This is a genomic window from Flavobacterium sp. (assembly GCF_027533505.1).
Taxonomy (GTDB): Bacteria; Bacteroidota; Bacteroidia; order Flavobacteriales; family Flavobacteriaceae; genus Flavobacterium.
On record NZ_JAPZUB010000028.1, the window covers coordinates 1 to 52,201 of the forward strand.

The 52,201-nt window shown below is 42.0% G+C and carries 54 protein-coding genes and 1 pseudogene; 22 read left to right on the forward strand and 33 right to left on the reverse strand.

The window, feature by feature from the left end; genetic code table 11:
• Positions 1-159 precede the first annotated feature (159 nt).
• The 7 genes from scpA to O9316_RS05905 form a co-directional block, all read right to left on the reverse strand.
• Positions 160-2,283 carry a methylmalonyl-CoA mutase gene (gene scpA / locus O9316_RS05875; protein ID WP_298203346.1) on the reverse strand — a complete coding sequence of 708 codons (2,124 nt, stop codon included), beginning with the start codon at positions 2,281-2,283 and terminating at the stop codon, positions 160-162.
• A 2-nt stretch (positions 2,284-2,285) separates the two neighbouring features.
• Positions 2,286-3,650 (reverse strand): methylmalonyl-CoA mutase subunit beta, encoded by a 1,365-nt coding sequence (locus O9316_RS05880; protein ID WP_298203347.1) that lies wholly within the window; start codon positions 3,648-3,650, stop codon positions 2,286-2,288.
• Positions 3,651-3,770: 120 nt separating this feature from the next.
• The gene (locus tag O9316_RS05885) at positions 3,771-4,124 is read right to left on the reverse strand and encodes a septum formation initiator family protein (RefSeq protein WP_073363574.1); all 354 of its coding nucleotides are present in this window, start codon (positions 4,122-4,124) and stop codon (positions 3,771-3,773) included.
• Between the two features lie 6 nt (positions 4,125-4,130).
• Positions 4,131-4,739 (reverse strand): uridine kinase, encoded by a 609-nt coding sequence (gene udk, locus O9316_RS05890; RefSeq protein WP_298203348.1) that lies wholly within the window; start codon positions 4,737-4,739, stop codon positions 4,131-4,133.
• A gap of 107 nt (positions 4,740-4,846) precedes the next feature.
• A complete protein-coding gene (locus O9316_RS05895; protein ID WP_298203349.1) occupies positions 4,847-5,611 on the reverse strand; it encodes a TIGR02757 family protein in 765 nt (254 codons plus the stop codon).
• Entirely contained in the window at positions 5,589-7,298 is a 1,710-nt protein-coding gene (locus O9316_RS05900) for a hypothetical protein (RefSeq protein WP_298203350.1), read from the reverse strand. Before O9316_RS05900 ends, O9316_RS05895 begins: the two co-directional genes overlap by 23 nt.
• Before the next feature lie 3 nt (positions 7,299-7,301).
• On the reverse strand, positions 7,302-7,958 hold the full coding sequence (locus tag O9316_RS05905; RefSeq protein ID WP_298203396.1) for an ABC transporter ATP-binding protein: 657 nt from the start codon (positions 7,956-7,958) through the stop codon (positions 7,302-7,304).
• A 150-nt stretch (positions 7,959-8,108) separates the two neighbouring features.
• On the opposite strand from O9316_RS05905, the gene folE reads away from it, so the two are divergent.
• Positions 8,109-8,783, forward strand: coding sequence for a GTP cyclohydrolase I FolE (gene folE, locus O9316_RS05910; protein WP_298203351.1), 675 nt, complete (start codon positions 8,109-8,111; stop codon positions 8,781-8,783).
• A 22-nt stretch (positions 8,784-8,805) separates the two neighbouring features.
• Here folE and O9316_RS05915 read toward each other — a convergent pair whose 3' ends face one another.
• The 6 genes from O9316_RS05915 to O9316_RS05940 all read right to left on the reverse strand — a co-directional run bounded on the left by O9316_RS05915 (position 8,806) and on the right by O9316_RS05940 (position 14,447).
• Positions 8,806-9,123 (reverse strand): DUF6787 family protein, encoded by a 318-nt coding sequence (locus tag O9316_RS05915; RefSeq protein WP_298203352.1) that lies wholly within the window; start codon positions 9,121-9,123, stop codon positions 8,806-8,808.
• Between the two features lie 20 nt (positions 9,124-9,143).
• A complete protein-coding gene (locus O9316_RS05920; RefSeq protein WP_298203353.1) occupies positions 9,144-9,578 on the reverse strand; it encodes a DUF6146 family protein in 435 nt (144 codons plus the stop codon).
• An 86-nt stretch (positions 9,579-9,664) separates the two neighbouring features.
• On the reverse strand, positions 9,665-10,621 hold the full coding sequence (locus O9316_RS05925) for a D-2-hydroxyacid dehydrogenase (RefSeq protein WP_298203354.1): 957 nt from the start codon (positions 10,619-10,621) through the stop codon (positions 9,665-9,667).
• 133 nt (positions 10,622-10,754) lie between these two features.
• Positions 10,755-11,825 (reverse strand): 3-phosphoserine/phosphohydroxythreonine transaminase, encoded by a 1,071-nt coding sequence (gene serC, locus O9316_RS05930; protein ID WP_298347066.1) that lies wholly within the window; start codon positions 11,823-11,825, stop codon positions 10,755-10,757.
• 134 nt (positions 11,826-11,959) lie between these two features.
• The gene (locus O9316_RS05935; protein ID WP_298203356.1) at positions 11,960-13,357 is read right to left on the reverse strand and encodes a T9SS type A sorting domain-containing protein; all 1,398 of its coding nucleotides are present in this window, start codon (positions 13,355-13,357) and stop codon (positions 11,960-11,962) included.
• Between the two features lie 31 nt (positions 13,358-13,388).
• Positions 13,389-14,447 (reverse strand): acyl-CoA reductase, encoded by a 1,059-nt coding sequence (locus O9316_RS05940; RefSeq protein WP_298203357.1) that lies wholly within the window; start codon positions 14,445-14,447, stop codon positions 13,389-13,391.
• 60 nt (positions 14,448-14,507) lie between these two features.
• On the opposite strand from O9316_RS05940, the gene O9316_RS05945 reads away from it, so the two are divergent.
• From O9316_RS05945 to O9316_RS05985, 9 genes are all read left to right on the forward strand, one after another.
• Positions 14,508-14,858, forward strand: a complete 351-nt coding sequence (locus O9316_RS05945) for a 4Fe-4S dicluster domain-containing protein (protein WP_298203358.1) — start codon at positions 14,508-14,510, stop codon at positions 14,856-14,858.
• 126 nt (positions 14,859-14,984) lie between these two features.
• The gene (locus O9316_RS05950) at positions 14,985-16,154 is read left to right on the forward strand and encodes a hypothetical protein (RefSeq protein ID WP_298203359.1); all 1,170 of its coding nucleotides are present in this window, start codon (positions 14,985-14,987) and stop codon (positions 16,152-16,154) included.
• Between the two features lie 61 nt (positions 16,155-16,215).
• A complete protein-coding gene (gene ychF, locus O9316_RS05955; protein ID WP_073363555.1) occupies positions 16,216-17,310 on the forward strand; it encodes a redox-regulated ATPase YchF in 1,095 nt (364 codons plus the stop codon).
• Between the two features lie 109 nt (positions 17,311-17,419).
• Positions 17,420-18,559 (forward strand): FIST N-terminal domain-containing protein, encoded by a 1,140-nt coding sequence (locus tag O9316_RS05960; RefSeq protein WP_298203360.1) that lies wholly within the window; start codon positions 17,420-17,422, stop codon positions 18,557-18,559.
• A 5-nt stretch (positions 18,560-18,564) separates the two neighbouring features.
• Positions 18,565-20,082, forward strand: a complete 1,518-nt coding sequence (locus tag O9316_RS05965; RefSeq protein WP_298203361.1) for a response regulator — start codon at positions 18,565-18,567, stop codon at positions 20,080-20,082.
• 126 nt (positions 20,083-20,208) lie between these two features.
• Positions 20,209-22,062 (forward strand): DNA topoisomerase IV subunit B, encoded by a 1,854-nt coding sequence (locus tag O9316_RS05970; protein ID WP_298203362.1) that lies wholly within the window; start codon positions 20,209-20,211, stop codon positions 22,060-22,062.
• Between the two features lie 151 nt (positions 22,063-22,213).
• Positions 22,214-24,934: a DNA gyrase/topoisomerase IV subunit A gene (locus tag O9316_RS05975; protein ID WP_298203363.1), complete on the forward strand. Its 2,721-nt coding sequence runs from the start codon at positions 22,214-22,216 to the stop codon at positions 24,932-24,934.
• Between the two features lie 119 nt (positions 24,935-25,053).
• Positions 25,054-25,296, forward strand: coding sequence for a type II toxin-antitoxin system ParD family antitoxin (locus O9316_RS05980; RefSeq protein WP_298203364.1), 243 nt, complete (start codon positions 25,054-25,056; stop codon positions 25,294-25,296).
• On the forward strand, positions 25,293-25,589 hold the full coding sequence (locus O9316_RS05985) for a type II toxin-antitoxin system RelE/ParE family toxin (protein WP_298203365.1): 297 nt from the start codon (positions 25,293-25,295) through the stop codon (positions 25,587-25,589). The genes O9316_RS05980 and O9316_RS05985 overlap by 4 nt, the downstream gene beginning before the upstream one ends.
• 130 nt (positions 25,590-25,719) lie before the next feature.
• On the opposite strand, the gene O9316_RS05990 is transcribed toward O9316_RS05985, so the two are convergent.
• The 7 genes from O9316_RS05990 to O9316_RS06020 form a co-directional block, all read right to left on the reverse strand.
• Positions 25,720-26,574: a TerC family protein gene (locus O9316_RS05990; protein WP_298203366.1), complete on the reverse strand. Its 855-nt coding sequence runs from the start codon at positions 26,572-26,574 to the stop codon at positions 25,720-25,722.
• Positions 26,575-26,613: 39 nt separating this feature from the next.
• Positions 26,614-26,991 carry a DNA topoisomerase IV gene (locus tag O9316_RS05995; protein WP_298203367.1) on the reverse strand — a complete coding sequence of 126 codons (378 nt, stop codon included), beginning with the start codon at positions 26,989-26,991 and terminating at the stop codon, positions 26,614-26,616.
• Between the two features lie 159 nt (positions 26,992-27,150).
• Positions 27,151-27,381: a DUF6095 family protein gene (locus O9316_RS06000; RefSeq protein WP_298203368.1), complete on the reverse strand. Its 231-nt coding sequence runs from the start codon at positions 27,379-27,381 to the stop codon at positions 27,151-27,153.
• A gap of 53 nt (positions 27,382-27,434) precedes the next feature.
• Positions 27,435-28,247 (reverse strand): N-acetylmuramic acid 6-phosphate etherase, encoded by an 813-nt coding sequence (gene murQ / locus O9316_RS06005; RefSeq protein WP_298203369.1) that lies wholly within the window; start codon positions 28,245-28,247, stop codon positions 27,435-27,437.
• A 2-nt stretch (positions 28,248-28,249) separates the two neighbouring features.
• The gene (locus O9316_RS06010; protein WP_297514263.1) at positions 28,250-28,630 is read right to left on the reverse strand and encodes a PH domain-containing protein; all 381 of its coding nucleotides are present in this window, start codon (positions 28,628-28,630) and stop codon (positions 28,250-28,252) included.
• 83 nt (positions 28,631-28,713) lie between these two features.
• The gene (locus O9316_RS06015; RefSeq protein WP_298203370.1) at positions 28,714-29,385 is read right to left on the reverse strand and encodes a ZIP family metal transporter; all 672 of its coding nucleotides are present in this window, start codon (positions 29,383-29,385) and stop codon (positions 28,714-28,716) included.
• Between the two features lie 146 nt (positions 29,386-29,531).
• Positions 29,532-30,287: a class I SAM-dependent methyltransferase gene (locus tag O9316_RS06020; protein ID WP_298203371.1), complete on the reverse strand. Its 756-nt coding sequence runs from the start codon at positions 30,285-30,287 to the stop codon at positions 29,532-29,534.
• Between the two features lie 137 nt (positions 30,288-30,424).
• Here O9316_RS06020 and O9316_RS06025 point away from each other — a divergent pair, with 137 nt between their 5' ends.
• Both O9316_RS06025 and O9316_RS06030 read left to right on the forward strand, forming a co-directional pair.
• A complete protein-coding gene (locus O9316_RS06025) occupies positions 30,425-31,582 on the forward strand; it encodes a THUMP domain-containing protein (protein WP_298203372.1) in 1,158 nt (385 codons plus the stop codon).
• Complete coding sequence (locus O9316_RS06030; RefSeq protein ID WP_298203373.1) at positions 31,583-31,819, forward strand: hypothetical protein; 237 nt, start codon at positions 31,583-31,585, stop codon at positions 31,817-31,819.
• Between the two features lies 1 nt (position 31,820).
• Here O9316_RS06030 and O9316_RS06035 read toward each other — a convergent pair whose 3' ends face one another.
• From O9316_RS06035 to rlmD, 3 genes are read right to left on the reverse strand one after another with little or no spacing between them, the layout of a single operon-like run.
• Positions 31,821-32,645, reverse strand: a complete 825-nt coding sequence (locus O9316_RS06035) for a DUF6048 family protein (RefSeq protein ID WP_298203374.1) — start codon at positions 32,643-32,645, stop codon at positions 31,821-31,823.
• Positions 32,626-33,135, reverse strand: coding sequence for a DUF6452 family protein (locus O9316_RS06040; protein WP_298203375.1), 510 nt, complete (start codon positions 33,133-33,135; stop codon positions 32,626-32,628). Before O9316_RS06040 ends, O9316_RS06035 begins: the two co-directional genes overlap by 20 nt.
• 5 nt (positions 33,136-33,140) lie before the next feature.
• On the reverse strand, positions 33,141-34,553 hold the full coding sequence (rlmD, locus tag O9316_RS06045; RefSeq protein ID WP_298203376.1) for a 23S rRNA (uracil(1939)-C(5))-methyltransferase RlmD: 1,413 nt from the start codon (positions 34,551-34,553) through the stop codon (positions 33,141-33,143).
• Between the two features lie 211 nt (positions 34,554-34,764).
• Between rlmD and O9316_RS06050 the strand changes: the two are divergent.
• The 3 genes and pseudogenes from O9316_RS06050 to O9316_RS06060 all read left to right on the forward strand — a co-directional run.
• A pseudogene (locus O9316_RS06050) lies at positions 34,765-35,184 on the forward strand (DUF1003 domain-containing protein); the annotation flags it as partial.
• A 227-nt stretch (positions 35,185-35,411) separates the two neighbouring features.
• The gene (gene rocD / locus O9316_RS06055; RefSeq protein ID WP_298203377.1) at positions 35,412-36,698 is read left to right on the forward strand and encodes an ornithine--oxo-acid transaminase; all 1,287 of its coding nucleotides are present in this window, start codon (positions 35,412-35,414) and stop codon (positions 36,696-36,698) included.
• Positions 36,699-36,701: 3 nt separating this feature from the next.
• The gene (locus tag O9316_RS06060; protein WP_298203378.1) at positions 36,702-37,139 is read left to right on the forward strand and encodes a DUF5362 family protein; all 438 of its coding nucleotides are present in this window, start codon (positions 36,702-36,704) and stop codon (positions 37,137-37,139) included.
• A gap of 60 nt (positions 37,140-37,199) precedes the next feature.
• Here O9316_RS06060 and O9316_RS06065 read toward each other — a convergent pair whose 3' ends face one another.
• Both O9316_RS06065 and O9316_RS06070 read right to left on the reverse strand, forming a co-directional pair.
• Complete coding sequence (locus O9316_RS06065) at positions 37,200-37,535, reverse strand: CCC motif membrane protein (protein WP_298203379.1); 336 nt, start codon at positions 37,533-37,535, stop codon at positions 37,200-37,202.
• Between the two features lie 17 nt (positions 37,536-37,552).
• Positions 37,553-37,837 carry a DUF2752 domain-containing protein gene (locus O9316_RS06070; protein ID WP_298203380.1) on the reverse strand — a complete coding sequence of 95 codons (285 nt, stop codon included), beginning with the start codon at positions 37,835-37,837 and terminating at the stop codon, positions 37,553-37,555.
• Between the two features lie 95 nt (positions 37,838-37,932).
• On the opposite strand from O9316_RS06070, the gene O9316_RS06075 reads away from it, so the two are divergent.
• Genes O9316_RS06075 through O9316_RS06085 form a run of 3 tightly spaced genes read left to right on the forward strand, consistent with a single transcriptional unit; the run spans position 37,933 to position 39,808 of the window.
• Entirely contained in the window at positions 37,933-38,109 is a 177-nt protein-coding gene (locus O9316_RS06075; RefSeq protein WP_297514328.1) for a hypothetical protein, read from the forward strand.
• Positions 38,096-38,659: a Smr/MutS family protein gene (locus tag O9316_RS06080; protein ID WP_298203381.1), complete on the forward strand. Its 564-nt coding sequence runs from the start codon at positions 38,096-38,098 to the stop codon at positions 38,657-38,659. The genes O9316_RS06075 and O9316_RS06080 overlap by 14 nt, the downstream gene beginning before the upstream one ends.
• 27 nt (positions 38,660-38,686) lie before the next feature.
• The gene (locus O9316_RS06085; RefSeq protein ID WP_298203382.1) at positions 38,687-39,808 is read left to right on the forward strand and encodes a cysteine desulfurase family protein; all 1,122 of its coding nucleotides are present in this window, start codon (positions 38,687-38,689) and stop codon (positions 39,806-39,808) included.
• Positions 39,809-39,814: 6 nt separating this feature from the next.
• Here the strand turns inward: O9316_RS06085 and O9316_RS06090 are convergent, their stop codons facing one another.
• Positions 39,815-40,342 carry a hypothetical protein gene (locus tag O9316_RS06090; RefSeq protein WP_298203383.1) on the reverse strand — a complete coding sequence of 176 codons (528 nt, stop codon included), beginning with the start codon at positions 40,340-40,342 and terminating at the stop codon, positions 39,815-39,817.
• Between the two features lie 226 nt (positions 40,343-40,568).
• A complete protein-coding gene (gene lpdA / locus O9316_RS06095; protein WP_298203384.1) occupies positions 40,569-41,957 on the reverse strand; it encodes a dihydrolipoyl dehydrogenase in 1,389 nt (462 codons plus the stop codon).
• A 228-nt stretch (positions 41,958-42,185) separates the two neighbouring features.
• Between lpdA and O9316_RS06100 the strand changes: the two genes are divergently transcribed.
• Both O9316_RS06100 and O9316_RS06105 read left to right on the forward strand, forming a co-directional pair.
• Entirely contained in the window at positions 42,186-42,797 is a 612-nt protein-coding gene (locus O9316_RS06100; protein WP_298203385.1) for a hypothetical protein, read from the forward strand.
• A 10-nt stretch (positions 42,798-42,807) separates the two neighbouring features.
• Entirely contained in the window at positions 42,808-43,560 is a 753-nt protein-coding gene (locus tag O9316_RS06105; RefSeq protein ID WP_298203386.1) for a peptide deformylase, read from the forward strand.
• 17 nt (positions 43,561-43,577) lie between these two features.
• Here O9316_RS06105 and O9316_RS06110 read toward each other — a convergent pair whose 3' ends face one another.
• Together O9316_RS06110 and truA are read right to left on the reverse strand one after the other, a co-directional pair.
• Positions 43,578-45,335, reverse strand: a complete 1,758-nt coding sequence (locus tag O9316_RS06110) for an ABC transporter ATP-binding protein (RefSeq protein ID WP_298203387.1) — start codon at positions 45,333-45,335, stop codon at positions 43,578-43,580.
• Between the two features lie 3 nt (positions 45,336-45,338).
• Entirely contained in the window at positions 45,339-46,088 is a 750-nt protein-coding gene (truA, locus tag O9316_RS06115; protein WP_298203388.1) for a tRNA pseudouridine(38-40) synthase TruA, read from the reverse strand.
• 109 nt (positions 46,089-46,197) lie between these two features.
• Here truA and O9316_RS06120 point away from each other — a divergent pair, with 109 nt between their 5' ends.
• On the forward strand, positions 46,198-46,710 hold the full coding sequence (locus O9316_RS06120; RefSeq protein ID WP_298203389.1) for a metallophosphoesterase family protein: 513 nt from the start codon (positions 46,198-46,200) through the stop codon (positions 46,708-46,710).
• On the opposite strand, the gene O9316_RS06125 is transcribed toward O9316_RS06120, so the two are convergent.
• From O9316_RS06125 to O9316_RS06135, 3 genes are all read right to left on the reverse strand, one after another.
• On the reverse strand, positions 46,707-47,261 hold the full coding sequence (locus O9316_RS06125) for a porin family protein (protein WP_298203390.1): 555 nt from the start codon (positions 47,259-47,261) through the stop codon (positions 46,707-46,709). The genes O9316_RS06120 and O9316_RS06125 overlap by 4 nt on opposite strands.
• A 67-nt stretch (positions 47,262-47,328) precedes the next feature.
• Positions 47,329-47,847 carry an STM3941 family protein gene (locus O9316_RS06130; RefSeq protein WP_298203391.1) on the reverse strand — a complete coding sequence of 173 codons (519 nt, stop codon included), beginning with the start codon at positions 47,845-47,847 and terminating at the stop codon, positions 47,329-47,331.
• 85 nt (positions 47,848-47,932) lie between these two features.
• Entirely contained in the window at positions 47,933-48,346 is a 414-nt protein-coding gene (locus tag O9316_RS06135; protein ID WP_298203392.1) for a DUF4293 family protein, read from the reverse strand.
• Positions 48,347-48,536: 190 nt separating this feature from the next.
• Here O9316_RS06135 and rho point away from each other — a divergent pair, with 190 nt between their 5' ends.
• Positions 48,537-50,453: a transcription termination factor Rho gene (gene rho, locus O9316_RS06140; protein WP_298203393.1), complete on the forward strand. Its 1,917-nt coding sequence runs from the start codon at positions 48,537-48,539 to the stop codon at positions 50,451-50,453.
• Positions 50,454-50,739: 286 nt separating this feature from the next.
• Here the strand turns inward: rho and trxB are convergent, their stop codons facing one another.
• Positions 50,740-51,687 carry a thioredoxin-disulfide reductase gene (trxB, locus tag O9316_RS06145; protein WP_298203394.1) on the reverse strand — a complete coding sequence of 316 codons (948 nt, stop codon included), beginning with the start codon at positions 51,685-51,687 and terminating at the stop codon, positions 50,740-50,742.
• Positions 51,688-52,201 lie beyond the last annotated feature (514 nt).

The window sequence follows — 52,201 nt, forward strand, 5'->3', positions numbered from 1 at the left end:
ACTTCTAAAACTCTAAAATAATTTTTAACTATATTTGTCATAAATGTTGGTTGTTTTGCGACTTCAAGATACTGATTTTCAGTATCTTGACCAACATTTATTCAATTTTTTTTAATTCAAATAATTACACCCAACGGGTTATATTTAGTTTAAATTTATTTACGTTTCCAAAAGCACTTCCAAAATTTGAATCGCAGCTTCACTAATTTTTGTGCCCGGGCCGAAAACGGCAACGGCGCCTGCATCAAACAAGAATTGGTAATCTTGTGCCGGAATGACACCGCCTACAATCACCATGATATCTTCACGGCCGTATTTTTTCAATTCTTCAATCACTTGAGGAACTAGTGTCTTATGTCCCGCCGCCAACGAGGAAACACCCAAAATGTGCACATCATTCTCCACGGCTTGTTTGGCCGCCTCTGCTGGCGTTTGAAACAACGGACCAATGTCTACATCAAAGCCCACATCGGCATAACCCGTTGCGACCACTTTAGCGCCACGATCATGTCCGTCTTGTCCCATTTTGGCAATCATTATACGCGGACGACGACCCTCTTTTTGCGCAAAAGCATTGGCTAACTCTTGGGCCTTGTTAAAACTTTCATCGTTTTTGATTTCTTTACTATACACGCCGCTAAAACTTCTAATTTGTGCTTTATACCGACCAAAAACCGTTTCTAAAGCATCACTAATTTCACCCAAGGTCGCACGTAATCGCGCGGCTTCTACGGCTAAAGATAGTAAATTTTCCCCACCGTTTTTCGCAGATTCAGTTAAGCGCGCCAAAGCTGCTTGAACCGCTTGCGTGTCACGACTCGCTTTTATTTGCTCCAAACGTTCGATTTGCTGACGACGCACGGTTTGGTTATCCACCTCCAAAATATGTAAGGGGTCTTCTTTCGCTAAACGGAATTTATTCACTCCTACAATCACATCTTGTCCACTGTCAATACGTGCTTGTTTTCGGGCTGCTGCCTCTTCAATGCGTAATTTCGGAATACCCGCCTCAATGGCTTTGGTCATTCCACCCAAAGATTCCACTTCTTCAATCAACGCCCACGCTTTTTCAGCAATTTCAGCGGTTAATTTTTCGACATAATAACTGCCCGCCCATGGATCAACGGTTTTGCAAATCTTGGTTTCTTCTTGTAAATAAATTTGTGTATTTCGGGCAATACGTGCTGAGAAATCCGTAGGTAAGGCAATGGCTTCATCCAAGGCATTGGTATGCAAGGATTGGGTTCCTCCAAAAGCGGCGGCGGCGGCTTCTATGGTTGTTCGTGCTACATTGTTAAACGGATCTTGCTCGGTTAAACTCCAACCCGAGGTTTGGCAATGCGTACGTAACGCTAAGGATTTATCGTCTTTCGGTTGGAACTGCTTTAGCAATTTGGCCCAAAGCATACGACCCGCTCGCATTTTAGCAATTTCCATAAAATGGTTCATTCCAATGGCCCAAAAGAACGATAGACGCGGTGCAAATGAATCGATGTCCATGCCCGCTGCCATTCCCGTGCGAATGTATTCCAATCCGTCGGCTAGGGTGAAGGCCAACTCAATATCGGCGGTTGCACCAGCCTCTTGCATATGGTATCCCGATATGGATATCGAGTTGAATTTCGGCATATTTTTGCTGGTATATTCAAAAATATCCGCAATGATTTTCATTGATGGAGTGGGTGGGTAGATATAGGTGTTTCGCACCATGAACTCCTTTAAAATATCGTTTTGGATGGTTCCCGATAACAAATGTGGGGCTACGCCTTGTTCTTCGGCCGCAACGATATAAAAGGCCATGATGGGTAAAACAGCTCCGTTCATCGTCATAGAAACCGACATTTCATCCAAGGGGATTTGGTCGAATAAGATTTTCATATCCTCCACCGAATCGATAGCGACGCCCGCTTTTCCTACATCGCCTACTACGCGCTCGTGATCGGAGTCATAACCGCGGTGGGTCGCCAAGTCGAAAGCTACTGAAAGTCCTTTTTGTCCGGCGGCTAAATTTCGGCGGTAAAAGGCATTACTTTCTTCGGCTGTTGAAAATCCTGCATACTGCCGAATCGTCCAAGGGCGTCGCACATACATGGTGGCATAGGGACCGCGTAGATTGGGTGCAAAACCCGCTCCGAAGTCTAAATGATCTAGCCCTTCTATATCCGTTTCAGTATAACTTGATTTGACTGTAATTCCCTCCGCTGTTGTGAAATGATTCGTTGCGTCAACGGGTGTTTCTGCGGTTTTTGAAGGGAGCGACAGGTGTTGTATATTTTTTCGCATGGTTATTCTTCTGAAGCTAAACGTTCTTGTTCCATTTTTTCGGCCCATCGTTTTTCGATAATGGGACTGATAAGGGTTTTCCGTGGATTTTGTTTTACAAACGGATACAATTCCAAATCGCCTTTCATACGATCGTTCTTGTTGGGGTATTTGTTGGTGCCCAGCAATACTTCTTTCCCAGCATCAAAGGCCTCCTGCTCTTTTTGGGCGCTCTCACTGATTTTACGCTGAATAGTGCCTTCCATCAATTGGGTGATAAAGCCGCCATTGGCTTCGATATCTTTAAACAATGCTAAGGCTTTTTCGGCCAATTGTTGTGTAACTGTTTCAATATAGTAGGCCCTATCGGCGGGATTTTGAACCTTATCAAAATAGCTTTCGTGTTTTAAAATCAATAGTTGGTTTCGCCCAATCCGGTCGCCAAATTCATTGTCTTTATGGTACAAGGCATCATAAGGCAAATGGGCTACAAAATCGGCTCCCCCCAACACGGCACTCATGCATTCGGTAGTAGTACGCAACATATTCACATTGTAATCGTACAAGGTTTTATTACGGCGACTTGGTGTAGCAAGAATTCGCACCTCTTGCTCATGGCTGTATTCTTTGGCCAAAGTGGTAAACAACAACCGTAAGGCACGCAATTTGGCGATTTCAAAAAAGTAATGGGAGCCTACAGCTACATGTACTGTAAAAGGGTGTTGGAGTTGGGGAATACGGTTGAAATATTCGTTGGCATGGGCCAAGGTATACGCCAGTTGTTGCACTATATTGGCCCCTGCATTTTGATACAAACTGCTGTCAATCGAAAGAAAGGGGAGTGCGCTGTATTGAGCGATATGATTTAGTTTTTCAAAATCCTTGTCAAGGTTTTCAAACCAGTTCCCGTCTCGTCCGAGTTGCCCGATGGGGTCTATCTGAAGTATAAAATGAGCTTGATTTTGGGTTGCAAAATGGTGCAACTGATTCACGAAATCGATTTCAAGAAACGGCAAATAAAAAAAATAAGGGGTAGCGCCTAAGGGCAAACCTTGCATTAATTCGCCAATAGCGATTGCCTTATTTTCGAGGGTAAAGCGAATGCATTCGGCGCCGCGCTGCAATGTATCGAGGGCACGTGCATTTGACTTGGCCACATCATGGACAAAGATATTTTGCGTGATTTTAAATGCGTTTTTGGGTCCCCCCGTGGGCCACGAAGATTCAAATTCGTCGCGGTGGTAAAAGGGTTTCACTTTAATCCCTTCGGGGCTTTCCCAAACCAAGGTTTCGTTGTAATCGGCACCTTTGAGTTCGTACTGGATTTGCTGTTTCCATTGTTTGGAGGAAACGGCATCAAATTCTTGAAAGAGGTTGTTCTGACTCACGAATGCTGTTTTAGTATTTTGTTTTCTAGAATGGCGTCGGCGGTATAGCCCCGATGGGAGCAAACTACCCTGCCGACAGGCATGTAGTGCGGACAGCGGGAATGACGTTTCATGGATGTACTAAAGTTTTGCTCCTTCAATACTATCTTTGCGGCGTTGTTCCTCGATATCAATGATGTAGATATCTTCGCTATCGCGTTTCATGTAATATTTCTCACGAGCATAGCGTTCGATATGCCCTGGGTAATTCATTTCTTTAATGCTTTTTTCGTCTTTGGTAATTTCCTCTTGATAATAGGCTTTGTTCTCTTCGAGTTCCTTAATTTCTTTATCCAAAATGCGGTGGTCGAAGTAAGCGTAATTGTCCAAAAATAACATCCAAACCACAAAGAATATCAAAACCAGCGTGTATCGGCTTCCCAAAAAGCGAAGGAAGGGATAATTGGCAATAAGATTTTGATACCACTGTTTCATCGTTGGTTAGGCAATTCGTTGGTTGATTACCGCGCGAACCACATCAATGGCCACGGTATTGTATTTGTCGTTTGGGATAATAATGTCTGCGAAGGCTTTGGTGGGTTCGATAAACTGTTGGTGCATCGGTTTTAAGGTCGTTTGGTAACGATTGAGCACTTCCTCCATGTCGCGACCGCGTTCGGCGATATCCCGTTTTAAGCGGCGAATTAACCGTTCGTCGGAGTCGGCATGCACAAACACTTTTACATCAAACATGTCGCGTAGTTCAGGGCTATTGAAAATCAAAATTCCTTCAACAATCATTACTTTCCGCGGGTGGGTGATCACGGTATCCTCAGTGCGGTTGTGCGTTACGAAAGAGTACACCGGTTGTTCTATAGTTTGGCCCGCTTTTAAATCTTTTAAGTGCTGCACCAACAATTCAAAATCAATCGCCCGTGGATGATCAAAGTTAATCATACTGCGCTCTTCGTAACTCAAAAGGGGATGGTGTTTGTAATACGAATCTTGGGAAATGATTCCGACCTCCGTTTGCGGAAGCTCATTCATGATTTGGTGTACTACCGTGGTTTTTCCAGAGCCTGTTCCTCCGGCAATTCCAATTATCAGCATGGGTGTTGTTTTCAGTGTTGAACCAGTAGACAAAAATAGCAATTTTAGTTCGATTGCCACCTACCTTAAGGGGACAAATCTTGCAAATTTAGTATCGTTTTGTAAGCCTAAAATTGTTCAAACACCCCCAAGCCAAACAAGGCAAAGTCATATTTAACAGGGTCGTGGGGGTCCAACGCGCGTAGGGCTGTGTCCAATTCTACCAGGGCTTTGGCATCATTTTGCTTACGCGAAAGGAGTCCGAGTTTGCGCGCTACATTGCCCGAATGCACGTCGAGCGGGCAGGATAAGGCAGCCATCGGGATGTTTTTCCAAAGGCCTAAATCCACCCCTTTTTTATCCTGACGTACCATCCAACGCAAGTACATGTTGATGCGTTTGGCGGCAGAGTTGTTCAGCGGATCGGAAATGTGTTTTTGGGTCCGTTCTTCATGCGCTATTTCAAAAAAATGCTTTTTGAAAGCACTGATAGCGGGCTGCATCGACTGTGAAGTATGGTGTTTTTGAAAGAGCGCTTCCATGCCGCCATGATGGGAATATACATGCCGCAACCCCCGAACGAACGTTTTTACATCGGTGGCGTTGAAGGTGCGGTGCACAAACCCTTCCAATTGCTCCAAGTGCGATTCCCGATGCGTCATCACAAAATCATAGGGGGTATTGCCCATGCGTTCGATGAGACTTTGGGCCGATTTAATGATCATTTTTCGGTTACCCCAGGCGAGGGTTGCCGCCAAAAAGCCAGCGATTTCAATGTCTTCTTTTTGGGAAAATTGATGTGGAATTTGTATCGGATCGGAGGAGATAAAATCAGGACGATTGTATCGTTCTACCTTTTCATTCAAAAAATCACGGAGTTCGTTGGGGCTCATTGGGAAGGTATTGGGAATAAAAACCGTCTTTTAGGTCGTGGGTGCGCTGTTGCGGAATCAAATGAAAATACGTTTTAAAATACTCGATTTGTTCTTTGTTGACGGTCGGTAAGGGACCGTTGTAAGTACCCCAGAAGAAGTCGTTATTTTTAGGGCTGTAGTAGTTCAAATTCCCTTCTTTGCGTTTTTCAAAGTACATTTGGTATTTGGAGTTGGGGTGGGGCGATAGTGTATATTCAGGTTTGAAATGGCTGAGTTCCAACATGAACTTATAGTTGGAAAAACGATTTAAGTTTACCGGAACCAACACCGCCCAAAGTACTGGAAGTAGACTCATAAAGAGCAGACTGTATATGGCTTTCCGTTGTGAAATTACCAAGCTGAGCCAGAGGCATGCCAAAAACAAAATCCCGTTAAGGAAGAAACGGTATTGGGGTGAGGTGGCAAATAAAATGCCCAACTGAATGACGAGTATTCCATATACTACGCGGTATCCTTTTTCTTTGAGGATGAAAAATACAAAAGGCGTAAATACGAGCAAAAGCACTTCTAGTTTATTGAATAATCCGTTCATTTTGGGGAGTTGTAACCAACGTAAAAATAGATCCCAACGGGAAAAGGCATCATAGTTTTCGGTGGTGAGAAAATAGCCATATTTCTTCAACTCTTCGTAATAAAAATGTTCGATTTCAGGGGGTAAGGAATAGTCAAAATACTGTCCAGAAAACAGCTGGGAAGGAAAAACAGGTACTCCACAAATAATTAAATTTTTAGCGATAAATAAGCCTAGGGTCAAACTACAAAGTAAGGCTACTTTAGAGAAACAAACTTGGAGCCTTTTGAAATGAACCACAAACCAATACAACGGCAATAAGGCCAACGTTAGGGCCGTATTTTTGGCCAAGAGGGTAAAAAGTACTACATAGGTCAGTTGTACAAAAGTTGCCTTAGAGGGTTGGTGATACTCGGAAATAAAAAGATAAAAAATAAGGAAACTCAACACATAAACTACCACATCGGGTGAGGGAGCACTGATGAATTGAAATAAGAGCAGGGCCGTAATGGGAAACAAGCCTACCACTAAATCGAGACGTTTTTTGCTTTTAAAATAGGTTGACAATTGCTCTATGGAGAAGGCAAACCCATACCAAAGTAAAAGGCCACTTAAATCATTGAAACGGTCATATAAGAATGAAAAATTAAAAGCACTTTGGGCAATATGCCATCCGCTTAACTGTCCCAAAAAGAAGTGCAAATTGATCAAGCCTTTGACCATGCCGTATTCATTGAGCCATTTGATGTTTTGAATGTAATACGACTCATTGTCAATTACATAGGGGGCTGAAGCGCATTGGGCCAAAAGAAGTAAACTCACTAGTAAGAAGTACCATTTTAGGGGCCATGACCAGGCTTTAAAACGAAGATACGATTCAAAAACCGCTCTTTTCCATAACGGGTAATACCGCCAACCGAGAATTACATTGAGTCCCAATAAAACTGTATGAAATTCCCAATGAATGCGTCCAAAAAAAGCCCATACACCGGCAAAAAAAGTAACCAAGCCCAATCCCAAAATGGTTTTTACCAGCGGAATTCTACTTTGGGTTTTAAGCCACTGATTTCCTGCGGTTCCCCATATCAAAAGGGTAAACGCGATGTAGAACCAAGAAATCAGGATGAAAAGCATAGGCTAACTCATTTTTCCGTCGACCATTACCAACTTGCGGTCGGCTTGATTGGCCAATTCTTCATTGTGTGTGACAATGACAAAGGTTTGCCCCAATTCGTCACGTAATTTGAAAAACAGTTGGTGTAAATTTTCGGCAGATGCCGTGTCTAAATTTCCCGAAGGTTCGTCGGCAAATATAACAGCGGGTTGGTTGATGAGGGCACGGGCCACAGCCACGCGTTGCTGTTCTCCTCCCGAGAGTTCCGAGGGTTTATGGTGCAAGCGTTCGCCCAAACCTAAGTATTCTAAATGTTTTTTGGCAGCGGCTTCTGCTTCAGATTTCGATGTCCCAGCGATAAAGGCAGGAATACACACGTTTTCTAGCGCGGTGAATTCAGGTAAAAGTTGGTGAAATTGAAAAATGAAGCCTAACTTTTGGTTTCGAAAGGCGGACAGTTTTTTGTCGCGCAAGGCCAACACATTAACCCCATCAATCGTAAGGGTAGCCGCTCCTTTATCGGGATGATCGAGGGTGCCTAACAGTTGGAGCAAGGTCGTTTTACCCGCACCAGAGGCCCCTACAATAGAAACAATTTCACCTTTTTCAATGGTTAAATCAACGCCTTTGAGTACATGCAATTGGTTGTAATGTTTGTGGATATTTTTGGCCGTTATCATCGATTCCATTTTTTACAAAGAAACGAAGAAAAATGGGAATACCACAAGGGGTGATCTGTAAACTCATCCACTTGACAGCTATTAAATATTCGTTAAAGTCCGCTTTTTGTTTAATAAAAACGTACATTTGTTAGACAAAATAAAAAACCCATGAACACCGTCACAGAAAAAGAATTGTATGAAATCCTTGGTGATGATCACCAAATGACCGCTGCCGACACCCCCTTACGTCCGGATGCTTTCGTCAAAACGGATGCGGAGAAGATGACGGTAATCGAGCATCATTTTGAGCAAATTATGGAAGCCCTCGGGTTGGACCTAACCGACGACAGTTTGCGCGGCACTCCCCATCGGGTAGCTAAAATGTATGTGCAAGAAATTTTTTCAGGGTTACACCCTGACAACAAACCCAAAATCTCAGTATTTGACAACTCGTACCATTATGATAAAATGTTGGTCGAAGCCAATATCAACTTCAACTCCACGTGCGAGCACCATTTTTTACCCATTATTGGAAAAGCACATATTGGGTATGTTTCCAATGGAAAAGTGATTGGCTTATCCAAATTAAATCGTATTGTCGATTACTTTGCCCGTCGTCCCCAAGTTCAAGAGCGTATGGTGATGCAAGTATTTAACGAATTAAAGGCAGTTTTAGATACCGATGACGTTATGGTGGTGATGGAAGCCAAACATTTATGCGTTTCCAGCCGCGGTATTAAAGACGAGACAAGTTTTACGTCTACTTTCCAGTACGGCGGCATTTTTGAGAAAAAAGAGTATCGAGATGACTTCTTCCGCTTATTGGGTGAGAAGAATAACTAAAATCAAGGGGCGGCAACGTCCCTTATTTTTTTTCAAAAAAATCGACGAGGAACCCCAACTTCATCCCCCGCAGCATTTTTTTTTCAAAAGCCCAAAAGAATTTAAACTGCCCAAAAAGAAAGCCATAACCGACCAACAACACTTGATATACCGGGAAAATCCCCACAAAATAGATAATGTAATACAACCAAACGGGAACGGTTTCCCGCGTAATACCTACCCAAGCCAATAGTGGTTTTGCTAAATAGGCAGCCGTTGAACCCGTGAGTGCAAAGACGAGCAATATCACAGCGTATTGCCAGTTGGAAGTAATGTGGTAACGTTCTTTAAAGCTCGCCATAGGGGGACAAAGATATCAAATTAAGGACGGACATCAAAAACTCCCAATCGCTCATTGTGTCGTAGTTGGTAGAATATAAAAAAATTATAAATCAAATAATTGACTTCGTAGCCATAATGAATTTTTGGATCATAATCGATACGCATTTCGTATTGTAAAGCTTTTGAACGCCTTCCTTGATTAAATCTGCTATTCCATTCTTGAACCCAAACACGGTTCCTGCTTTCCAAAAAAGTTTCGGAGTAATACCCTCGGGGTCGCGCATAGGAGTCCAACCACCCATAAAATCCGGGCTCAATGATAATTACTTCATACTCTAAGGAATCATTGGCAATCCGCAACGTATCGCCCGATGAAGTGTTTTGTGCCACCGCAGCCGTATTGGACTTTGGGGTTGTACTCGCGCAACTCCATAGGATGAAGAGAAAAACGATAAATACACCGCCGATTTTCATGATTTAAAAGTACACAATTGCGCGTAATTTGTTTTCATCATTTACGTGCTTTTAACAAAAAAGCACCCCGAAGGATGCTTTTTGTATTATTTTTTACCCAGCAAACCGATAATCTGCTCGGCCAATTCCGTTCCGATACGGTCTTGGGCTTCCAAGGTGGCCGCACCAATGTGGGGCGTTAAGGAGATTTTAGGGTGCATTAATAGTTGAATCTCTGGCTGGGGTTCATTTTCAAAAACGTCCAATCCAGCAAACGCAATTTTTCCCTGGTCAAGTGCTTCCACCAATGCCACTTCATTGATTACACCTCCTCGGGCACAATTGACAATTCCTGCACCGTCTTTCATCAAAGCAAATTCTTCCTTGTCAATAATATACTTTTCTTGCGCGGGTACATGTAACGTGATGAAATCAGCATGCTTAAGGACATCGGCTAAAGGTTCGGTGAGGATATCGACATCAATAAACTGCCCCGTGTAAAATTCGACCCGAATCGACGCTTTATCGATAAAGCTATCGGAGGCAATCACACGCATCCCCAAGCCCAAAGCCATTTTAGCCACCGCTTGCCCAATGCGTCCAAACCCGATAATACCCAAGGTTTTTCCGCGTAATTCAGTACCGTTGGCATACGCCTTTTTTAACTCGTCAAAGTTGGAATCGCCTTCCAGCGGCATGTTTCGGTTGGCATCGTGTAAAAAACGAACCCCCGTAAACAAATGCGCAAATACCAGTTCGGCGACACTTTCAGAGGATGAAGCTGGGGTGTTAATCACCTGAATTCCTTTGCTACGCGCATAATCTACATCGATATTATCCATCCCAACGCCTCCTCGACCAATGATTTTGAGTCCGGGGCAGGCATCGATGATGTCTTTACGAATTTTGGTGGCGCTTCGTACTAAGACGACTTCAATTCCTTTTTCATTGACAAAATTGGCCACTTGTTCTTGTGCCACTTTTGTTGTGATTACTTCATAACCGCCTTTTTCTAAGGCTGCAATTCCACTTTTGGAAATGCCATCGTTTGCTAAAACTTTCATTTGTATCGTATTTTTTTTGGAGCTAATCAGGCTGTTCGCTGTATCTTTTATTCCGCTGGCGCTTCATAATAGGAGGCCTCCCTAAAATTCGGAACCATCCGCCTGCCTGCCGAAGGCATGGGGCTAGTCCGACTTAAATCGAACGCTCCAATTCTTGCATTGTGTTTACTAAAATTTGTACACTTTCCAACGGCAAAGCGTTGTACATCGAGGCGCGATAGCCCCCTACCGAACGGTGACCGTTCAATCCCGAAATACCGGCCGCTTTCCAGAGGGCATCAAACTTTTCAGTGTGCGCTGCATCCTTCAACAAAAAAGTGGCATTCATGGTACTGCGATCTTCGATAGCGGCAGTGCCATCAAACAATGGGTTACGGTCAATTTCGGCATACAATAAGGCTGCCTTTGCCGCATTAATTTTTTCGATACCTGCAATTCCACCTTGTTTTTTCAACCATTGTAACGTGAGTAAAGAGGCATATACCGGAAAAACAGCCGGCGTATTGTACATACTTTCCCCTTTAATTTGTTTTTGGTAGTCCATCATGCTGGGTAGGGTGCGTCCTGTTTTTCCCAACAATGCGTCTTTGATTACCACTAGCGTTGTTCCCGCCGGCCCCATATTCTTTTGGGCTCCTGCATATATCAAGGCAAATTGTGAAAAGTCCAACGTGCGCGAAAAAATATCCGAACTCATGTCGCAAATCATCGGAATATCGGTTTTCGGGAAGGATTTCATTTGGGTGCCAAAAATCGTATTGTTACTCGTACAATGGAAGTAGTTGGCATCTGCTGGAATAGCGTAATCTTTGGGAATATAATTGAAATTGGCATCTTTAGAAGTTCCCACGATTACCGTTTCTCCAAAAAGTTGCGCTTCTTTGATGGCATTCGCGGCCCAGGTTCCCGTTTCTAAGTACGCAGCTTTTCCATCGACTTTCATAAAATTGTAGGGAACGCGTAAAAATTCCATACTCGCGCCGCCTTGTAAAAATAAAACGTGGTACCCTTTTCCCTCCAAGCCAAGCAATTCCAAAACCAAAGCGCGCGCTTCTTCCATGACGGCAATAAAATCCTTACTGCGGTGCGAAATTTCGAGAATCGACAAGCCCGATTGATTAAAATCCAAAATCGCTTGCGCCGATTGCTCAAAAACCTCTTGAGGAAGTATGCAGGGTCCAGCGCTGTAATTGTGTTTTTTCATGAGTAACTGTCCAATAAATTCGTGTGATGTTGTATGGGTGCAAATTTCAACATTACGCGAGAGATATCCGATTGGGAAGGGAGGGATTCTAATCCGACTTATCAACTAAAACGTTTTAGTTAATAAGTAGTTAATTAGTTTTTTAGGAATTTTGTTGTGAAAATCGCACCGTTTTTATCGGTTGCTTGTAGTAAATACATCCCGCTTTCCAAGTGAGCGATAGGAATAAATCCATTTTCATTCGTAAACGATAATGATTTGCCGCTTGCATCATAAAGCGTCAAGTTTTGACAGCTAAAATCAGCGGGTAATTGAATGAAATCGTGAGCAGGATTGGGAGCGATTACCAAAGTAGCGCTTGAAAAGGTTCGATTTCCCAAACTTGAAAAAGGAATATAGTAAGCTTTACCGTCATAAGGGCTAGGGTTGTTTTCTAAGGGCGCTCCTATACCTAAACCACTGCTGTTAATCGCGAGGGCACTCCCGAAGGCATCATCTTGAAAATCGGTTCCTTGGCCGTAAAGCGTCGAGGTGTGATTCCATGTGTTGTTTGAATAGTGATAGATTCGTAAAGGAAATTTTCGTTCTGTTTGTAACGTGTAATTATTTGTTCCAATAACCATGATATCGCCTTCAATTTTCAACCCGTTGACTATAGAATCGCCGTAATTTAGATTCATAGTAGTTGAATTGGTCCACCCCATTCCATTGTGTTCAAAGCTTGTTAGATAATTGGCCGAGTAATCATTCGTTAAGACGAGGAGTTTATCATTGTGAAAGGCAAAATCCTTAATCATATTCGCAGAAGTATTCGTAAAATGAAAAGCCGCATTTTCAACCCAAGTATTTCCATTCCAATCAAAGGCTTTCAACGATTGAAAGTCACCCGAGGTGTAATATGAAATGCCAGTTCCAATAAAAATTCGGTTGTTATGGGTCCAAATTTTACTCCCAAAATAGGGTGTTCCTGGTGCTGTAATTTGTTGAATATAGTTGTAGGTTGTACCATTGAATTGGTACACATAGACCGAACCTGCATTGCCACTCAAACTGGAAACTTGACTCACGAATAGAAAGTTACCCAAGATATGGATGTTTTTTCCAAAATGATCCTCAGCTATCGAATTCAGAGCCGTAAGGGTTTGGATTAATGTTCCTGTCGTTGAATTTTCAAAAACGTAGACACTACCAGCGTTCGCAACCGATCCATCTTTACTGGGCGCTCCAGCTACAACAAAATTTTGATTGACATCTATACTGTAGGCAAAATCGTCTTCCGCCGTCAAGGTTGGAATGTCATAAAAATTGGTTTGTACCACGTTCCCAGATGTACAATCAAATCGATAAATCTTACCCTTTTGCGCATTAAAGGTTGTGTTTTGAGTCGTCGCAAATAAATGATTGTTTTCATCCAAGACGACTCGCTTACCAAAGGCACTACCAGAAAACCCTGAAGCGGGATATATAGGTGAGAGGGTTTGTGAATATGCGAATACAGAAATAAATACGAATACAAGTATTAGTGGCTTCATAGAATTACATTTTATAGTAAATGTAGTGATATTAAATCGTTTGTAAAAAAGCCAAGGTGTCTACATGATCGGCATAATCCCATAATTCGGGGCGTTGGGTTTTACCAAACGGAATGCTATCGGTTACAATTCCTTTGGAGACGATGCATTGTAATTGGCCTTTTTCGCGTTCCAAACGTTCCTGAACCACGGATAAATCTTTGTAATATTCGTAAAAAATAGAAGAAATCGGTGAAGCATATCCCGCGTCTTCTTTCAACGTGAGAAAACCATTATCCAAAATGGGAAATAAGCTCATCAAAAATACCGCTTTGTTGTAATCGTAATTGTTGGCGTATTTTTCATAGGCAATACAATCCTTGTAGGTGTACATCGCTTCAAAAAAACGGTCAAACGTGTAGCCTTCGGGAACAAATACCTTCGAAACATTGCGGCATCCCAGTCCAAAGTAGCGAAAAATATCTTCCCCCAACTGTATTAAATCCTCTTTGGTTTCCGTACCGTCCATCACCGCAACCGAATTTCGGTTTTTACGAATGATAGACGGTCTGTCCTTAAAATAATACTCAAAATAGCGTGCCGTATTATTGCTTCCTGTTGCAATCACGGCTTGAAATCCTTCAAGTTTCCCTTCGGTAAAAGAAATATAATCTGCTATGCGAGGCTCGCAAGCAATCAAATACTCCACCAGAAAAGGCACCATTTTTTGATCGTTAGACGATGTTTTTACAAGGGCTTTGTGTCCCGAAACCAACACACTCAATACATCATGAAATCCTACCAACGGAATATTTCCCGCCAACACCAAGCCCACCGTTTTGGGTTGAATATTTCCAAAGTCATAGGGTTGGAGCCAAGTGTTTAGGTTGTCTTCGGTGAGCGCTTGAGCCCATGATTGTAAAGCATAACGCATTTGTTCAGGGGTAAACCAACCGTTGTGATGTTGCGCCGATTCGAGGTGCCCAAGCATGCGGTCAAAAAACAATTCGTTGTGCAAAACCGCTGGATTTTTTGTAGGAGTCGTGGTGCCAAATTGGTGTAAAAAATGACCTAAATGAACCAACGTTGATTTTTTATCGAATTGTAACATGGGGTGCTTGTGTATGAAGGGTATTGATTGTAAATTTGCACAAAACTAATAAAATTCGCTATGGCAATCAAAATAACTGACGAGTGCATCAATTGTGGTGCTTGCGAGCCGGAATGTCCGAATACTGCGATTTATGAAGGTGCGGATAACTGGCGGTACAAAGACGGTACAAAATTACGCGGATCGGTTGTGCTTCCCGATGGAACTACCATTGACGCGGATGCCCCTCAACGTCCTATTTCGGATGATTTGTATTACATTGTGCCTGGAAAATGTACCGAGTGTAAAGGGTTTCACGAAGAGCCTCAATGCGCTGCCGTATGTCCTGTAGACTGTTGTGTACCCGATGACGATCATGTGGAAAGCGAAGAAACCTTATTGAACCGTCAATCGTTTTTACACAACGAGTAGGTCAAATTTACTTGTAAGAAAATATCAAACACTTTCTATTTTCAGGTGTTTTTTTTATGCCTTTTTGTTAAAAGTTTGCAAATTTTACGGTGTTTTTCTTAAATTTGATAACAAATCCTGCTAGTGATGCGTACGTTTCTTCTGTTTTGGTTCGGATGTCTCTTGACGATTGCACATGCCCAACAAGGGGATATTCATTTGGTGTTTAAAGATGCCGAAACCCAAGCTCCTATTGAAGATGTAACCGTTACGGTGTTACGTACCAAGCAAAATTACATCAGCAATCCCGAAGGACGTGTTTCTTTTGCCCTCAAGGGGGTGTCCAGTATTCAAATTGCCCATTCGAGCTATGAAAGTCAAAGTGTTCGCTCGACGGCTTTAAAACTTAAAGAGAATGTTATTTTTCTAAAAAGTGCTGTGAATACTTTGGATGAGATTGTGATCACCAAGCAGCATCCACAAAAAATACTCAAAGGATTGATTGAAAATTCAGTCGACAAATTGACCACTCCGTGCCGCTTAAAAGTCTATTCCCGCGAATTTTTTAAACGGAATGGCAACTACATGTTTTATAACGATGGGTTACTGCATTTTCAGATTTCTGGAAAAAATAAAGATTTTAAAAACGACATTCTCGTGGAGCAAAACCGCTCGATCGGGTTGGTGGATGCCGATGTTTCACAAGACCTATTGGGGTACGATTTGAATAATATTATGGGGAATTATTACAATTTTAAATACCTCGAACCCTTACTGGAGGCCCGCGCACGAAAGGATTATGATTTTTTGATTAAGTCCTATACCAAAAATGACAACTACTATGTAATGGTGATCAATCCCCTTGATCCTGTAAAAGGTTTTAAAGACGATTACACCATTTTGTACGATAAGAAAAAGAAAATTATTCTTGAAGTCAGTTCCTCTGTCACGCCCAATGCCGTAGCCAATGCTCCCGAAAAGCGCAGTGTGGGCGCTCGCAATCTCTACAAATCCAATTACAAAAACATCTATCGTTATGCAGGTGATCAAGAGTATTATCTATTGAGTTCGCGCGAAGAAATTGGATTTGAACGGGTGGATAAAAAGGACGTTCGTACCGAAATAGAAGTCCGTAATTACTTCATCACCACGGGATTTAGTCGCAATGAGTTTTCTTTTAAGGAGAGCGAAATTTTCAAAGACAAAGCCCTTTTTAACCTAAAAGATAAAATTCTCACCGATTACTGGAATGTTTCGGGATTGCTCCCTACTCCTGAAGAAGAAGCCATTATCAAAAATATCTCCGACGAACCTTAGATTTTTGCTGTTTTTTGAATGGGTTTAATGCGCTATATTTGCCCCACAAAAATAAAAATCAATGAAAGCAGGTATCGTGGGATTGCCCAATGTAGGGAAATCAACTCTTTTTAATTGTTTATCCAATGCCAAGGCGCAAAGTGCGAACTTTCCGTTTTGTACCATTGAGCCTAATATTGGGGTAGTCAATGTGCCCGATCCGCGTTTGGAAAAATTGGAAGAATTGGTCAATCCTGAACGGGTATTGCCCGCTACGGTTGAAATTGTAGACATCGCCGGATTGGTAAAAGGTGCTAGTAAAGGCGAAGGGTTAGGCAATCAGTTTTTGGCCAATATCCGAGAATGTAACGCGATTATTCATGTGTTACGTTGTTTTGATAACGATAATATTGTACACGTAGATGGCAATGTGAATCCGATTCGCGACAAAGAAACTATCGATATTGAATTGCAATTGAAAGACCTTGAAACGGTTGAAAAACGATTGGAAAAAGTCAATCGAACGGCCAAAGCGGGCATCAAAGAAGCCGTTTTGGAACAGTCGTTATTAAATCAAATTCGCGATTTATTGTTGCAAGGAAAATCCGCACGTACTGTTGTAGCACAAAACCAAGACGAAGCCGATTTGTTGGAAGCCTTTCAGTTAATCACCACCAAACCCGTACTTTACGTTTGCAATGTTGATGAAAATTCAGCGGTAAATGGCAATGCTTATGTTGACCAAGTACGCGAATTGGTCAAATCTGAAAATGCCGAAGTACTGGTATTGGCTGTGGCTACTGAGGCCGATATTACCGAATTAGAGACCTATGAAGAGCGGCAAATGTTTTTAGAAGATATGGGCTTGGATGAGCCTGGGGTTTCCAAATTGATTCGGGCCGCTTATCGTTTGTTGAATTTACAAACCTATTTTACCGCAGGGGTGAAAGAAGTTCGCGCTTGGACCATTCATGTGGGGGATACCGCTCCCAAAGCAGCAGGCGTGATTCACACTGATTTTGAAAAAGGATTTATCCGAGCCGAAGTGATTGCTTACGATGATTATGTCCAATTCGGCTCAGAAGCAAAAGTAAAAGAGGCGGGAAAACTTCGCGTCGAGGGAAAAGAATATATCGTGAAAGACGGTGATGTGATGCATTTCCGATTTAATGTATAAGTTAAATCACTTAAATTTTCATAGAAAGCACGGGTTTTTCCGTGCTTTTTTTATTTTGTTTTAACAAATTTTATACATTTAACAAGTCTACACAACAACACGCTAAACTATGAAATTACAACAACTGCTAGTTCAGGGCAATACATTTGAAGAAGTTTATTGTGACGCACACTTTCAGGCCCAAGAAATCTGTTTAGTCTTAGCTTTTGGTCAAACTACTTTGTTAGAAAAACACCCACCATTTCAACTTTTACAGACCATTTACCCGAAGGCAACAATTCTTATTTGTTCCTCTTCCGGACAGATTTCTAATAACGTTCGTATTGAAGAAGCTATTGTAGTTACCGCGATTCAACTCGAAAAGGCAAGCTTCAAAGCTTTAGAATTTGAGGACCAAAAAGATAATTCGATTGTAGAAATGGGTAAAAAATTTAGCGCCGAGTTATTGACGCCCGATCTTAGAGCAGTTCTTTTACTCTCCGAAGGAACACATGTCAATGGTTCTGAATTAATTCAGGAATTAATTACGCAGTCGGATGGGAAAATTCCATTTTTTGGCGGATTAGCAGGCGATGAGTATCGTTTTGAAAAAACAATTGTCGGACTCAATGCTGATGCGCAACCTGGTAAAATAGTGGCGGTTGGGTTTTATGGAGAAGGATTGAAGTTTGGATTTGCCAGTGAAGGCGGATGGGCTGATTTTGGACCCGAAAGGGAAGTGACCCATTCCAATAAAAATGTTTTGTATCGTATTGGGGACCGAAACGCGCTTGAATTGTACAAAGACTATTTGGGGAAATATGCCGAAGAGCTCCCGGGTTCAGCCCTTTATTTTCCTTTATCTATGAAAGAGAATCCCGAGTCAGAGCCTGTTGTGCGAACTATATTGGCTATAGATGAACAGGAAAAATCCATGACCTTTGCCGGTAATATACCGTTGGGCTCTCGCGTGCGGTTCATGCGCGGCAATATGGATAAATTGATCGATGCAGCGGCCAATGCGGCTATGCAACTTCGCACACAGCTTCCATCTCGCCCACAATTGGCTTTTTTGGTAAGTTGTGTGGGACGCCGTATCGTTTTGGCAGAACGGGTAGATGAAGAATTAGAATTCATCAAGCAAACGTTTGGTAACGAAACCGTGTTGTTTGGGTTTTATTCCTACGGTGAAATTTCCCCTGATAAGTATGATTTAGGTTGTGAATTGCATAACCAAACCATGACTATTGCCACCCTTTTTGAAGCCTAATTGCTATGGAGAGAAATGATTTACATCGGCATTTGAATCGACAAATTGATAAGTATTTGGCCGAACATGATTTTCAACACATTCCTCAATTGGAGGCGTTTATTGAAGTGATTAATCAAACCTATTTTAATTATGAAAAGGACGCTGAATTGTTTGAACAATCGACCCTATTAAACGATAGAGAGTACTTTGAAGTGACCAAAAAGCTCCAAATTGAATTGCAGAAAAAACAGTTGTTTGAATCGCAATTGGTAGCCTTAATTCAACAATTGAATGACGATTCTAAACCGTTGGAAGGTGAAACCAATTTACTGCAACTAATTCAAATTCTCAATCGTGAAATCGATCAAAAAAGGATCTACCAAGAGCAATTAAATCAGGCCAAAATAGAGGCCGAAAATGCCAATGAGGCAAAGTCAGAGTTTCTCTCTATTATGAGTCATGAAATTCGAACCCCCCTCAATGCGATTATCGGACTTGTGTACATTATGGAAAAAGAAGATACCCTACAAGGATATCAGGAAAACATTGAGGTACTCAAACTTTCAGCTCAAAATCTGTTCTTACTTATCAATGATATTTTAGATTTTAATAAAATTGAAGCGGGTAAAATCGATTTGGAAAAAATTCCTTTTGATTTCAAGAGTCTAATCCAACAAATCGCGCGCGCCTTGCAAGCCCGTGCCAATGAAAACCTCAACAAAATTCGCTTACAAATCGACGAAAATTTTGTGTCGAATGTGGTAAGTGATCCGCTGCGGATGAATCAAATCATTACCAATCTAGTGTCCAATGCCATCAAATTCACGCAACAGGGGACCATCACAATTCGTGTGACACAATTGGAGGTAGCCGGTGGAATTTCTACTTTCAAGGTTGAGGTGATTGATACAGGAATTGGTATCGATAAAAAGGAATTTACGTCAATTTTTGAAAAATTTTCACAAGCTGAAACCCGAACCTCTAGACAATTTGGGGGAACGGGACTCGGACTCGTGATCACCAAACGCTTATTGCATTTATTTGATTCCGATATCGCTTTTGAAAGTGAACTTGGAGTAGGGACAAATTTTTATTTCACCTTGAGTTTGCCTATTGATGCTCAGGCAAATACTTTCGATTTGCATGACGACGGACAAACCGAAGTAATGCTTGACGGCCTCCGAATTCTATTGGTTGAGGACAATAAAATCAATATCAAAATTGCCGAGAAGATCATGAGCCATTGGGGTGTAGCAGTAGCCGTTGCTGAAAATGGTTTAATTGGTGTACAAATGCATCAACAGGGGAATTATGACGTAGTGTTAATGGATTTGTCGATGCCCGTGATGGATGGCTATGAAGCGACACGGATTATTCGGGAAACCGATGCTGATACTCCAATAATAGCATTAACGGCCTCAGCCTCTTTTGGCTACCTCGAACGTGCGCTTCAAGTTGGAATTAACGAATATATCATCAAGCCTTTCAATCCAAAAGAATTGAATTTGAAGTTGAAAAAGTTTAGTAAAAAACTCAGTTAGTGGCAATAAATTTGTATTAAAAAAGGCAAAATCCTGTCAAAAACATTATTAATAACTTTCCTTTTTTTGCCTTCCAAAACCGCCTCGGAAACCTTATATTAGCTGAAATTCGTTACAATTTGGAATATGGCTGAACAGGTGCAATATAATGAGGATAACATACGCTCACTCGACTGGAAAGAACACATCCGGATGCGTCCTGGGATGTACATCGGAAAGTTAGGTGACGGATCTTCGCCCGATGATGGTATTTATATTTTACTCAAAGAGGTCATCGACAACTGTATCGACGAATTTGTCATGGGTACAGGAAAAACCATCGAAGTAACCATCAAAGACAAATTAGTCACCGTACGCGACTACGGTCGGGGTATTCCCCTTGGGAAAGTGGTGGATGTCGTGTCCAAAATGAATACCGGTGGGAAATACGATTCCAAAGCCTTCAAAAAATCGGTAGGTTTGAACGGAGTCGGTACGAAAGCGGTGAATGCGTTGTCGAACTTTTTCCGTGTGGAATCCGTGCGGGATAACCAACAAAAGGCGGCGGAATTTTCTGCGGGGAATCTAACGGTGGAAGAGGACATCCAAGAATCGACCAAGCGCCGGGGAACCAAAGTGTCGTTTATCGCCGACGATACCATTTTCAAAAATTACAAATACCGCAACGAGTATGTGGTGCGGATGTTGAAAAACTATTGTTACCTCAATACGGGGCTAACGATTTATTTCAATGGCGAAAAATACTACTCGGATTACGGTCTGAAAGATTTATTACAAGAAACCATCACCGAAGAAGATTCGGTTTATTCGATCATTCATTTGGTTGGGGAGGATATCGAATTGGCACTTACCCACAGTAAAACGCAATATTCAGAAGAATACCATTCCTTCGTAAACGGACAAAATACGACACAAGGGGGAACACACTTAAATGCATTTCGCGAATCGGTGGTCAAAACCATTCGTGATTTTTACAATAAAAACTTCGAAGCGTCGGATATTCGTAAGTCCATTGTCGCTGCTATTTCCGTTAAGGTCGAAGAACCCGTGTTCGAGTCCCAAACCAAAACGAAATTAGGGTCAACCGATATTGGACCCAATGGCCCTTCGATTCGAACCTTTATCAACGATTTCGTATCAACCAAACTGGATAATTATTTGCATAAAAATCCAGATGCCGCCGAAGCCTTGTTGAAAAAAATCTTACAGGCCGAACGGGAGCGTAAAGAACTTTCGGGTATTCGTAAGTTAGCACGTGATCGGGCCAAAAAAGCGAGTTTACACAATAAAAAACTCCGCGATTGCCGTATCCATCTTACCGATACCAAAAACGAGCGCTGCCTAGAAAGTACCTTATTCATCACCGAGGGAGACTCCGCTTCGGGTTCGATCACCAAAAGTCGGGACGTGAATACGCAAGCCGTGTTTAGTTTGCGCGGAAAACCGTTGAACTCCTATGGGATGTCCAAAAAAATCGTGTACGAAAACGAAGAATTTAACTTGCTCCAAGCGGCTTTAGATATTGAAGAAGATTACGACAGCTTGCGCTACAACAACATTGTCATTGCCACCGATGCCGACGTCGACGGGATGCACATTCGCTTGTTGTTGATTACGTTTTTCTTGCAGTTTTTCCCCGAATTAATCAAAGAAGGCCATTTGTTCATTTTGCAAACGCCCTTGTTCCGGGTGCGCAATAAAAAAGAAACCATTTATTGTTACAGCGACGAAGAACGTGTTGCCGCTATTGAAAAACTGAAACCCAAACCCGAAATCACCCGATTCAAAGGATTAGGTGAAATTTCACCCGATGAGTTCAAATATTTCATAGGAGAAGATATCCGACTTGATCCCGTGATGTTGGATAAAGCCACGTCGATTGAGACCTTGTTGGAGTTTTATATGGGTAAAAATACCCCAGACCGTCAAGATTTCATTATCAATAACTTGAAAGTGGAATTGGATGTGTTGGAGAATTAAGCTGCTGCGCTACGAAGTTTCTGAGTAGCTGAGCGAGAGGTTGTTAAATGAAAGAAAAATAATTATAAGCACGAAGTCATAGAAGTTATTGAGGTATTGGATCTAGGTTCAAGCTTAGTGACTTAGCGACTTAGCGACTTAGAAGCTAAATATGAAAGACGAAGAAGAGGATATTGTTCCCCATAAAGACGGATCGCCAGACGATTCAGGAAACGATGCGCCGCAAGAGCAAACCGAAGAGGGCTTTGACGAGGTAATTCGTCCCGCTTCGGGGAGTCATTTTTACGAAAACGACGAAAATCCAGAAGATACCATTACCAAAGTAACGGGTATGTACAAGGATTGGTTCTTGGATTACGCCTCGTATGTCATCCTAGAGCGTGCCGTTCCTGCGATTGAAGACGGATTCAAACCCGTGCAACGACGTATTATGCACTCCATGAAAGAGTTGGACGATGGGCGCTACAACAAAGTGGCGAATATCGTCGGACATACCATGCAGTACCATCCACACGGCGATGCGAGTATCGGCGATGCCATTGTGCAAATTGGTCAAAAAGATTTGCTCATCGATATGCAAGGAAACTGGGGAAATATTCTCACCGGAGATGGTGCCGCAGCGTCCCGTTATATCGAGGCACGTATTTCCAAATTGGGGCAGGATATCTTGTATTCCCCCAAAGTGACTAACTGGCAACTGAGTTATGACGGTCGTAAAAATGAGCCGATCCATTTGCCCGTAAAGTTTCCATTGTTATTAGCGCAAGGGGCGGAAGGGATTGCCGTAGGGTTGTCTACCAAGATTTTACCGCACAATTTCAACGAACTCATCGATGCGTCCATCAAAGTCTTAAAGGGGAAATCGTTTACATTATATCCTGATTTTCCCACAGCGGGTATTGCCGATATGTCCAATTACAACGATGGGATGCGCGGTGGCCGTGTTCGGGTTCGTGCCAAAATCTCCCAATTGGACAAACAAACCTTGGTGATTACCCAAATTCCGTTTTCTACCAATACGTCGACCTTGATTGATAGTATTTTGAAAGCCAATGAAAAAGGGAAAATTAAAGTCAAAAAGATTGAAGACAATACCGCGGCCGAAGTCGAAATTTTGATACATCTTCCGCCCGGTGTGTCTCCTGATAAAACCATTGATGCCTTGTATGCGTTTACCGCGTGTGAAACCTCTATTGCACCACTGGGCTGTGTGATTGTCGATAACAATCCGGTATTCATGGGCGTTTCGGAAATGTTGCGCATTTCTACAGAACGCACTAAGAACTTACTCAAGCGCGAGTTGGAAATCCAGCTGGACGAACTTGAAAATAAATGGCATTTGTCTACCTTGGAGAAGATTTTCATTCGGGAAGAAATGTACATCGATTTCAAATTGTATTCCGATCGTGAAAACTTATACCAATACTTATACCAGCGTTTTGAGCCGTTTAAAAAGGACTTTGTGCGCGATATCCACGATGACGATTTGCAAAAGCTGACCCAGATTCCGATGATTCGAATCACGCGATTTGACTCGGATAAGGCCGATGACGCGATTGCCAAATTGGAGGCCGAAATGGAGCAAGTGAAACACGACTTGGAGCATTTGACCGAATATGCCATTGCCTTTTTCCAAACCATTAAAGACAAATACGGCAAAGGTCGGGAGCGCCAAACGGAAATCCGCAACTTCGATACCATTGAAGCGACGAAAGTGGTGTTACGCAATACCAAATTATACGTAAATCGCGAAGAAGGGTTCATTGGAACAAGTTTGAAACGCGATGAATACGTAGCCGATTGCTCGGATATCGATGACGTGATTGTCTTTCTGCGCGATGGAAAAATGATGATTACCAAAGTGGACGATAAAAAGTTCATCGGGAAAGACATTATCCATGTGGCGGTATTTGACAAAAACGACAAGCGTACGATCTACAATATGATCTACCGCGACGGGAAAAATGGCGCCTCGTTCATCAAACGATTCAATGTAAGTGGCGTGACCCGCGATAAGTTGTACGACTTAACCCAAGAAAAAGCGGGCAGTATGGTCTTGTATTTCTCTGCCAATCCCAATGGAGAAGCAGAAACCGTGACCATTTTGTTACGTCAAGTCGGTAGTGTAAAAAAATTGAAATGGGATGTTGACTTTGCCGATATCATGATTAAGGGTCGGGCCTCACGCGGAAACACCGTGAGTAAATACCCGATTAAGAAAATTGAATTGAAAGAGAAAGGAATTTCGACACTACGTCCGCGAAAAGTGTGGTTTGACGATACGGTACAACGCTTGAATGTCGATGGAAGGGGCGAACTCTTGGGCGAATTCAAACCCAACGATCGTTTGTTGATTATCAACCAAAGTGGAAAACTGAAAACGATCATCCCTGAGTTAACGACCCATTTTGACGAAGACATGATCGTGTTGGAGAAATGGAATCCGAAGAAGCCAATTTCCTGTATTTATTATGACGGCGAAAAAGAGCGCTATTTTGTCAAACGTTTCTTGGTGGAGAATGAGAACAAAGAGGAACTCTTTATTTCAGAACATGAGAAATCGCAATTGGAAATTGTTTCCACCGATTGGCGTCCTGTGGCTGAGGTGATTTATGCCAAAGTAAAGGGCGTGCAAAAGGAAAATCAGGTGGTCGATTTGGAGCAGTTTATTGCAATAAAAGGCATTAAAGCGCTCGGAAATCAATTGACAGCCGATAAATTGAAACAAGTGAATTTACTGGATCCGTTGCCGTATGAAGAACCCGAGGAAGAGCCCGAAGTGTCGGCATCTTCAGAAGGGGAAGAAGGCGAAAATCCCGATATTCCTACTGAATTGGACGATGACGGTCAAATTACGTTGGCCTTAGAATAGTAAAGAAAACCTGCTGGAATGAGCAGGTTTTTTTGGTTCAAGTTGGGAACGGACTGCAAATTTTTGTGAGGTTTTCATTAGCATACCAATTTTTGGTATATTTGATAAAAAGAAACGATATGGCAAAAAACACTTCCATATTATTAGGTGATTATTTTGAGAATTTTGTAAACGAAGAGATTGCCTCAGGACGCTACAGTTCGGTGAGTGAAGTGGTGCGTTCAGCACTCCGATTACTCGAAGTTGAAGAACAAAAAATTAAAAAATTACGAGCAGAAATAGAATTAGGTGAAGCAAGCGGGATGATCGCTGATTTTGATGCAGAAGCACATTTGGCAAAGCTTCAAAAGAAACATGAATGAAAGCCACCTTTCGGATTAGTGCCAAAGCACGTGAAGATATTGATACTATTTGGCGCTATACATTTGAAAACTGGTCGCTAAATCAGGCCAATTATTATTACCGTTTGTTGTTTCAGGAAATCAATACTATAGTTAGTGATGTAAATTGCGGGAAAGATATTGGGTTCATAAAACCAGGTTACCGTCAATTTAAAGTGAAATCCCATTTGATTATTTATCGTATTGCTGAAGATGGAATTGTAGAAGTTATCCGTGTTTTGCATCAAATGATGGATATTTCCAATCAAATTTGATAAACGCACCCAACCCGCGTTAGGGATGGGAGCAAGGTACCCTGCCGTAGCCGTAGGCAGGCCGGTACCGCGGACAGCCCGGCGGGAACCGCAACGCCCAAAAAAAAGCACCCCGAAAGGTGCTTCTGTATTAATTGGTAATATCGGTATCTTTTAGTTTTTCGTCGTGGATGGTATTGTTGCGTAATTGAACCGGTTTTTTGCTCGTTTTTTTCATTTTCATGTTCAAAAATTCTACAAAAAGCGAGAAGAAAATCGCGAAGTACAAATACCCTTTGGGGATGCTGTGGACTTCGTTGTGGCCGAAGAAGGTGAAATGCGCAAGGTGTGACCCCTCGGCGAGCAACATGACACCGATTAAGATAAGGAACGACAAACCGAGAATTTGAATCGTAGGGTGCTCGTTGACGAACTTCGATACGGGTCCCGCGAAAATCATCATAATAATAATCGAAATCACAACCGATAGAATCATGATAAGGATGGCAGCTTCACCAAACCCTTTCGGAGCGGGATCGCTACTTACCAAACCGACAGCCGTGAGAATACTGTCAAATGAGAATACGATATTTAAAAGGGCAATTTGAAGAATGGCACCCGACAAGGAGGTGGAGGCTTTACCGCTTTCACTTTCCTCTTCACCCTCGAGTTTATGGTGAATTTCGGTCACCGATTTGTACAATAGAAAGAGTCCCCCAGCAAAAATAATCAAACTTTGTCCCGTTATTTGTCCCGAGAGGAAGCCCCAATCGAAATCAAAAATAGTGGCTTTCAAACTCATAACCCAAGTAATACCGAAAAGTAGCACGATACGAAAGGCCATCGCCAAAATTAATCCGATGCGGCGGGCTTTGGGCTGGTCTTCGGCTTTGAGTTTTCCTGAAACAATCGATAAAAAGACAATGTTGTCGATTCCGAGAATAATCTCCAGAAACGTAAGTGTCAATAACGCAATGAGCGCATTGGACGAAAATAAAATTTCCATGTAAGGTTAGGTTTAGGTTTTCAGTCGGTTGTACGCAAATCAATCGCGTTTTGTTACGGTTCCGAGTTGTTTATTGACATCGCCCACGAAGGAATATTCCATAATGTATTGATTGTCTTTGGTTTCGACAATTTTCATGCTGATGGCTTTTTTTTCTTCGCGGTTCCGTGGATTTTTTTTCTGAATAATGAGTTCGCAATCGTTCACCCAGCGGACATTGGCGGTATCGGTGCGCCCTTGATAGGTTTCAATTTGTTCGTCGGCCGTGCGCACAAAGCGGGTGGTGTCCGACTTCCCATTGATGGTTTGTACAAACTCGAAGGTACCGGTTTTAAAATCAGTACAATTGCATTCCGGCATTTTCTGACAGGCCGAAACGGTGAGGAGGAATAAAAGAATACCAGTAATTTTTTTCATAATTTTTTGTAGCAGTTCCTGCTGTACGCTGTATCTCACTTCGTAAACTCCGTGAGGATGCCGCTTCCATCAGGGCTAGGGGTTAAGGGTTCAATGCGTGTTTTGTGAACAGGTTGGGAGTCATCATTTTGAAAGACACTATTTACGATGACTAGGCCCTTATCGGGGATTTCCATCAAAGAGTGCTTTCATCATCGTTTGCAACCCTTTGAAGGCTAAAAACACCGAGGTGATACAAATGCCACACCCGAGGGCTAATACCAAATAATGCCAATTCGTGTGTTTGTTCATAAACGCATTGTACATTACACTGGGACCGATGAACATGAGCGGCAACGCTCCGAAGAGGTATTTGATGCCTGTGGCTAAGAGGGTTTTGTTGGTACTCATTTTTAAAAGTTATGAATTATGAGTTATGAGTTTTGGAACCCAATATTTATCATTTAAAATTTATAATTTTCAACAGCCCTACGCACGCTGCCGTGGGTCAACAGCAAGTGGTTGGCGGTTTCATAGTCGACCCCAATTTCGTCCATGATCATGCGGGTGCCCCGGTCTACGAGTTTGGCATTGCTCAATTGCATATCGACCATTTTGTTCCCTTTAACGCGTCCCAATTGAATCATGGTTGCGGTAGAGAGCATGTTGAGCACCAATTTTTGCGCAGTTCCTGCTTTCATGCGACTGCTGCCGGTTACAAATTCGGGTCCGACCACCACTTCCACAGGAAATTGGGCTACTTGCGCCAGTGGACTCCCTGCATTGCAGGTGATGCTTCCCGTGATGACTTCGTGTTTGTGGCACGCTTCTAATCCTGAAATCACATAAGGTGTAGTCCCCGAAGCAGCGATCCCTACAACCACATCTCCCGCTGTAATTCCCGCCGCTTTCAGATCGAGCCAGGCTTGCGTTGTGCTGTCTTCGGCGTTTTCTACCGCGCGTCGAATAGCTTGATCGCCCCCAGCTATGATGCCGTTAACCAATTCGTGGGGTACGCCAAAAGTGGGAGGGCATTCAGACGCATCGACAATACCCAAACGGCCAGACGTACCTGCGCCAATATAAAATAACCGTCCGCCTTGTTTTAAAGCGTTGACTGTAGCGTTTACGAGGGCTTCGATTTGTGGCAAGGCTTTTTCAACAGCCAAAGGAACCGTTTGGTCTTCCTTGTTGATGTGGGTTAGTAATTCGTGAACCGACATCTGTTCCAAATGGTCATATTTTGAGGACTGCTCGGTGGTTTTTGTAAAAGTCATGACTATTTACAGGTGTAGTAAGTAATGATTTTTTGTACGTCGTACACATTCACCGATTTGTTGAATTGTTTGACGATACTGGCATTGGCTTCACTGGATACCCAAATTTTTAATTCAGCATCCAAATCAAACGTACCGGCACTTTCTACACTAAAACGGGTGATGCTTTTGTAAGGTATTGATTTGTATTCAATTTTACTTCCGGTAATTCCTTGTTTTTCCACAAGAAGAATGCGTTTGTTGGTAAATAAAAACGTGTCGCGGATGAGTTTGAAACCGATTTCAATCGTTTCTCCTTCGATCATTAATTTTCCGTATTCGTTTTGCAAGCTTTCCAGACTTACTTGTCCAGCGTTGCCCATTAAGGCTGAAAATAATCCCATACTATTTGTGATTTTCGATGGAATAAAGGTACATATTCTTGGTGAAAACCCACGATGACCTTTCGCTAAAGTTTTATCAAAAATTACAACAGCGAGGCCATGATTACCCCAAAAATAATCACAGTGATTTTGGCCACATTAAATTTGTGTCCTTCACTGCTTTCAAAAATGATGGTAGAAGAAATATGGAAGAGAATACCAATAACGACTGCGGTGATTTCCTGGTAATACCCTTTTAGAACAGGAACAGCATCAGCCAAAACAGTTCCGAAGGGAGTCATCAGGGCAAAACCAATCATAAAAAGTAATAAAAGTTTTTTGGACATGCCTGCTTTAAGAAAAAATAACGTTAAAATCATCGCAATTGGGAAATGATGTACGGCAATACCAAAAGCCAAATGTTGGTGGTGTCCGACGGGGAATCCTTCCAACAAAGCGTGTAAACACAAACTGATGAATAAAGACCAAGGCATGGTTTGAATTTTCTCGTGACCATGCACATGACCGTGTTCGGCTCCTTTGGAAAAAAATTCAAGCATAATCTGAAATACTATTCCAACCATGATGAACAAACCAACATGAGTTCGGGTGTCCTTCGTATAAACTTCAGGCAATAAATTGATGACCGTAAGTGAAAGCAAAAACGATCCACTAAACGCCAAGAGTAGTTTTAAATTCTTTTTCCCTTGCGGTTGCCACCAAAGTGCCGCACCAAAACCAAGTAGCACAGAAAGTAAGGGAAGGATATAGTTCATGGGTGTTATTGGGTTTCAGGTTTAAAGTTTCAGGGTTTGAGAGTTGAAGAGTTTAAGAGTGTAATTGTGTAAGTGTGTAATTTAGCAGTTTGTTTTTTCATTTTCTTTCTTCTTTCTTCTTTCTTCTTTCCTCTTTCCTCTTTTCACTACTTAAATACCATAATGAGTCGTTCACTGGTTTTTTTATAGTATTTCTTCAATTTATAGTCGCCAAAAATATCCAAAAGATAAATACCAGCCCTTTCCATCATCGATTGGAAGTCTTCCAATGACAGCATGCGAACTTTTTCGTAGTAACAAAAATCCTTTCCTTGATCCACAAAACGTATTTCTTTGATGATGTATTTCGTATCGGTGTAGCGTTTGATATGAAAGGTGATGCCATCCACTGTTTTGGTTTCTTCTGGGACCAAATCGTGTAACACATACTCCACATTCATAAAATCAATCACCCCAAAGCCATATTCACTCAAACTATCATGTATGGCTTGCAAGGTTTTAAAATTATCCTCATCCTCCTCAAAATAGCCAAAACTGGTAAATAAATTGAAAACAGCATCAAATTGAGCAGGAAAAGGTTGACGCATGTCGTGAACTTCAAAACGCAAATTTTTATTTGCATTTTTGGATGCCTCTTGAATGCTATTGAGCGATAAATCCACGCCGGTAACATCATAGCCCAACTGACTTAAATAAATAGAATGTCTACCGCGACCACAGGCTAAATCCAAAACTTTGGCTTTTTCGGGCAAGTTTAGGTACTGCGTCAAATTATCCATGAAGAGTTGTGCTTCCCGATAATTCCGCTCTTTGTACAAAATATGGTAATACGGGGTATCAAACCAAGAGGCGTACCATTGCTCGGCAGATAGGGCCGTGGTTGAGGAGTTCAATTCAGACATTTATTCGCTTCAAATCAATTTCAACGTGCAAATTTAATGTATTTTTGCGCATTACTATCCATTAAATTGGATTTTTGGTGGGAGGCTTCGAAGGGAGTTCCTTCATTTTTCACCTGCGGAACTGTTATTCCTTGTGTATGGAAAATTTTCAAATGATTGCCAAAACCCTCTTTGGGTTTGAAGAAATTTTAGCCAAAGAACTACGTGACCTCGGGGCCCAAGACGTGCAAATGGGTACTCGAGCTGTTCGATTTGTCGGCGATAAGGGGTTTATGTACAAAGCCAATCTGGCCTTGCGAACCGCGTTGAAGATTTTAAAACCCATTCATCAATTTCGTGCCTTTAATGACAATGCCTTATACCAAGGAATTCAAACCATCGACTGGAGTCAGTATTTGAATCCCCACCAAACTTTTGTGGTCGATGTTACGTTGCATTCAGAAAATTTTAAGCACTCGCAATTTGTAGCCTTAAAAACCAAAGATGCCATCGTGGATCAGTTTCGTCAAAACCATGGAATTCGTCCCAGTATCGATAAAGACCATCCCGATTTACGCATCAATGTTCACATAGATCGCGAACAAGTCTCGGTGGCTTTGGATACTTCAGGTGCCTCATTACACCATCGCGGGTATCGAAAAATCACCAATATTGCCCCAATTAACGAAGTGTTGGCCGCCGGCATGTTGTTGTTATCGGGCTGGAAAGGGCAATCGGATTTTATGGATCCTATGTGCGGTTCGGGGACCTTATTGATTGAAGCTGCAATGATTGCTTGTAATATTCCCGCCAATATCAACCGAAAAGAATTTGCCTTTGAAAAATGGGCCGATTGGGACAACGATTTGTTTGATACTATTATCGACAGCTTGATGAAAAAAACACGTGATTTTCCTTATACCTTAAAAGGGTTAGATAAAGCACCAAGTGCCGTAGCCAAAGCCCGTGAGAATATTCAGAATGCTAATTTGGAAGACTATATTTCGGTAACGCAAGCCAATTTTTTTGACACTGAAAAAGAAACACAAGGGCCGTTGCAACTCGTTTTCAATCCGCCGTATGGGGAACGTTTGGAAATCGATTTAGAGCGTTTTTATCGGGAGTTGGGCGATACTTTAAAACAAAGTTATCCCGGTACAGAAGCGTGGTTTATTACCGCCAATTTAGAGGCCTTGAAGTTTGTGGGACTCAAACCTTCGAAGAAAATAAAATTATTCAACGGAAGTTTGGAATCCCGTTTGGTCAAATATGAATTGTATGCAGGCAGTCGCAAAGCTAAATTTCAAAATCAATAAATGATGTCAAAAAAAACAAAAGCGTTAGGGTATAATTTTGTGGTATTTGCCCTAATATTTATCGGTGCACGGTATTTGGTATCGACCTATTTTTGGTACCAAGGCATTTGGATTTCGGTGGCAGCCTTTGTCATTACCTTATTGTTGTCGCCCAAATTTCAGGCCATAAAAACGGCTCAAGGTGAACAAATCTTTATGAGTTGGTTGTTTTTAAAAGGAGTGAAGAAGGTGGGTTGATTTACCGTTTCTTTTTGGCCTCCCGCGCCAATTTAGCTTCCATTTTTTTGGCTTTTGCCGCTTCCTTGGCTTTGCGTTCCTTTTCGAGAGTCGCTGCATCTTTTACAGTGACTTTAAACAACGGGACGAGATACGAAATGGTGTAGTTGAATCCAACGCCAAAACGACCTTCATAAGTGCGATTAAACCCTGGAATGTATAAATTAGCAAAGGTTGCAGGTGTTTTTTCTGAAATCAAATAATTAAGTCGAAAACTAAATCCCATAAAAAAATTGGAGAATAGTTCAGCTTTAACTCCAGCTACCACTTCGGCCCAATGGGCTGTGAGTCCAGAAAATTCAGTATTGGGCGTAATTAGCGGTAGGGGAAATAAGTTGTTGGGGTAATAAATCGAGTACGAGTTTAACGTTTGACTAAACGAACTGAATCCATAGCGTAAACCCGTATATACTTGATTGTTCATGCCCGTCCAGTTCTCGTAACTGTTGTAATCAAAGCCTACGCGAATAAAACTTCCGTTGGTGGTAAAGTTAAAATGATCTTCTTGAACGGTTTTCTTTTCATTCCCGAGTTCCACGGCAAGATAATGCTTCCGGGTTAATCGAAAATCCCCAGTGAGCTCTACCCCTCGGTAATTAGTATCATAAAACGAACGCGACAGTTTAAATAAGTCCACACCTACGCGCAACCCGTACTTGTCTTTTTTAGGAGCAAGGGTGTCTTTTTTGACAGGAATACTATCTTTGGTCACAGGGGTAGCGGTTTGTCCCCAAGCCGAACCCACCACGAAGAGGCACATGAGTAATCTAGAAATAGAGTTTGACATGGACTTCATTTTCATTAGTGATCGTTGATTGGTATATCCCCATGGTTTGTATCCACAAGCCGTCATTAGGTGTAGCGTCTGTGAAACTAAAACCGTTAGTTGGATTTAAAACAAAATTCAGTTTATAACCACAAGCACGAGAAACATACTGCGTAGTTCGTGTGTAGTTCATGGTGATAATATCGATGTTGTCGTTGGTCGTGTCGTTATCACCCCCATTCTGGATCAATTCAAATTGCGCGGTATCCAATGTTGTGTCAAAGGGCACATAGATTTTGCTTACCCCATTAAAGCTAAGGGTTTCGGATACCCCATTGGCTTTAAGGACAAGATTTGAAACATTTTTAGTTTGTGTCAAATTCGATACATCATAAAATTCAATCACCAATCGCGGAGTGGTAGGCGTCGTGTCACTACAAATGTCGTCTTTCTCACAACCGGAGAAGACAAAAAGAACAGGCAATAGTAAAAGTACAGTGAAGCGCATCATAAAATTTATCGTAATTCCAAAAGTACAACATTTTCCACATGATGCGTTTGTGGAAACATGTCCACAGGGCGCACTCGAGAAACTTTATATTTTTCATCCATTAAGGCTAAGTCACGGGCTTGGGTAGCCGAGTTGCAACTAACATATACAACACGTTTGGGAGCAATGTGTAAAATTTGTGCTACGACATCTTTGTGCATGCCATCGCGCGGTGGGTCGGTGATAATCACATCAGGTGTGCCATGTTGCGCAATGAACTCGGTGTTGAATACATTCTTCATATCGCCAACAAAAAAATCACAGTTGGTAATGCCATTACGTTTGGCATTTTCTTTGGCATCGGCTATGGCTTCGGGCACGGCTTCAACCCCAATAACTTTCTTGGCTTGTTTGGATACAAATTGCGCAATGGTTCCCGTTCCAGTATACAAATCATAGACCAATTCTTGCCCCGTTAACCCAGCAAATTCACGGGTAATCTTGTACAATTCATAGGCTTGCGCTGAATTGGTTTGGTAAAATGACTTAGCGTTGATGCTAAAATGCAATCCCTCCATTTCCTCCAAGATATAGTCGCGGCCTTTGTAGAGGATGATATTTTGGTCGTATAAAGTGTCATTGGCTTTTTGGTTGATGACGTATTGTAAAGACGTAATCGCAGGGAAAGTGTTGGCAAGATATTCCATAACCAATGCGCGTTCTTCCTTATTATCGTCAAAAAATTGAACCACCACCATAACTTCTCCCGTTGACGCGGTACGAATCATCAAAGTGCGCAACAAACCACTATGATTTCGAGCATCAAAAAAGGTAAGGCCGTTCGCATTGGCAAAGGCTTTAAGTCCGTTACGAATCGCATTAGACGGGTCGGCTTGCAACCAACATTTTTCAATATCTAGTATTTTATCCCACATCTTTGGAATGTGGAAACCCAGTGCATTTTGGTTGTCAAAGGTGGTGTCTGACTGGATTTCAGCATCGGTAAGCCAACGGGCGTTTGAGAATCCAAATTCCATTTTATTGCGGTAAAAGAACTGATCTTTTGAACCTAAAATGGGTTCAAAATCGGGCAATTCAATCTTTCCAATGCGTTTCAAATGATTGAATACTTCATTGTGTTTGTAGACCAATTGTTGGTTGTAGCTCATATTTTGCCATTTGCATCCCCCGCAAACACCAAAATGCTGACATACGGGTTCGATGCGATGCTCCGAATACTGATGAAAACGAATTGCTTTTCCTTCGTAATACGCTTTGCGTTTGCGAAAAGTTTGCACATCCACAATATCGCCAGGCACCACATTGGGAATAAAAATTACTTTTCCATCCGGTGCTTTAGCTACCGAAACCCCTTTGGCTCCTGCATCCAATACGGCAATTTTTTCAAAAATGACGCGGTCTTGTTTACGTTTTCCCATAGCGCAAAAATAGGGGATTGCAGGCGAAACGAAATAGTTTTGGAAAATTAATTGGTAAGGAACTAGAAAAAAATAGCAAAGTATGCCTCCCGACGTGTTTTTGATTACCAAAGAACGATATTAGTAAAGAAGCCTTACATTTGAGCAATCAACAACGTGAGCCATGAAAAAACATACGGAGATAGAAAGTATTATCGAATTGGATGAAACCGATGATCAACGCACCTTTGGACAACGAATTGCAGATAAAGTAGCTGATTTTGGGGGGAGTTGGACGTTTATTATTAGTTTTTTCTGTTTTTTACTCCTTTGGATTGCGGCTAATGTATTTTGGTTTCACAATCAAGGATTTGATCCATATCCGTTTATTTTACTGAATTTGATTTTGTCCTGTATCGCTGCCTTACAAGCACCAATAATCATGATGAGTCAAAATCGCCAAGAGGAAAAGGATCGTGAACGGGCCAAAAAAGATTTTGTTATCAATCTAAAAGCGGAGCATGAGATCCGTGTGTTGCATCAGAAAATGGATCATATCTTAAAACATCAACACGAGGAATTAATGGCGTTACAGCGACAGCAAATCGAATTATTACAGCAATTGTCAGTCCGAAAAAAGGATGAATGTTAATTGATATATAGGTTTAGATAAACTATGTTAAAAATATGATTTTAATTTAATTATAATTAAAATATAAATTCGGTTTATACTTCAATTCGTTGCTTTCGAAATCGATTGCGAATTTTAGAATTGCGCTATGAAGTTGAACGAAGAATCCGTAGTTTTGTAGCGCACAACGGATGATTTCTCTCCATAAGAAGGAATACTCAAGTTACTTTTTTAAATTACGATCCGGTATGATTAGTGAAAAATTACGATCTCAAGAAGCTATTGCATTGGAAGATCAATACGGTGCTCACAATTACCACCCGCTCCCCGTGGTTTTAAGTCGCGGCGAAGGGGTGTATGTTTGGGATGCCGAGGGAAAACAATATTATGATTTTCTATCCGCCTATTCTGCAGTTAATCAAGGACATTGTCATCCTAAAATTGTAGGTGCTATGGTGCATCAAGCACAAACGCTTACCTTAACTTCACGCGCCTTTTACAATGATAAATTGGGGGTGTATGAACAATTTATTACGCGTTATTTTGGATTTGACAAGGTTTTACCCATGAATACGGGGGCTGAAGCTGTAGAGACGGCGTTAAAAATTTGCCGCAAATGGGCCTATGAACGAAAAGGTATTGCTGAAAATGAAGCGCAAATTATTGTGTGTGATGGGAATTTTCATGGCCGAACGACTACGATTATTTCTTTTTCTAATGATACGAATGCTCGCGCTAATTTCGGACCCTATACTGCTGGATTTATAAAGATTCCCTATAACGATATTGATGCTTTAGAACGTGCTTTAGCCGCTTCGCCAAATGTGGCAGGTTTCTTAGTCGAACCCATTCAAGGAGAGGCGGGCGTGTATGTTCCCGATGAGGATTTTTTGGCGCGCGCTCGGACTTTATGTTCTCAATATAACGTGCTTCTTTTGGCGGATGAGGTACAAACCGGAATTGCGCGTACGGGTTCGCTATTAGCGGTTTGCGGAAATTGTTCTTGTGAAAAGCAGTGTGAGCGCCAAGCAACATATGTTCGGCCAGATGTTTTAATTCTCGGTAAGGCATTGTCAGGAGGGGCTTATCCCGTTTCGGCGGTCTTGGCAGATAATGCAGTGATGGATGTAATTCGTCCTGGGCAGCACGGTTCGACCTTTGGTGGGAACCCTGTAGCTGCGGCCACTGCAATCGCGGCTTTGGAGGTCGTGAGTGAAGAAGATTTAGCCCAAAATGCCCGTCGATTGGGTCAAATTTTCCGTAAGAAATTAGGAGAATATGTCGCGCAAAGTAACATTGTTCGCTTGGTACGCGGTAAAGGTTTGTTAAATGCGATTGTAATCAACGATACGGAAGAAAGTGAAACCGCTTGGAATATTTGTGTCAAGTTGGCTGAAAATGGCTTATTAGCCAAACCCACGCATGGAAACATTATTCGATTTGCTCCGCCTTTAGTAATGACAGAAGCACAATTACTAGAATGTGTGGCGATTATTACCAAAACCTTGACTGGGTTTGAACCCGAATCGAATTAAGCTATGGAAAATCAAAATACGCTTTACCTTAATGATTTGGCCAAAGAAGCCCTTCGGGTAAGTGCACGTTGGTGCTTGTTTTTGGCTGTATTAGGTTTTATTGGACTTGCCTTAATGTTGTTGGTAGGTGTTTTTTGGGGGTTTAGCACGCAAAGCAATCCCGGTTTTGGTATTTTTGGTGCTGCCAAAAAAGGCATAGGTGTTTTTTATATTTTATGCGCCGCCTTTTATATTCCACCTGTGGTATACTTGTATCGATATGCTACCACAACAACAGAAGCTTTACGAATCAATAATACTGAAAGTCTGGCTTTTGCATTGCAAAACTTAAAGTCGCATCATAAGTACCTCGGTGTCTCAATGATTGTCTTAATCGCTTTGTATATTCTCATGGTAATAGGGATGGTTATTTACATGATGCGTATGGCGAGTGGTGTTTAATCGCATTCTTTTATAAGATAAAGAGGCTGTCTGAAATTACGGACAGCCTCTTTTGTATTTTTAACGTTTTCCGAAAAGCTCTTCGACGCGGCGGCGAACCATTTCTTCATCCTGCATGTTTTCCATACCGATTTTCATGATAATCCAAATGAAGAAAATGAGCGTTAATACTCCTAAAATCAAACCGATAAGCGATAAAATTTTGCCAATTGTATGAACGTTTTGGTTGCTGTATTCGTCCGGATTTTCTTGAAGTCTTTTAGAGTCGCTGCGGCTCATGAGGTAACCTACAAGTCCAAAGACAATTCCAAATATTCCATAGCAACAGAAGGTTAGAAAAGAGAGAATCCCCAGGATGAGTACGGCGGTAGCATTCGGCAATTTTTGTTTTTCCATAGTGGTTGTTTTTAAGGTTAAAAAAAGAAATCTTTCATTTTAATACAGTAGGCACCCAGTATTACAATTACGTTTAGTAGGGCGATAACAAGTACATGACGTCCGTTTTTTTGTGTCGGTTTCAAGCCAAAACGCACTGTAATTCCAAGAAGAAGGAGTAAGGTGTATACAGGAGGATAAAGCACAAAAGCGCCGTAAAAATCCCCTTGCACAAGAAGGTATAAGGCACGTTGTAATCCGCATCCCATACAATCAAAACCAAAAGTTTGTTTAAACATACATGGCAACATGTAGTCTTCCATACCTTGAACTTTTTTACAATTTTACAAAAAAAAGAAACATAAATACAGGGAACTGGAGGCAGGTTCGTTATTTTTGAAAACAAAACATAATTCCTATGGATAAATGGTTAATTCCGCTTTTATTGGTGGCGGCAGGGGTAGCCTTGTATGAACAAAGTAAGGCAGCACCCAATTATTATTTGATGGCTTTTGCAGGTCTCGTTTTTGTTTTTTGTATGGTTAAATTATCAGCAAAAATACCCTCCAAAAAAGAACACGATGAAACAGAATAAGTTCGAAGTAGGGGATACCGTTGCGGTTTTGGATGAGGCTATTCGCGGGGTTGTCATTGATGTGCAAAACGATCAAATCACCCTCAAAACAACCGATGATTTTGCGATGACATTTTTTGTCAACGAATTGGTTAAAGAGCATGATGCCAATATTTTAAATACATTTAACAAAAGTGATGCGTTATATAAGTTGAAAATTGATAAAACGCCTTCGAATGCTTCCAAAAAAGTCATTTTTAAGTCGGAAAATCGCGACCGTGGCACTCCTGAATTTGATTTACACATTGAAAAATTAGTCAAAAAAGTAGCGGGTTTATCGCACTATGATATCCTTACATTGCAACTTGAAACGGCCCAGCGTCATATAGAATTTGCGATAAAAAACCGTATTCCCAAAATCGTATTGATTCATGGTGTAGGTGAAGGTGTACTTCGCACCGAGTTGGAATTTTTAATGCGCAAGTACCCGCAAGTATCTTTCCAAGAAGCGAGCTATCAAAAATATGGAATGGGTGCTACCGAAATCTATTTTCAACAAAATGTAAAATAGCCTACTTTTGCTGGGCAAATGAATAACATGAAACGAGTTTATCTGGATAATGCAGCCACTACTCCCTTACGTCCTGAGGTAATTGATTGTATGGTGGAGGTCATGCAATCGGAATATGGGAATGCCTCCTCGACCCATAGTTACGGACGAAGTGCCAAGTCGATTATTGAATCGGCGCGAAAATCTATTGCGCAATGGATGGGATGTGAGGCTCGGGAACTTATTTTTACGGCCAATGCCACGGAGGCTACGAATATGATTTTGACCAGTGCGGTGCGGGATCTAGGCATTAAACGCTTGATTACGTCCCGCATGGAACATCATGCTACCTTGTATACCGTTGAGAAATTGGCTGAGGATTTTGGTGTTGCAGTTGTATATCTTCCTGCAAATGCTGATGGGACTGTGGCCATTGGGGGCGTAGCCGACTTATTGCAACAGGATATTCCAACATTGGTTACTTTGATGCATGTCAATAACGAAACGGGTGCTGTTTTAAATATTCGTGCGGTTGGGGAGCTATGTCGGCAACATAAAGCTCTTTTTCATTGTGATACGGTTCAATCGGTGGGAAAAACACTATTGCATTTTCACGATTTGCCCTTAGATTTTGCAGTGGCAAGTGCACATAAGTTCCACGGACCAAAAGGTGTTGGATTTGCCTATATTTCAAAAAATGTGGTATTGAAACCTATGATTGTCGGGGGCGAGCAGGAAAAAGGGTTACGGGCCGGAACAGAAGCAGTGCATCAAATTGCAGGGATGGCCAAAGCATTGGAATTGGATATGGCCGATTTGGCGCATGATCAAGGCTATATTGAGGCATTGAAATTTTACTGCTGGGAACAATTGCAACTAGTGTTTCCGGGTATCAAAGCCAATGGAGAACATACGTTTTATAATATTTTGAACGTTACCTTGCCTTTGCCTGAAGAAAAAGCGGCGATGTTGTTGTTTAATTTGGATATCAAAGGAATTGCGGTTTCGCGCGGTAGTGCTTGTCAAAGCGGGAGTTCGAAGCCTTCGCATGTCTTAGCGCAATTTGTCGCTGAAGACGATTTAAAGCGACCAGCCTTGCGAATCTCCTTCAGTAGGTTTAACACCAAAGACGATATCGATGCGTTGTGCAATGCCTTGAAAGGGGTGTAATACAAGCTACCGAAGGACTTCCCCTTCGGTTTTTTTATAGGCGAAGAAAAAGTAAATACAAACACTTAATAGAAAGGGAAGTTGCATTCCTACCATAATCCATTCTTTAGCGAGGCATCCTACCACAGCTAAAAAACCAATAATAAGCGCCAAAACTCCTACCACAATCGTATTTAAAGTTCGGTTCCAACGGCGTCGAAAAGCGTGCACGAGTAACATAATTTGACCGAATAAGCCTAGGATAATTAAAGGGTGTGTAAGGTTTGCTGCAATGGATTGGCTTTCCTGAAAGAATATGAATTCCAATTGAGGAACGGTGGTGATTTCATTTTTCCAAACAAAGCCACAGCATTGAAATGTAATCCATAACACTAGATTAATGTAATGAATGGAACGGGGAATAGGGTAGGTGTTGAATACCATGATGATGCGAAAATACCCGTAAAGATACTTTTTTTTGGTGATGCATTTACTTACAACGAATTCGCAGCCACGGCCCTGATGGAAGTGAAAAGCCCGGAGGGGGTGGGCCAACGTTTTTTTGTGGTGCTGTGGGGCGCCCTTGGAAGCCCCCGACGGCGCCCAAAAAAAACAGGGCCAACCCCGAGGACTTGAAGCGGACAGCAGGAGAAGCCGGATAAAAAAAAAACCGTTCGGGTGGAACGGTTCTTTTTAGTGACTAGTAACTAGTGATTAGTAACTAGTGACTTTTTATGGGGGTTACCTTCAACTCAGAAGCTCAGAATCTCAGCAACTTTACTTACATATGAATTACTTCACCATACGCATCGGCAACGGCTTCCATTACTGCTTCGCTCATGGTGGGGTGGGGGTGAACGGCTTTTAAGATTTCATGGCCAGTGGTTTCTAATTTACGTGCCACGACCGCTTCGGCAATCATATCGGTTACGCCAGCGCCAATCATGTGGCAGCCCAACCATTCGCCGTATTTGGCATCGAAAATCACTTTCACAAAACCATCGGGAGTTCCAGCTGCTTTTGCTTTCCCAGAGGCGGTGAACGGGAATTTCCCCACTTTAATTTCGTAACCTTTTTCCTTGGCGGCTTTTTCGGTTAACCCAACAGAGGCAATTTCAGGAGTCGCATAGGTACAACCCGGAATATTGCCATAATCTAGGGGTTCCACATGGAGTCCTGCAATCTTTTCAACACAGATAATTCCCTCAGCCGAGGCAACGTGCGCCAACGCTTGTCCGGGAGTTACATCGCCAATGGCATAGTATCCGGGAACATTGGTTTGGTAATAGCTGTTGACTAAAATTTTATCGCGATCGGTGGCAATACCGGTTTCTTCAAGGCCGATATTTTCAATGTTGGTTTTGATTCCAACAGCGGAAAGTACGATATCGGCTTCCAAAACTTCTTCTCCTTTGGCGGTTTTGACAAAGGCTTTTACACCAGCACCGGATGTATCAACGCGTTCCACAGAGGCATTGGTCATGATATTCACGCCCGATTTTTTCAAAGAGCGTTCAAATTGTTTGGAGATATCTTCATCCTCTACAGGAACGATGTTGGGCATAAATTCCACAATAGTCACGTCGGTACCCATGGTGTTGTAAAAATGGGCAAATTCAACCCCGATCGCTCCCGACCCCACGACGATCATTTTCTTAGGTTGCTCGGGAAGTGTCATGGCTTGTCGGTAGCCGATGATTTTTTTACCATCTTGGGGTAGGTTGGGCAGCTCCCGTGAACGTGCTCCTGTAGCAATAATGATATGGTCGGCACTGTATTCCGTCACTTTACCATCGGCCGCTGTGACATCGACTTTTTTTCCGGGTTTGATTTTTCCAAAACCGTCAATGACATCGATTTTATTTTTTTTCATTAAAAATTGTACCCCTTTGCTCATGCCGTCGGCAACCGAACGTGACCGTGCAATTACCGCATTAAAATCCTTGTCAAATTCTTTCACAGTTAAGCCGTAATCGGAGGCGTGTTTTAAATAGTCAAACACTTGTGCTGATTTCAACAAGGCTTTGGTAGGAATACATCCCCAATTCAAACAGATTCCACCTAGATTTTCTTTTTCAATAAGCGCTACTTTAAAGCCCAATTGAGAAGCTCGGATAGCCGTTACATATCCACCGGGTCCGCTTCCTAAAACAATAATATCGTATTTCATTGCAAAAAGGTATTTCTTAAATTAGTGTATTGACGAGCTGTCAATTCGAATGCGAATTTACGGATTTTTTTTTAGTCCTCTATGTCGTTATTGCGGTTTAGAGGCAGGAAATTATGGGTTGCCTTTTTCCTCCCGATGACGGCTTGAAGGGACGATGCTTTTCTATTCAATTTTTATTTAAAATTTTGTACGTTCTAGCATTGGCCACTTCTTTCTATCTTTGTGATTATGTGGTTACTATCTACTCAAACAGCAATCCAACATTTACGGCAATCGGATGCTGTACTGGCAAAAATTATTGATCGTGGCATTGTGCCTGATTGGGAATCAACCCGTAATGTGTTTCACGATTTGGTGAGTTGTATCGTTGAGCAACAAATTCACTACCGCAGTAGCAAGAAAATTTTTGCCAAAGCGTTAGATCGTTCAGGGATTAGCCAACTCATGCCGGCAAACTTTGGTCCATTTGAACAGTTTGGACTCGCTCCCCTGGCGCTTTCTGAGGCAAAGTATGCGACACTCTTGGCAGTGGTTGAATTTTGGAACACCCATACATTCGATTTTGAAGCGATGAGCGATGCAGCTGTTCGAACAACTTTATCGGCTATCAATGGCATAGGCCCTTGGACAATCGATATGATTTTATTGTTTACATTGCAACGGCCTCAAGTGGTTCCCTATGAGGACTACCATTTAAAACAAATTATGATTGCCCATTATTCATTGGATCCAAAGGTAAAATTAAAAGCCCAAATGCGAGCAGTAGCATCGTCATGGGGTGATCATACTTCCTTGGCCGTATTGTATTTGTTGGCGTCAAAGCAGTTTTCAATGTACTAATGATGAACATATGAACGTTTCGATTTCTTTCCGATGGCTTCTGGCCTCCTTCGTTTTTTTGGTAGTGCAAACGTGTCAAAACGTGCCGAATGCCCTTACGTTAACCCTTCCCAAAGAGGGGTTTTCGGTGGTGCAGCATCAACCCGTTTCATCCTCGGATAGAGTTGCTAATACTCTTTATCAAGTGCCGCGAAGAATTCGATCGGCGGAATTTGGAACCCCCGAGTTACAACGCTTTACTGACAGTTTGTATGCTGTAATGGTTCGGCAAGCTGGGGTAGGCATTGCCGCCAATCAGATTGGAAAACGCTTGCAGCTTTTTTTTATTGAGGCCAAGGCTACCAATCCGCGGTACAAGGTTTTGGGGCCTGTTGCCAAGCAATTGTTCATTAATCCCATGATTACTGAGGTTTCCCTTGGACGAAAGAATTTTTGGCATGGTTGTTTGAGTGCAGCGAATGAAAAAAGGGGGAATGTGGCTACGTTTGAGTGGATTGCCTACCGTTGTCAAAATTTGGATGGAAGCTGGCGGGAGGGCCGATTGGACGGATTTGCTGCGGTCATTTTTCAGCATGAATTTAGACACTTGATGGGCGGCACATATTTGGACATTGCGCAACATTTCGAATCCAAATCTGATTTAGATCAAAAAATACAGCAGGGTAGACTTCCTTTTTTTGAGGTGGCTTCCGATTCGTTACCACTGCTTATTCAGGGGTTTCAAGTGAATAAAACGGTGGATGAATTTGGTTTGAAAAAGTAAGGTGCGTGTCAAATCCATTACATTGGTGTCTCTGAAAATTGAGATTCGTAAAGTTTTCGGTAATAGCCATTTTCCAATTGCAAGAGTTCTTGGTGGTTACCTGTTTCAACGATTTCACCTTTTTCCATCACAATAATGGTATCGGCATTGACGATGGTGGCCAAACGGTGCGCGATCACTATAGCTGTTCGTCCTTTGGTGATGGTTTCGGTAGCGTGTTGAATGAGTTCCTCGGCGTGGGTGTCGATAGAGGAGGTGGCTTCATCCAGAATTAAAATGCTCGGGTTACTGAGGTAAGCCCGCAAGAATGCAATGAGTTGCCGTTGTCCCGAAGAAAGCATGACTCCACGTTCTTTTACGTCATGATCATAGCCTCCTGGGAGTGATTCAATAAAATCGGCAATTCCGATTCGGGCGGCGGCGGCTTCGACATCTTTTCGGCTAATATTGGGATTGCCCAAGGTAATGTTGTTATAAATTGTATCGGCAAAAAGAAAGACATCTTGTAAAACGACCGCAATTTGTCGGCGGAGGCTGGGGAGTGTAAAGGCATCGATTGGGGTATCATCAATGGTTATGGTTCCCGAATCGATTTCGTAAAAACGATTTAATAAATTGATGATGGTCGATTTTCCTGCCCCTGTGGCTCCCACAATGGCTATAGTTTGTCCGGGTTGTATACGGATTGATATTCCTTTCAAAACTTCTTCACCGGGGATGTAACTGAAACGTACGTTTTGTAATTCAATTTTACCTTTAAATTGGGGCGCCTCTAGCGTTCCACCTTCTTGCTTGTCATCTTGGGCATCGAGGACATCAAAAACGCGATTTCCAGCAATCATCCCCATTTGCATTTCATTGAATTTATCCGCAATTTGACGTAAGGGATTGAAAAGCATTCCGATAAACATGGTATACGAAATCAGGTCGCCAAATGTGGTGAATTTGTCGCCATCCAAAATTCGAAATCCACCATACAAAACCACTAGTGCAAGGCAAAGCGAGGAGATGATATCGGCAATGGGAAAGAAAATAGAGTTGTACAAAATAGTTTTCATCCACGCTTTATTGTGCTTTTGGTTGATTTCTTTAAACTTTTGGTATTCAATTGTTTCACGGTTAAAAAGTTGAACGATTTTCATGCCTGTGACCCGTTCCTGCACAAAGGTGTTCATGGCGGCAACTTGGTGGCGTACTTCTTCAAAGGCCACTTGCATTTTACGTTGAAAAATACGGGTGACGTAGACCAAAAGAGGCATGGCAGCCACCACGATGAGGGTAAGCCTCCAATTCATATAAAACATAAATGCGAGTACCACCACCATTTTCAGTAAATCACTGATAATCATGAAAAGGCCTTGGCTGAAAATACGCGCTATTTGTTCGATATCCGTAACTGTACGAGTCACTAATTGTCCTACAGGTGCGGTATCAAAGTATTTCATTCGAAAGCGAAGCAAATGGGTGAACAATTGTTGACGAATATCGCGAATGATATTTTGTCCCAATAAATTGGCCCAGTAAACGAAGAAAAACTGGAAAACACCCTCTAAGATCAGCACAATTCCCATTAGAATCACATACCATAACAGGCCATAGCTGTCCTTGGGTTCGATATACACATCGACTGTTTTTTTTAATAAAAACGGACGTAAAGCTGTAACTATCGAAAGTAGAATAGCGGTGGCCACAACACCACGGTACAAGAGTTTGTAGGGGGTAGTGTAGGTGAGAATTCGCCGGAAAAGTTTGGAATCAAAGGCTTTTGCTTTCATGGGTTATCGTGCTCGAAAGGGGATATAGGGGTAATGCACTTCGGTAAGGTAGAGTCCCTGGGCAGGGACAGAGAATCCCGCTTTACTTCGGTTTTTACTCGCTAAAATTTGTTCAAGGTCGCGTAAGTTCGTTTTTCCTGTTCCTATATCGATTAATGTTCCGACGATGGCGCGCACCATATTTCGGAGAAAACGATCGGCGCTAATGGTAAAAATCCAACGGTCCCCTTGGCATGTCCATTCAGCATGCGTGAGTGTACAAAAAAATGTTTTGACGTCGGTATGCAACTTCGAAAAGCACTCAAAATCAGTGTGTTTTAAAAGCAGTTTACAAGCCTCGTTCATTCGGTTGATGTCTAAGGGATGCGGGAATAACCAACTGTTTTGGCATTCAAAGGCATCTTTGCGACGGTGAATGTGGTATTCATAGGTTCGTTGTGTCGCATCAAAACGCGCATGTGCTTCGGGGGTTACTGTATACAGGTCCCAAACCGCAATGTCTTTGGGGAGGTAAGCGTTTAATTTTTTGATTAGATCAGCGAAAAAAAATGGGACTTCACTGTCAAAATGCGCAAACATTTGCCGGGCATGCACACCAGTATCGGTTCGTCCAGCGCCGGTGAGTTCAACCGGTTCCCGAAGCATTAACGACAACGCTTGGGTTAGTGTTTCTTGAACCGACGCGGCATTGGGTTGGTATTGCCAGCCGTGATAGGCAGTGCCTTTGTAAGCAAATTCGATAAAATATCTCAAAGCATTATGGGGTTTTCAGGAGCAAAGGTACAAAGATTTGCTTTGGGGATAGTGAATCATTTCTTAAGAAAACCATGTATCTTGCAGTGCCTTTTTTTAGCTTGTTTTGATGCGAAAAATTTTAGTTTTATCCGACACTCATAGTCATATAGATGCCCGAATTATGCATCATGTTGCATGGGCTGATGAGGTGTGGCATGCAGGTGATATTGGCGATTTAGCAGTGACAGATGCGATAAAAAAGGTTCGTCCCTTGCGCGCTGTTTATGGTAATATAGACGATCACCAAGCACGTGCTGAATTTCCGTTGCATAACCGTTTTTTTTGCGAAGAGGTTTCCGTTTGGATTACCCATATTGGGGGATATCCTGGAAAGTATCATCCCGCAATTCGAGAAGAATTAAAGGCGCAACCACCCCAGGTGTTTATTTGTGGGCATTCGCATATTTTGAAAGTGCAATTTGACAAAACCCTAAACCTTTTGCATTTGAATCCCGGAGCGGCGGGTATTCACGGATTTCATCACGTTCGAACCCTTTTACGAATGGTTATTGATGGGGCAAACATTAAAGATTTAGAAATTGTTGAATTGGGTCCACGTGCCTTATCTCGTGGGGTTTAGAATAAATAGCCTACGGAAAATTGTTCCACGGCATTTTTGACATCGGCATCGCGTTTGGGTTCGGTGAGGCCTGCGAGATACCGTCCCGAAACAAACAGTTCTTTAGTGATTTTATAACTAAGTCCGCCGGCCAGAGCGAAATCAAACGTTTGGGTATCTCCTAGTGAAAAAGAATTACGTTGATTGACCAAAATTGAAGCTTGAGGCCCCATTTCAAGGCTTAGGCCATCTTTGGTGAGGTAGAATTTGGCTAAAACGGGAACGGCTAAATACCCTAATTCATTTTTTACTTGAGTGCCGAATCCGCTTAGCTCGGCGCCTTGGGTAGCGTATAGGAGTTCGGATTGTAGCGAAAAATTCTCCATTATTTTTGCTTCGAGTACCATTCCTGCGTGGTAGCTGGTGAGTGTTGAGAAATTGACACCTTGAACAGATCCACCATTGTAGTTGGCAAAATTAACACCAGCTTTTACACCAAATTTTAAAAATTGAGCGCTTCCAAATTGGATAGTGGTAGTACAAAATAATAGCACTAAGAAAAACTTTTTCATCGGTCTTGTTTTTACAGATTAACGAATAAAACGAATCAATCATTGTGCCATGGTAAAAAAAAGTGATTTAAGTGGTTTTGCTATGGTGTTTTTCCCATTCTGACTGAAGCAGTTGATACAATTGTGTGATATTATAGCGAACGCCATTGCCGTTGATGGTAAAAGGGGTGCCAAATCCATGTTGGTTTTTTCGCAGGATGCGTAAGGATATTCCAGAAACTTTGTTGAGGTATACTTCAGGGTCTTTGGTATAAATAAAAATAAAGTGATTATTAACTACTTTTTGGTGGGTTATTTTGGTTATAGAATTCCATGTGATGAGTCCAACTTGCATAAACGAGGTATTGTCCCAAATCCCTTTATCATTAATGATCAAAGCGGGTCGGGTATCAAGGAGTTTTATTATGCTTAACAAGCCTGTGAGTCCGAAGAAAAGGATGCTAGCCCATCCAAAAATTGGGGCCCATGTATCCTTGGATTGCGGTTTGGAAAGGATAAAGAAACCCATGCTTACAAAGCAAATTGCGCCGAGTAATGAAATCCAAAGTTTTGTTTTCTTTTGCGGGATGTGCAGGGTGGTTGCCATGGAGAGGTTATTTAACGTGGTAAAAATAAAAAATCCGTTTCCAAAGAAACGGATTTTAACGCACTAATAAACTAAGTTTACAGGTTTACCGAATACGGTCCACAGATTTTACGAGATCTTCATCCTTTTTGATGGCTTTATTGGCTAAAGCCAAAAGTACGATAGAAAAAATAGGAAGGAACATCCCAATACCCTTCTCTGAAACCGTTGGGGTTTCTCCGGATACATTTAGTGAGCGGTAAATCAATAATCCTAATAAAATTAAATTTAATATGATGGACAGTCGGTTGAAAACGAACTGTTGTTTGCGGTTTTTAAAGGAAATTATACTCATAGCAATGAGTGCAGTGGCTGCCCCAGAGAGGACTAAGTACGAAACCTCCATCATGAAAAAGAAATCCTTACCATTGGCGTCTTTCCACAGCGGAAAAACATAGCCTAGAAATCCAGAAGTAAGAATGGCTCCAGCCATGTAAAGTGTTTGAATACGTTGAAACATTACCTGTTCAAATTTGAGGCTCAAAAATAGTATTTCTTTTTTTAAAAAACTATTGCGCCCTGAATTTTTATTCGTATTATTGCATGGCAATTCCGTAAACACTTCAATCTCACGGAATTTATTTCTCGAGCAAAACTCCACTGTATTGTATTTAGAAAGACCCCTAATTTAATCGCTTTGTTATCATTATATGTTTGACATTTCAACGTTAAAAACCATGAAGCTTTCTGAGCTTCAGGATATTGCCAAGTTGGCACAAACCATAAAATTTGCTGGTGTAAAAAAAGAGGCACTTATTGAATTGATTATTGCGCATCAAGAAGCGGTCAATCGAGGAGAAACGCCACCGACAACTTTTTCTAAACGCGGAAGAAGACCTCGAATTTCGTCGCAAGAATCTGCTGTGGGTAATTTATTTACGGCTGACGCACCCTCGGAAATGACGGTAAAAGAAGCTGCTGCGGAAGAACAACATGCAGAAGAACCCAAGCGCCGTGGACGAAAACCAAAGCAGCCTGAGTCCGTGCCTACTCCCGTTGCTGAGACCACACCTTCAGCAGCTCCAGCGGAGGAAACACCAAAATCTTTTGTTCGCGAGGGTCGTGAAAACGCTCTGGAGCGTCAACGAAAACCGTTTCAACGTAACATTGTGACGCCTAATATTACTGGAGCTCCTGTGGATTATGAGCCCTTTATGCCGCCACAAATCACTACAGAATCGCTTCCATCGGATTTTATGGAGCCTATCCGTGGAGCGAAACAAGAGGAGCGAAAACCAGTCGGAACACCACCCCAAAAAAGTCGCCCTGAGTTTGTACCCCCAGGCCCAAATGTTGATATTCCGATAACTGAACCCGTTTATGTTTCGAATGCCAATGGAAATGGCAATGGAAACCCCAATGGAAATGCGAATGGTAACGGAAATTCATCCTATGCCAACCAAAACAATAAATTTAAAAAGACCCAAAATGTTCGGGATGCTGACTACGAGTTTGACGGCATTATCGACTGTGAAGGCGTTTTGGAAATGATGCCCGATGGCTATGGTTTTTTACGATCTTCAGATTATAATTATTTGGCTTCTCCTGACGATATTTATTTATCAACATCTCAGATTCGTTTGTTTGGTTTGAAAACCGGAGACACGGTCAAAGGGGTGGTTAGACCTCCCAAAGAAAGTGAGAAGTTCTTCCCTTTGGTTAAAGTTTTAAAAATAAACGGACATGACCCGCAAGTGGTACGTGATCGGGTATCTTTTGACCATTTGACCCCGATTTTTCCCCAGGAAAAGTTCAAAATGGATGCCAAGCAAGCGTCGGTTTCTACCCGAATCATTGATTTGTTTTCTCCGATTGGTAAAGGGCAACGCGGGATGATTGTGGCGCAGCCTAAAACAGGAAAGACTATGCTGTTGAAGGATATTGCCAATGCGATTGCAGCCAACCATCCTGAGGTCTATCTTTTGGTGTTATTAATTGATGAGCGTCCTGAGGAGGTGACCGATATGCAGCGCAGTGTGCGTGGGGAAGTGATTGCTTCTACCTTTGATCGTGAACCGCAAGAACACGTAAAAATTGCCAATATTGTTTTGGAAAAGGCCAAACGATTGGTTGAATGTGGTCATGACGTAGTGATTTTATTGGATTCGATTACCCGTTTGGCTCGTGCCTATAATACGGTTCAGCCGGCTTCTGGAAAAGTGTTGAGTGGTGGTGTAGATGCCAATGCGTTACAAAAACCAAAACGTTTCTTTGGAGCGGCGCGTAATGTTGAAAATGGAGGTTCATTAAGTATTATTGCTACGGCATTAACGGAAACGGGATCGAAAATGGACGAGGTTATTTTTGAGGAATTTAAAGGAACGGGGAATATGGAACTTCAATTGGATCGCAAGATTGCCAACCGACGTATTTTCCCAGCAATCGACCTTACCTCGTCGAGTACGCGTCGTGATGATTTGTTGTTGGATGAGAAAACGTTACAACGTATGTGGATTTTACGCAAGTTTTTGGCCGATATGAATCCTGTGGAAGCGATGGATACTATCAATGATAAAATCAAAAAGACGCGAACGAATGACGAGTTTTTGATTTCGATGAATGATTAAAAGTGCGGGCTTTTAGGGGTTTGTATTGAAATAGTAGTAAACCTAACAGGTTTTTAAAACCTGTTAGGTTTTATTTTTTTTTACCAAAGTTGTTTTTGGCACCGACTCGCGATAGGGATTGAGGCATTGTAGAAGCTCGCCGGAGGAACGGAGGCAGCGACTGCCGAAAGCCCGGCCCGAAGGGATCGCCCAGATCATTGATCAGAGGGTAGTGCTCAGTTTGCAGTTTTATTAAAAAAAAAGAGCCGCATTGGGCGACTCTTCGTTTAGTTTTATATACGATTGGTTATTCTTTAGAGGCAAGATAGCGTTCGGCATCCAAAGCAGCCATACATCCTGTTCCCGCCGCTGTAATTGCTTGACGATACACGTGATCGGCGGCATCACCAGCTACGAAAACGCCTGCTACATTTGTTTTGGACGTACCTGGAATATTAATCACATAGCCTGTTCCATCCAAGGTAATATAATCCTTGAAAATTTCGGTATTGGGTTGGTGTCCAATGGCTACAAAAAAACCAGTAGCCGGAATTTCCCGGGTTTCACCACTCGCGCGATTGACAACTTTTACGCCCGTAACAACTTGTCCATCACCTAAAACTTCAACGGTTTCAGTGTGCATGAGTATCTCAATATTTTCGGTTTTTCGAACGCGATCTTCCATAATTCGAGAGGCTCTAAATTTCTCACTGCGCACAAGCATCGTTACTTTTTTACAAAGTTTGGATAAATAATGGGCTTCTTCACAAGCTGAGTCTCCGGCTCCAACGATTACTACCTCTTGATTTCGGTAAAAGAAACCATCGCATACAGCACAGGCGGAAACACCACCTCCCATTTGAAGGTAATGTTGCTCGGAAGGTAATCCCAAATATTTAGCAGAAGCTCCTGTGGAAATAATGACCGTTTCACAATGAATTTCGGTAGCATCATGAATCCAAACTTTATGAATGGGTCCGCTAAAATCAACTTTGGTAACCCATCCATCACGAATGTCAGCACCAAAGCGTTTGGCTTGCTCTTGAAGTTGTACCATCATTTCGGGCCCTGTAACACCTTCAGGATAGCCTGGGAAATTTTCCACTTCGTTTGTAGTGGTTAATTGACCACCGGGTTGTGTTCCTTGGTATAGCACAGGAAACATATTAGCGCGGGAAGCATAAATTGCAGCGGTATATCCAGCTGGCCCCGAACCTATGATTAGGCATTTTACTTTTTCTATTGTGTCTGACATGATGTAATATATTTTTAGCGACGCAAAGTTACTTTTTTCTCTTTTTGATTTACGTGAAAACTAAATTGTAATTAACAATTTTATCATAAGTTCAGGTTATATTGACCTAGAGTATAAAATGAATTCAGGATAAAATAACAGGATTACATATCCTGAAGGGGGTAGGTTGCTCAAGAAAAAAGGGACCCGCCTTAGCAGGCTGTGTCCGCAGTACATTTATAAATTGTTTTGGAGCTAAAAAAGCAGGATTACATATCCTGAAGGGGGTAGGTTGCTCAAGAAAAAAGAGACCCGCCTTAGCAGGCTTTGTCCGCACTTTTTTTGTACTTCACTTAGCTCAAAAGTAAACTTTTGGCACGTGTAGTACAAAAAAGAAGCCGTCTCACAACTTGAGACGGTTTTTTTTTACGTTTTTTCTTGCATAAAAGAGTTGTAATTTGTATATTTATATCTGATTTACAGATGATTAGACATGAATTTCAAACACTACAATCAACGTCAAACCACACTTTTA

Excerpts from the sequence above, each read along its gene's own strand:
- trxB (WP_298203394.1), bottom strand. The coding sequence starts at position 51,687 with ATGTCAGACACAATAGAAAAAGTAAAATGCCTAATCATAGGTTCGGGG.
- O9316_RS06010 (WP_297514263.1), bottom strand. The coding sequence starts at position 28,630 with ATGGGATTATTTTCAGCCTTAATGGGCAACGCTGGACAAGTAAGTCTG.
- O9316_RS05995 (WP_298203367.1), bottom strand. The coding sequence starts at position 26,991 with ATGAAAAAAATTACTGGTATTCTTTTATTCCTCCTCACCGTTTCGGCC.
- O9316_RS06000 (WP_298203368.1), bottom strand. The coding sequence starts at position 27,381 with ATGAGTACCAACAAAACCCTCTTAGCCACAGGCATCAAATACCTCTTC.
- lpdA (WP_298203384.1), bottom strand. The coding sequence starts at position 41,957 with ATGAAATACGATATTATTGTTTTAGGAAGCGGACCCGGTGGATATGTA.
- O9316_RS06020 (WP_298203371.1), bottom strand. The coding sequence starts at position 30,287 with ATGTCTGAATTGAACTCCTCAACCACGGCCCTATCTGCCGAGCAATGG.
- O9316_RS05965 (WP_298203361.1), top strand. The coding sequence starts at position 18,565 with ATGGAGAGAAATGATTTACATCGGCATTTGAATCGACAAATTGATAAG.
- O9316_RS05920 (WP_298203353.1), bottom strand. The coding sequence starts at position 9,578 with ATGAAAATCGGCGGTGTATTTATCGTTTTTCTCTTCATCCTATGGAGT.
- scpA (WP_298203346.1), bottom strand. The coding sequence starts at position 2,283 with ATGCGAAAAAATATACAACACCTGTCGCTCCCTTCAAAAACCGCAGAA.
- O9316_RS05945 (WP_298203358.1), top strand. The coding sequence starts at position 14,508 with ATGGCAATCAAAATAACTGACGAGTGCATCAATTGTGGTGCTTGCGAG.
- O9316_RS06030 (WP_298203373.1), top strand. The coding sequence starts at position 31,583 with ATGATGTCAAAAAAAACAAAAGCGTTAGGGTATAATTTTGTGGTATTT.
- rho (WP_298203393.1), top strand. The coding sequence starts at position 48,537 with ATGTTTGACATTTCAACGTTAAAAACCATGAAGCTTTCTGAGCTTCAG.
- serC (WP_298347066.1), bottom strand. The coding sequence starts at position 11,825 with ATGAAAAAACACAATTACAGCGCTGGACCCTGCATACTTCCTCAAGAG.
- folE (WP_298203351.1), top strand. The coding sequence starts at position 8,109 with ATGAACACCGTCACAGAAAAAGAATTGTATGAAATCCTTGGTGATGAT.
- murQ (WP_298203369.1), bottom strand. The coding sequence starts at position 28,247 with ATGACTTTTACAAAAACCACCGAGCAGTCCTCAAAATATGACCATTTG.
- O9316_RS06135 (WP_298203392.1), bottom strand. The coding sequence starts at position 48,346 with ATGTTTCAACGTATTCAAACACTTTACATGGCTGGAGCCATTCTTACT.
- rlmD (WP_298203376.1), bottom strand. The coding sequence starts at position 34,553 with ATGGGAAAACGTAAACAAGACCGCGTCATTTTTGAAAAAATTGCCGTA.
- O9316_RS06015 (WP_298203370.1), bottom strand. The coding sequence starts at position 29,385 with ATGAACTATATCCTTCCCTTACTTTCTGTGCTACTTGGTTTTGGTGCG.
- O9316_RS06075 (WP_297514328.1), top strand. The coding sequence starts at position 37,933 with ATGGATAAATGGTTAATTCCGCTTTTATTGGTGGCGGCAGGGGTAGCC.
- O9316_RS06085 (WP_298203382.1), top strand. The coding sequence starts at position 38,687 with ATGAAACGAGTTTATCTGGATAATGCAGCCACTACTCCCTTACGTCCT.
- O9316_RS05950 (WP_298203359.1), top strand. The coding sequence starts at position 14,985 with ATGCGTACGTTTCTTCTGTTTTGGTTCGGATGTCTCTTGACGATTGCA.
- O9316_RS05915 (WP_298203352.1), bottom strand. The coding sequence starts at position 9,123 with ATGGCGAGCTTTAAAGAACGTTACCACATTACTTCCAACTGGCAATAC.
- O9316_RS05885 (WP_073363574.1), bottom strand. The coding sequence starts at position 4,124 with ATGAAACAGTGGTATCAAAATCTTATTGCCAATTATCCCTTCCTTCGC.
- O9316_RS06040 (WP_298203375.1), bottom strand. The coding sequence starts at position 33,135 with ATGATGCGCTTCACTGTACTTTTACTATTGCCTGTTCTTTTTGTCTTC.
- O9316_RS06070 (WP_298203380.1), bottom strand. The coding sequence starts at position 37,837 with ATGGAAGACTACATGTTGCCATGTATGTTTAAACAAACTTTTGGTTTT.
- O9316_RS06060 (WP_298203378.1), top strand. The coding sequence starts at position 36,702 with ATGGAAAATCAAAATACGCTTTACCTTAATGATTTGGCCAAAGAAGCC.
- O9316_RS06105 (WP_298203386.1), top strand. The coding sequence starts at position 42,808 with ATGAACGTTTCGATTTCTTTCCGATGGCTTCTGGCCTCCTTCGTTTTT.
- O9316_RS06100 (WP_298203385.1), top strand. The coding sequence starts at position 42,186 with ATGTGGTTACTATCTACTCAAACAGCAATCCAACATTTACGGCAATCG.
- O9316_RS05970 (WP_298203362.1), top strand. The coding sequence starts at position 20,209 with ATGGCTGAACAGGTGCAATATAATGAGGATAACATACGCTCACTCGAC.
- O9316_RS06080 (WP_298203381.1), top strand. The coding sequence starts at position 38,096 with ATGAAACAGAATAAGTTCGAAGTAGGGGATACCGTTGCGGTTTTGGAT.
- O9316_RS06035 (WP_298203374.1), bottom strand. The coding sequence starts at position 32,645 with ATGTCAAACTCTATTTCTAGATTACTCATGTGCCTCTTCGTGGTGGGT.
- O9316_RS06125 (WP_298203390.1), bottom strand. The coding sequence starts at position 47,261 with ATGAAAAAGTTTTTCTTAGTGCTATTATTTTGTACTACCACTATCCAA.
- O9316_RS05960 (WP_298203360.1), top strand. The coding sequence starts at position 17,420 with ATGAAATTACAACAACTGCTAGTTCAGGGCAATACATTTGAAGAAGTT.
- O9316_RS05935 (WP_298203356.1), bottom strand. The coding sequence starts at position 13,357 with ATGAAGCCACTAATACTTGTATTCGTATTTATTTCTGTATTCGCATAT.
- O9316_RS05990 (WP_298203366.1), bottom strand. The coding sequence starts at position 26,574 with ATGGAAATTTTATTTTCGTCCAATGCGCTCATTGCGTTATTGACACTT.
- O9316_RS06130 (WP_298203391.1), bottom strand. The coding sequence starts at position 47,847 with ATGGCAACCACCCTGCACATCCCGCAAAAGAAAACAAAACTTTGGATT.
- udk (WP_298203348.1), bottom strand. The coding sequence starts at position 4,739 with ATGCTGATAATTGGAATTGCCGGAGGAACAGGCTCTGGAAAAACCACG.
- O9316_RS06110 (WP_298203387.1), bottom strand. The coding sequence starts at position 45,335 with ATGAAAGCAAAAGCCTTTGATTCCAAACTTTTCCGGCGAATTCTCACC.
- O9316_RS06120 (WP_298203389.1), top strand. The coding sequence starts at position 46,198 with ATGCGAAAAATTTTAGTTTTATCCGACACTCATAGTCATATAGATGCC.
- O9316_RS05900 (WP_298203350.1), bottom strand. The coding sequence starts at position 7,298 with ATGCTTTTCATCCTGATTTCTTGGTTCTACATCGCGTTTACCCTTTTG.
- O9316_RS06065 (WP_298203379.1), bottom strand. The coding sequence starts at position 37,535 with ATGGAAAAACAAAAATTGCCGAATGCTACCGCCGTACTCATCCTGGGG.
- O9316_RS06025 (WP_298203372.1), top strand. The coding sequence starts at position 30,425 with ATGGAAAATTTTCAAATGATTGCCAAAACCCTCTTTGGGTTTGAAGAA.
- O9316_RS05980 (WP_298203364.1), top strand. The coding sequence starts at position 25,054 with ATGGCAAAAAACACTTCCATATTATTAGGTGATTATTTTGAGAATTTT.
- O9316_RS05905 (WP_298203396.1), bottom strand. The coding sequence starts at position 7,958 with ATGATAACGGCCAAAAATATCCACAAACATTACAACCAATTGCATGTA.
- O9316_RS05940 (WP_298203357.1), bottom strand. The coding sequence starts at position 14,447 with ATGTTACAATTCGATAAAAAATCAACGTTGGTTCATTTAGGTCATTTT.
- O9316_RS05985 (WP_298203365.1), top strand. The coding sequence starts at position 25,293 with ATGAAAGCCACCTTTCGGATTAGTGCCAAAGCACGTGAAGATATTGAT.
- O9316_RS05895 (WP_298203349.1), bottom strand. The coding sequence starts at position 5,611 with ATGAGCCCCAACGAACTCCGTGATTTTTTGAATGAAAAGGTAGAACGA.
- O9316_RS05925 (WP_298203354.1), bottom strand. The coding sequence starts at position 10,621 with ATGAAAGTTTTAGCAAACGATGGCATTTCCAAAAGTGGAATTGCAGCC.
- O9316_RS05975 (WP_298203363.1), top strand. The coding sequence starts at position 22,214 with ATGAAAGACGAAGAAGAGGATATTGTTCCCCATAAAGACGGATCGCCA.
- ychF (WP_073363555.1), top strand. The coding sequence starts at position 16,216 with ATGAAAGCAGGTATCGTGGGATTGCCCAATGTAGGGAAATCAACTCTT.
- rocD (WP_298203377.1), top strand. The coding sequence starts at position 35,412 with ATGATTAGTGAAAAATTACGATCTCAAGAAGCTATTGCATTGGAAGAT.